Annotated in this window: 44 protein-coding genes, 1 tRNA gene and 2 pseudogenes; 19 read left to right on the top strand and 28 right to left on the bottom strand. The window is 53.3% G+C overall.

The annotated features are described in order from the left end of the window. From KQJ19_RS09975 to lrp, 6 genes are all read right to left on the bottom strand, one after another. Positions 1-1,929 (bottom strand): DMSO/selenate family reductase complex A subunit (locus KQJ19_RS09975; RefSeq protein ID WP_216403610.1); only part of this gene is annotated, 1,929 nt, incomplete at its 3' end. Between the two features lie 236 nt (positions 1,930-2,165). Further along, a complete protein-coding gene (serS, locus tag KQJ19_RS09970; RefSeq protein ID WP_003831902.1) occupies positions 2,166-3,458 on the bottom strand; it encodes a serine--tRNA ligase in 1,293 nt (430 codons plus the stop codon). A 92-nt stretch (positions 3,459-3,550) separates the two neighbouring features. Further along, on the bottom strand, positions 3,551-4,894 hold the full coding sequence (gene rarA, locus KQJ19_RS09965; RefSeq protein WP_181220605.1) for a replication-associated recombination protein RarA: 1,344 nt from the start codon (positions 4,892-4,894) through the stop codon (positions 3,551-3,553). Between the two features lie 10 nt (positions 4,895-4,904). Then, positions 4,905-5,516, bottom strand: coding sequence for an outer membrane lipoprotein chaperone LolA (gene lolA / locus KQJ19_RS09960; protein WP_003831898.1), 612 nt, complete (start codon positions 5,514-5,516; stop codon positions 4,905-4,907). A gap of 111 nt (positions 5,517-5,627) precedes the next feature. Continuing rightward, complete coding sequence (gene ftsK, locus KQJ19_RS09955; protein ID WP_216403609.1) at positions 5,628-9,572, bottom strand: DNA translocase FtsK; 3,945 nt, start codon at positions 9,570-9,572, stop codon at positions 5,628-5,630. Between the two features lie 134 nt (positions 9,573-9,706). Continuing rightward, entirely contained in the window at positions 9,707-10,201 is a 495-nt protein-coding gene (gene lrp / locus KQJ19_RS09950) for a leucine-responsive transcriptional regulator Lrp (RefSeq protein ID WP_002439523.1), read from the bottom strand. A gap of 547 nt (positions 10,202-10,748) precedes the next feature. Between lrp and trxB the strand changes: the two genes are divergently transcribed. The 6 genes and pseudogenes from trxB to infA all read left to right on the top strand — a co-directional run bounded on the left by trxB (position 10,749) and on the right by infA (position 16,573). Then, positions 10,749-11,717, top strand: a complete 969-nt coding sequence (gene trxB / locus KQJ19_RS09945) for a thioredoxin-disulfide reductase (RefSeq protein WP_016152427.1) — start codon at positions 10,749-10,751, stop codon at positions 11,715-11,717. 114 nt (positions 11,718-11,831) lie between these two features. Beyond that, positions 11,832-13,598: a cysteine/glutathione ABC transporter permease/ATP-binding protein CydD gene (gene cydD / locus KQJ19_RS09940; RefSeq protein WP_016156105.1), complete on the top strand. Its 1,767-nt coding sequence runs from the start codon at positions 11,832-11,834 to the stop codon at positions 13,596-13,598. After that, positions 13,599-15,320: a cysteine/glutathione ABC transporter ATP-binding protein/permease CydC gene (cydC, locus tag KQJ19_RS09935; protein ID WP_216403608.1), complete on the top strand. Its 1,722-nt coding sequence runs from the start codon at positions 13,599-13,601 to the stop codon at positions 15,318-15,320. A gap of 44 nt (positions 15,321-15,364) precedes the next feature. Continuing rightward, positions 15,365-16,069, top strand: coding sequence for a leucyl/phenylalanyl-tRNA--protein transferase (aat, locus tag KQJ19_RS09930; protein ID WP_046274664.1), 705 nt, complete (start codon positions 15,365-15,367; stop codon positions 16,067-16,069). Then, positions 16,070-16,427 (top strand): annotated as a pseudogene (locus KQJ19_RS09925) (hypothetical protein). Further along, positions 16,355-16,573: a translation initiation factor IF-1 gene (gene infA / locus KQJ19_RS09920; RefSeq protein WP_002211347.1), complete on the top strand. Its 219-nt coding sequence runs from the start codon at positions 16,355-16,357 to the stop codon at positions 16,571-16,573. Before KQJ19_RS09925 ends, infA begins: the two are co-directional and overlap by 73 nt. Positions 16,574-16,652: 79 nt before the next feature. Here infA and KQJ19_RS09915 read toward each other — a convergent pair whose 3' ends face one another. Next, complete coding sequence (locus KQJ19_RS09915) at positions 16,653-17,564, bottom strand: LysR family transcriptional regulator (RefSeq protein WP_016156103.1); 912 nt, start codon at positions 17,562-17,564, stop codon at positions 16,653-16,655. A gap of 108 nt (positions 17,565-17,672) precedes the next feature. Here KQJ19_RS09915 and KQJ19_RS09910 point away from each other — a divergent pair, with 108 nt between their 5' ends. The 3 genes from KQJ19_RS09910 to KQJ19_RS09900 all read left to right on the top strand — a co-directional run bounded on the left by KQJ19_RS09910 (position 17,673) and on the right by KQJ19_RS09900 (position 19,464). Beyond that, entirely contained in the window at positions 17,673-18,533 is an 861-nt protein-coding gene (locus tag KQJ19_RS09910; RefSeq protein WP_216403607.1) for a pirin family protein, read from the top strand. Between the two features lie 16 nt (positions 18,534-18,549). Beyond that, the gene (locus tag KQJ19_RS09905; protein WP_016156101.1) at positions 18,550-19,227 is read left to right on the top strand and encodes an isochorismatase family protein; all 678 of its coding nucleotides are present in this window, start codon (positions 18,550-18,552) and stop codon (positions 19,225-19,227) included. A 149-nt stretch (positions 19,228-19,376) separates the two neighbouring features. After that, a tRNA-Ser gene (locus KQJ19_RS09900) sits at positions 19,377-19,464 on the top strand. Between the two features lie 144 nt (positions 19,465-19,608). Here the strand turns inward: KQJ19_RS09900 and rlmC are convergent. From rlmC to KQJ19_RS09850, 10 genes are all read right to left on the bottom strand, one after another. Continuing rightward, positions 19,609-20,736: a 23S rRNA (uracil(747)-C(5))-methyltransferase RlmC gene (gene rlmC / locus KQJ19_RS09895; RefSeq protein ID WP_216403606.1), complete on the bottom strand. Its 1,128-nt coding sequence runs from the start codon at positions 20,734-20,736 to the stop codon at positions 19,609-19,611. Between the two features lie 41 nt (positions 20,737-20,777). Next, on the bottom strand, positions 20,778-21,266 hold the full coding sequence (locus tag KQJ19_RS09890; protein ID WP_016152418.1) for a YbjO family protein: 489 nt from the start codon (positions 21,264-21,266) through the stop codon (positions 20,778-20,780). Positions 21,267-21,325: 59 nt separating this feature from the next. Next, positions 21,326-22,171: a putrescine ABC transporter permease PotI gene (gene potI / locus KQJ19_RS09885; RefSeq protein ID WP_016152417.1), complete on the bottom strand. Its 846-nt coding sequence runs from the start codon at positions 22,169-22,171 to the stop codon at positions 21,326-21,328. Then, positions 22,168-23,121 carry a putrescine ABC transporter permease PotH gene (potH, locus tag KQJ19_RS09880; protein WP_016152416.1) on the bottom strand — a complete coding sequence of 318 codons (954 nt, stop codon included), beginning with the start codon at positions 23,119-23,121 and terminating at the stop codon, positions 22,168-22,170. The genes potI and potH overlap by 4 nt, the downstream gene beginning before the upstream one ends. 9 nt (positions 23,122-23,130) lie before the next feature. Beyond that, positions 23,131-24,264 (bottom strand): putrescine ABC transporter ATP-binding subunit PotG, encoded by a 1,134-nt coding sequence (potG, locus tag KQJ19_RS09875; protein ID WP_200048851.1) that lies wholly within the window; start codon positions 24,262-24,264, stop codon positions 23,131-23,133. 138 nt (positions 24,265-24,402) lie between these two features. Continuing rightward, positions 24,403-25,515: a spermidine/putrescine ABC transporter substrate-binding protein PotF gene (gene potF, locus KQJ19_RS09870; protein ID WP_016152414.1), complete on the bottom strand. Its 1,113-nt coding sequence runs from the start codon at positions 25,513-25,515 to the stop codon at positions 24,403-24,405. Between the two features lie 432 nt (positions 25,516-25,947). Further along, positions 25,948-26,424 (bottom strand): YbjN domain-containing protein, encoded by a 477-nt coding sequence (locus tag KQJ19_RS09865; RefSeq protein ID WP_016152413.1) that lies wholly within the window; start codon positions 26,422-26,424, stop codon positions 25,948-25,950. 90 nt (positions 26,425-26,514) lie between these two features. Continuing rightward, entirely contained in the window at positions 26,515-27,417 is a 903-nt protein-coding gene (gene rimK, locus KQJ19_RS09860) for a 30S ribosomal protein S6--L-glutamate ligase (RefSeq protein WP_016152412.1), read from the bottom strand. Positions 27,418-27,476: 59 nt separating this feature from the next. Further along, on the bottom strand, positions 27,477-28,199 hold the full coding sequence (gene nfsA / locus KQJ19_RS09855) for a nitroreductase NfsA (RefSeq protein ID WP_216403605.1): 723 nt from the start codon (positions 28,197-28,199) through the stop codon (positions 27,477-27,479). Beyond that, positions 28,183-28,473 (bottom strand): YbjC family protein, encoded by a 291-nt coding sequence (locus KQJ19_RS09850; RefSeq protein ID WP_016152409.1) that lies wholly within the window; start codon positions 28,471-28,473, stop codon positions 28,183-28,185. The genes nfsA and KQJ19_RS09850 overlap by 17 nt, the downstream gene beginning before the upstream one ends. A 172-nt stretch (positions 28,474-28,645) precedes the next feature. Between KQJ19_RS09850 and KQJ19_RS09845 the strand changes: the two genes are divergently transcribed. After that, a complete protein-coding gene (locus tag KQJ19_RS09845) occupies positions 28,646-28,909 on the top strand; it encodes a GrxA family glutaredoxin (protein WP_016152408.1) in 264 nt (87 codons plus the stop codon). 34 nt (positions 28,910-28,943) lie between these two features. Here the strand turns inward: KQJ19_RS09845 and KQJ19_RS09840 are convergent, their stop codons facing one another. Continuing rightward, positions 28,944-29,324: an inner membrane protein YbjM gene (locus KQJ19_RS09840; RefSeq protein ID WP_016152407.1), complete on the bottom strand. Its 381-nt coding sequence runs from the start codon at positions 29,322-29,324 to the stop codon at positions 28,944-28,946. A 269-nt stretch (positions 29,325-29,593) separates the two neighbouring features. Between KQJ19_RS09840 and KQJ19_RS09835 the strand changes: the two genes are divergently transcribed. After that, positions 29,594-31,279 carry an aspartate:alanine antiporter gene (locus tag KQJ19_RS09835; RefSeq protein WP_016152406.1) on the top strand — a complete coding sequence of 562 codons (1,686 nt, stop codon included), beginning with the start codon at positions 29,594-29,596 and terminating at the stop codon, positions 31,277-31,279. A 268-nt stretch (positions 31,280-31,547) separates the two neighbouring features. Beyond that, a complete protein-coding gene (locus KQJ19_RS09830) occupies positions 31,548-32,345 on the top strand; it encodes an SDR family oxidoreductase (RefSeq protein ID WP_216403604.1) in 798 nt (265 codons plus the stop codon). On the opposite strand, the gene KQJ19_RS09825 is transcribed toward KQJ19_RS09830, so the two are convergent. Further along, positions 32,332-32,892, bottom strand: coding sequence for a TetR/AcrR family transcriptional regulator (locus tag KQJ19_RS09825; protein WP_029139468.1), 561 nt, complete (start codon positions 32,890-32,892; stop codon positions 32,332-32,334). The genes KQJ19_RS09830 and KQJ19_RS09825 overlap by 14 nt on opposite strands. An 85-nt stretch (positions 32,893-32,977) precedes the next feature. On the opposite strand from KQJ19_RS09825, the gene KQJ19_RS09820 reads away from it, so the two are divergent. From KQJ19_RS09820 to KQJ19_RS09810, 3 genes are all read left to right on the top strand, one after another. Continuing rightward, entirely contained in the window at positions 32,978-34,186 is a 1,209-nt protein-coding gene (locus KQJ19_RS09820; RefSeq protein ID WP_216403603.1) for an MFS transporter, read from the top strand. Further along, entirely contained in the window at positions 34,186-35,001 is an 816-nt protein-coding gene (locus KQJ19_RS09815; RefSeq protein ID WP_200046447.1) for a Cof-type HAD-IIB family hydrolase, read from the top strand. The genes KQJ19_RS09820 and KQJ19_RS09815 overlap by 1 nt, the downstream gene beginning before the upstream one ends. 106 nt (positions 35,002-35,107) lie before the next feature. Continuing rightward, positions 35,108-35,389 (top strand): hypothetical protein, encoded by a 282-nt coding sequence (locus KQJ19_RS09810; protein WP_047415290.1) that lies wholly within the window; start codon positions 35,108-35,110, stop codon positions 35,387-35,389. Positions 35,390-35,417: 28 nt separating this feature from the next. Here KQJ19_RS09810 and KQJ19_RS09805 read toward each other — a convergent pair whose 3' ends face one another. Then, complete coding sequence (locus tag KQJ19_RS09805) at positions 35,418-36,650, bottom strand: MFS transporter (protein ID WP_047501216.1); 1,233 nt, start codon at positions 36,648-36,650, stop codon at positions 35,418-35,420. A gap of 297 nt (positions 36,651-36,947) precedes the next feature. On the opposite strand from KQJ19_RS09805, the gene ybjG reads away from it, so the two are divergent. Further along, the gene (gene ybjG, locus KQJ19_RS09800) at positions 36,948-37,556 is read left to right on the top strand and encodes an undecaprenyl-diphosphate phosphatase (RefSeq protein ID WP_047501218.1); all 609 of its coding nucleotides are present in this window, start codon (positions 36,948-36,950) and stop codon (positions 37,554-37,556) included. A gap of 64 nt (positions 37,557-37,620) precedes the next feature. Beyond that, entirely contained in the window at positions 37,621-38,379 is a 759-nt protein-coding gene (deoR, locus tag KQJ19_RS09795; protein WP_019076372.1) for a DNA-binding transcriptional repressor DeoR, read from the top strand. A gap of 45 nt (positions 38,380-38,424) precedes the next feature. Here deoR and dacC read toward each other — a convergent pair. Then, positions 38,425-39,625, bottom strand: a pseudogene (gene dacC / locus KQJ19_RS09790) (serine-type D-Ala-D-Ala carboxypeptidase). A gap of 328 nt (positions 39,626-39,953) precedes the next feature. On the opposite strand from dacC, the gene KQJ19_RS09785 reads away from it, so the two are divergent. Further along, positions 39,954-40,580: a glutathione S-transferase family protein gene (locus KQJ19_RS09785; protein ID WP_016152396.1), complete on the top strand. Its 627-nt coding sequence runs from the start codon at positions 39,954-39,956 to the stop codon at positions 40,578-40,580. A 5-nt stretch (positions 40,581-40,585) separates the two neighbouring features. Here KQJ19_RS09785 and KQJ19_RS09780 read toward each other — a convergent pair whose 3' ends face one another. Next, a complete protein-coding gene (locus KQJ19_RS09780; protein ID WP_216403602.1) occupies positions 40,586-41,683 on the bottom strand; it encodes a PQQ-dependent sugar dehydrogenase in 1,098 nt (365 codons plus the stop codon). 102 nt (positions 41,684-41,785) lie between these two features. Then, entirely contained in the window at positions 41,786-42,169 is a 384-nt protein-coding gene (bssR, locus tag KQJ19_RS09775) for a biofilm formation regulator BssR (protein ID WP_141875022.1), read from the bottom strand. Between the two features lie 230 nt (positions 42,170-42,399). Between bssR and rimO the strand changes: the two genes are divergently transcribed. Further along, positions 42,400-43,725 (top strand): 30S ribosomal protein S12 methylthiotransferase RimO, encoded by a 1,326-nt coding sequence (gene rimO, locus KQJ19_RS09770; RefSeq protein ID WP_049282700.1) that lies wholly within the window; start codon positions 42,400-42,402, stop codon positions 43,723-43,725. A 56-nt stretch (positions 43,726-43,781) separates the two neighbouring features. Here the strand turns inward: rimO and gsiD are convergent, their stop codons facing one another. The 5 genes from gsiD to iaaA all read right to left on the bottom strand — a co-directional run. Beyond that, positions 43,782-44,693 (bottom strand): glutathione ABC transporter permease GsiD, encoded by a 912-nt coding sequence (gsiD, locus tag KQJ19_RS09765; RefSeq protein ID WP_016156084.1) that lies wholly within the window; start codon positions 44,691-44,693, stop codon positions 43,782-43,784. Positions 44,694-44,695: 2 nt separating this feature from the next. Beyond that, positions 44,696-45,616, bottom strand: coding sequence for a glutathione ABC transporter permease GsiC (gsiC, locus tag KQJ19_RS09760; protein ID WP_016152391.1), 921 nt, complete (start codon positions 45,614-45,616; stop codon positions 44,696-44,698). Between the two features lie 46 nt (positions 45,617-45,662). Next, positions 45,663-47,201 carry a glutathione ABC transporter substrate-binding protein GsiB gene (gene gsiB / locus KQJ19_RS09755; RefSeq protein ID WP_046274653.1) on the bottom strand — a complete coding sequence of 513 codons (1,539 nt, stop codon included), beginning with the start codon at positions 47,199-47,201 and terminating at the stop codon, positions 45,663-45,665. Between the two features lie 28 nt (positions 47,202-47,229). Further along, entirely contained in the window at positions 47,230-49,101 is a 1,872-nt protein-coding gene (gene gsiA, locus KQJ19_RS09750) for a glutathione ABC transporter ATP-binding protein GsiA (protein ID WP_049282698.1), read from the bottom strand. Beyond that, a partial coding sequence (gene iaaA, locus KQJ19_RS09745) for a beta-aspartyl-peptidase (protein WP_216403601.1) occupies positions 49,088-49,904 on the bottom strand: 817 nt, incomplete at its 5' end. The genes iaaA and gsiA, both read right to left, overlap by 14 nt.

Genomic DNA, 49,904 nt, shown 5'->3' with positions numbered 1-49,904 from the left:
CAGCGGATTGGCTTTAGGATCCTCACGGAATGCCTTGTACGCCACATGATGTCCTTGCGGATCGCGCTGTTTAAAGATCCCTTGCTGACGGAATTCTTCAAACGTAGGCAGTTCAGGAATCGCTTTGCGGGACTGCTCATACAGATGGCGCATCCACTCTTCCTGAGTACGACCTTCTGTAAACTGCTGCTCAACGCCAAGGCGCTTCGCCAGCTCGCTGGTCATCTGGTAGATAGTCTTGCATTCGAAGCGTGGTTTGATCGCCTGATCGGTGAAAATCACATAGGACATGTTCCCGCATGAGGCATCCAGCGCGAAATCCATCTGCTCAGAGGCGGTGCAGTCCGGCAGCAAAATGTCCGCGTATTTCGCCGAGGAAGTCATATGACAGTCGATGACGACGATCATCTCGCACTTCTTCTCGTCCTGGAGGATTTCATGCGTGCGGTTAATATCAGAGTGTTGGTTTATCAGACAGTTACCGGCATAGTTCCAGATCATCTTAATAGGAACATCGAGCTTGTCTTTGCCGCGTACGCCGTCACGTAGGGCCGTCATCTCCGGGCCTCGCTCAATCGCGTCCGTCCACATGAACATTGAGATGCTGGTTTCAACAGGGTTTTCCAGCGTTGGCATACGCTCGAACGGCAAACTGTATGAGCCCTCACGCGCCCCGCTGTTGCCGCCGTTGATCCCAACGTTACCGGTCAGGATAGCGAGCATAGAAATGGCGCGGGTCGCTATTTCACCGTTAGCATGACGCTGCGGCCCCCACCCCTGGCTGATGTATGCCGGTTTAGCGCTACCTATTTCACGCGCCAGTTTGACGATACGTTCAGCGGGAATACCGGTAATCTGCGCCGCCCACTCCGGGGTCTTGGCAATGCCATCCTTACCCTGCCCAAGAATATACGCCTTATAGTGACCGTTCTTCGGCGCGTCGGCCGGTAAGGTTTTCTCGTCGTAACCCACGCAGTATTTGTCGAGGAACGGTTGGTCAACCATATTTTCGGTGATCAGGACATACGCCAGACCATTGACCAGCGCCGCATCAGTACCAGGACGGATCGGGATCCATTCATCTTCACGCCCCGCACCGGTATCCGTATAACGGGGATCGATAATGATCATGCGGGCATTGGATTTCTGTCGCGCCTGTTCAAGGTAATAGGTTACCCCACCCCCGCTCATACGGGTTTCACCAGGGTTATTACCGAACAGAACCACCAGCTTGCTGTTTTCAATGTCGGACGGGCTGTTACCGTCAGCCCAGCCGCCGTAGGTATAGTTCAACCCGGCAGCGATTTGCGCTGAAGAGTAGTCACCGTAGTGATTAAGATAGCCGCCGCAGCAGTTCATCAACCGTGCCACCAGCGTTTTACCCGGCGGCCACGAGCGCGTCATAGTGCCACCCAGCGTACCGGTACCGTAGTTCAGGTAGATAGACTCATTGCCGTAGTCTTTGATAAGACGCTGCATATTGCTGGCAATGATGTCGTAGGCTTCATCCCAACTGATGCGCTCAAATTTTCCTTCGCCACGCTTACCAACGCGTTTCATCGGGTATTTCAGACGATCGGGATTATAGACTCGGCGACGCATGGATCGACCACGCAGACAGGCGCGTACCTGGTGCAGACCGTCATAGTTGTCATCGCCGGTGTTGTCGGTTTCGACATACTTTATTTCACCGTCGACCACATGCATACGCAGCGGGCAGCGGCTGCCGCAGTTCACCGTACACGCGCTCCAGATCACTTTCTCATTAATCGGCGTCGGATTAAGGGCTTCTGCAGCATTTGCAATCCGGGTAAATGGCAGGGTAAACGCGCTACTGGCCACCGCCAGTCCGCCTATCGCCGTCGTTTTCACCAAACCGCGGCGAGTAACCTCAGCTGCCAGCACGGCATCGGGGATCTTAGTTTTCATAGTGGCTCACTCTGCTGCTCACAATAAACAAAATACAAATATTCGATGTATAGTTTTTTATATAACGTTAATATCGATATACGGGCTGGTAGAAACTGAATTTGCTAAAAGACAGAGAAAAATACTGACTTTCATTCGAAGTCAGTATTACCCCTATGGGAGTAGTCGTTATTGTCCGACGTCAAACGGGCATAAAAAAAGCGCCCTGAGGCGCTTTTTTAGCAGAGAAAGGTAGCTTAGCCGATGAATTCGAGGCCATTCATGTACGGACGTAATACTTCCGGAACCTGAATGCGGCCATCAGCCTGCTGATAGTTTTCCATTACCGCAACCAGCGTACGCCCAACCGCCAGACCGGAACCGTTCAGAGTATGCACTAAACGGGTCTTTTTGTCGGATTTGCTGCGGCAACGCGCCTGCATACGACGAGCCTGGAAATCCCACACGTTGGAGCAAGAGGAGATTTCGCGATAGGTATTCTGCGCCGGGATCCACACTTCCAGATCGTAAGTTTTGCATGCGCCGAAGCCCATGTCGCCAGTGCACAGGATGATTTTGCGATACGGCAGACCCAGCAGTTGCAGGACCTTCTCGGCATGGCCGGTCATCTCTTCCAGCGCGTCCATCGAATCTTCCGGGCGAACAATCTGCACCATCTCAACTTTATCAAACTGGTGCATACGGATCAGACCACGCGTGTCACGACCGTAAGAACCTGCTTCAGAACGGAAGCACGGCGTATGCGCAGTCATTTTGATCGGCAGCGCATCTTCATCGATGATTTCGTCGCGCACCAGGTTGGTCAGCGGAACTTCTGCTGTTGGGATCAGCGCATAGTTGCTGCTGTCAGCTTCTTCATCCAGCGGACGGGTATGGAACAGATCGCCAGCGAATTTCGGCAGTTGGCCTGTACCGTACAGCGTGTCGTGGTTAACCAGATACGGGACGTAGTTTTCGCTATAGCCATGCTGTTCGGTATGCAGATCCAGCATGAACTGAGACAGCGCACGGTGCATACGCGCAATCTGCCCTTTCATAACAACAAAACGAGAGCCGGTCAGCTTAACCGCCGCGGCGAAATCAAGACCCGTGTGCATTTCACCCAGGGTAACGTGATCGCGCACTTCGAAATCAAACTCACGCGGAGTACCCCAGCGGCTGACTTCGACGTTGTCATTTTCATCTTTACCCACCGGAACGTCGTCCGCTGGCAGGTTAGGAATAGTCAGCGCAATGTCGCGGATCTCGGCCTGTAAGGTATCAAGTTCAGCTTTCGCGGCATCCAGCTCTTCGCCCAGTTTGTTCACTTCCAGACGTAAAGACTCGATATCTTCCCCGCGCGCTTTTGCCTGGCCGATGGATTTCGATCGCGAGTTACGCTCTGCCTGCAGGTTTTCAGTTTGTACCTGCAGAACTTTACGACGCTCTTCAAGAGCGCGCAGCTTATCTACATCCAGCTTAAAGCCCCGGCTTGCCAGTTTTTCTGCGACTGCGTCTGGCTCATTACGCAGCAGATTGGGATCGAGCATGCTTATCCTGTGCTTATCGAATTAAAATAGGAGAAAGTGACCACAGCCTGCGGTCACAGGGATACAGAGATAACATTACCGCAACGATAACACTAACGGTAGCGTTTTATAGGGCTATTTTGATCCTGTCCGGCGAGCCAGGCGAGCTTTTCGCCAATCTTGCCTTCAAGACCTCTGTTTGTGGGGCGATAATAGCGCGTTTGTGCCATTTCCTGCGGGAAGTACTCTTCTCCGGCGGCATAGGCATTAGGCTCATCATGGGCATAACGATACTCCTGACCGTAGCCCATCTCTTTCATCAGCTTAGTCGGCGCATTGCGCAGGTGAACCGGCACGTCGTAATCCGGACGTTCGCGGGCATCAGACAACGCGGCTTTAAAGGCGGTGTAAACCGCATTACTCTTCGGCGCACAGGCTAGATAAACAATCGCCTGAGCAATCGCGCGTTCGCCTTCCGCGGGTCCCACGCGGGTAAAACAGTCCCATGCGGAAATCGCCACCTGCATGGCGCGGGGATCGGCATTGCCGACATCTTCTGAGGCAATCGCCAGACAGCGACGGGCAACATACAGCGGATCGCCACCAGCGGTAATAATTCGCGCATACCAATAAAGCGCCGCATCTGGGGCGCTTCCACGTACCGACTTGTGTAATGCGGAGATGAGATCGTAAAAACGATCGCCTTTATTATCGAAACGCGCACTACGTTCACCGGCAATTTCGGTGAGCAATTCTGGTTTCAATACGCGCTTGCCGGAATCATCAACTTCGGCCATATCGGCCATCATTTCCAGCGTATTCAGCGCCCGCCGCGCGTCACCATTAACCAGTTCGGCAATAGCCCGACGCGTTTCTGGCGGCAGAATAATATCCTGGCCGCCATAACCACGCGCTTTGTCTGACATCGCCTGGTCCAGCACCTGTTCAATGTCGTCGGAAGTTAACGATTTCAGTAAATAAACGCGTGCACGCGACAACAGCGCCGAGTTGAGCTCAAACGAGGGGTTTTCAGTGGTAGCGCCAATAAACGTAATGGTACCGTCTTCAATATGCGGTAAAAACGCATCCTGTTGGCTTTTATTAAAACGGTGAACTTCGTCCACGAACAGGATCGTGCGTCGCCCCGCGTTACGGTTCTGACGCGCACGCTCAATCGCTTCACGAATTTCTTTTACGCCAGACGTAACTGCCGAAATTCGTTCGACATCGGCGTTAGCGTAACGGGCAATAACTTCGGCAAGCGTCGTTTTCCCGGTCCCCGGCGGTCCCCATAAAATCATGGAGTGCAGATGCCCGGCCTCGATAGCGCGCGGCAAGGGTTTGCCCGCAGCCAGCAGATGCTGCTGGCCGATATACTGCGCTAAATTTTCTGGCCGCATACGCGCGGCCAGCGGCTGAAAAGTATTATCAGAAAAGTCGAGCGACAGATTGCTCACTCACACGCCTCTACTTACGTTGATCGTCAACCGTTACACCTTGCGGCGGGGTAAAGGTGAATTTAGAGGGTTCAATCGCACCATTCTGCTGAGATTTCAGCTGATAGCTGCTGCGCTGATCGTCTTGTTCAACGGCGCTGAACTGGTGGATCGTCCCGTCACGCCCAACATTGATAGTAAACTGTTTAAGGTTACCGCTGCTGGTTTTTGGCGTCAGCACGAAATCATCGCCATTTTGCTTAATATTGTACTGCTGCCAGTCGCTGGCCTGGTTACGCGCAATCAGCATGAACGGCGTGTTGCCCGTGGCGTCTTTCAGCCATGTCGCAGTCGCTTGCTCAACAAACGGGTTAAAGAACCACAGCGTTTTACCATCGGAAACCAGGATGCTCTCGTCAGGCTGCGTCATATGCCAGTTAAACAGATTAGGACGTTTAACCCATAAGTCACCCTGACCTTCCTGCACCGCCGCACCGCTACCGTCCGTGACCTTCTGAGTAAAGCTGGCATGGAAGCTACTGACTTTATCCAGGCGGCTTTTCAGGTCGCTGGCAGCATCTGCCCACACGCTGCTCACCACAAAGCTCGACAATAATGCACAGGTGATTGCGATTCTTTTCATCGTTATTCCTCAAAATACGTCACTCCCAACGGGGAGATCCCTCTGCTATCCATTTCAGGCCAAAAATCAGCATGAGGAAAGTAGAAAATACTGAATTACTTAACTTTGCAATCATTCGAAGGGCGGCGGAGCCAGCACTTCACGATTACCATTATGCCCTTGCTCGCTGACAATTCCCTGCGCTTCCATCTGTTCGATGATGCGCGCCGCTCGGTTGTAACCGATACGGAACTGACGCTGGACGCCGGAGATTGAGGCTTTGCGTTTCTGGGTAACAAAGTTTACCGCCTGATCGAACAGCGGATCCAACTCTTCGCCACCATCAAAGCCGCCACCGCCGCCTTCGCTTTCGCTGTCAGACGTTATGCCGTCAACGTATTGTGGACGACCGCGCGCTTTCCAGTCCTGAACCACAGCGTGAACTTCTTCATCACGTACAAAGGCGCCGTGTACACGCACTGGGATCGTTGAGTTTGGTGCGGAATACAGCATGTCACCCATACCCAACAGCGATTCCGCGCCGCCCTGGTCAAGGATGGTACGCGAGTCAATTTTACTGGACACAGTAAAGGCGATACGCGTTGGGATGTTTGCTTTAATCAGACCAGTGATAACGTCAACCGACGGTCGCTGGGTCGCCAGCACCAAGTGGATCCCCGCCGCACGCGCTTTTTGCGCCAGACGAGCAATCAGTTCTTCCACCTTTTTACCCACGGTCATCATCAGGTCGGCGAATTCATCCACCAGTACAACGATATACGGCAGTTTTTCCAGCACCGGATGCTGAACATCCATACTGTCGCCCGGCTTCCAGTACGGGTCCGGAATCGGACGCCCCATACGGGCGGCTTCAGCAATTTTTTCGTTATAACCGGCAAGGTTACGCACGCCAAGCGCCGACATCAGCTTGTAGCGACGTTCCATTTCATTGACGCTCCAGCGCAGGGCGTTGGCAGCATCTTTCATATCGGTCACAACTTCAGTCAGCAAATGCGGAATGCCTTCATAAACCGACAGTTCCAGCATTTTCGGGTCAATCATGATAAAGCGAACGTCTTCCGGCTGCGCCTTGTATAACATGCTGAGGATCATGGCGTTCACCCCAACCGACTTACCGGAACCGGTTGTCCCTGCCACCAGCAGGTGCGGCATTTTCGCCAGATCGGCAACCACGGGTTCGCCCGCAATATCTTTACCCAGTACCACGGTCAGCGGAGATGAGTTATCACGGAATTTGGCGTTATCCAACACTTCGCGCAGATAAACGGTTTGACGTTTTTTGTTGGGTAACTCCAGCCCGACATACGGTTTGCCCGGAATTACCTCGACCACGCGTACCGCTGCGGTCGACAATGAACGCGCCAGATCTCGCGACAGGTTGGAAATACGCGCCGCTTTAACCCCTGGAGCAAGATTAAGCTCAAAGCGAGTAATAACCGGACCAGGTGAGTAGTTCACTACATCGGCTTTAATGCGGAAGTCCGCCAGACGAGCCTCCACCAGACGAGCCATTTGCTCCAGAGCGAAAGTATCTATCGGCTCAACCTCACTCGGCGGCGGCGTGAGCAGATCCAACGATGGCAACGGCGTACTTGGACGGTGCGCCGGACGACTGTCGCCATTACGCATCAGGAGCGGATGGATCAGACTATCCTGCGGCGATGGTGTAACAGGCTGCGCCGGCTGCTGATAATGCTGCTGCGGTGCGACTGGCTGCGCTGGCTGCTGATAATGCTGCTGTGGTGCGACTGGCTGCGCTGGCTGCTGATAATGCTGCTGCGGTGCGACTGGCTGCGCTGGCTGCTGGTAATGCTGTTGTGGTGCGACAGGCTGCGCCGGCTGCTGAAAATGCTGCTGTGGTGCGACAGGCTGCGCTGGCTGCTGGTAATGCTGCTGCGGTGCGACAGGCTGCTGGTACTGCGGCGCAGGCTCCGGCATTACGCCTGGAGTAAATAGCGGCTCATGCGGACCATCATCCACCAGCGTTTTCATTGGCGAAAATTCAAAGTCATCAAGCGAGAACGGATTCGCTCCGGCAGGCTGTTCACCGGAATAGCGCTGCTGCTGGGAAGAGGCAAACTGGCGAGCCAGTTCCGCTTCTGCGGCTGAATCATCATCAGTCTGACTGGCATCATCCTGATACTCCTCGCCATAGCGGTGCTGCTGCGACTGGGCGAACTGACGCGCCAGCTCATCTTGCTGCATTGCGTCAATTTCTTCGTCACTGTACGCGTCTGTATCAAGATGCTCTTCGCGCGCTTTCTCTTCAGCCATACGTTGTGACGGCAGTTTTATGCCATACGACGCCAGCTCCCGACGAGTAGGTACGCGCACACGATTCGGACGCGGTAACTGCGGACCAATCCCCTCTTTCACCTGTGGACGCGGTGCACCGCTACCCGCAAGACTAAAGACAGGTGCTGCGGCAGCCGCACCCGCCCCTAAAGCGGCGTTTTTCACCCCGGCGGCCAGCGGCGCAACGGCAGCAACTGACTCAACGGGCGGTATGGATGCTGCCGTCGGCATAGACGGCTTAACACGTTCAGGCTCCTGAGCAGGCTCTGGAATCGGCTGATACCAGGCGGCCAGTTGCTCGCGCTCACGTGCACGTTTCTCTTCAACTTCTTCAAAATAGTAGAGTGGCGGACGAGTCGGTTTAACCTCTTCAACCACCGGCTCAGGTTCCACTACAGGCGGTTGTTCAACCGCAGGCTGCTGGAACGCGGCGTTTTGTTGAAAGGTTGATTCCGGCTGATAAACAGGTTGCTGCACGGGCTCCGGCTGATATGCAGGTTCAGGCTGCCAGTTGTGCTCCGCGGTAAATCCCTGCGGCTGCGGACTTTCTTCCACAACCGGCTGCTGCCATGGTTCATACTGCTGCTGCACCGGTGGCTGTGCGTAGTGGGCTGGCTGAGGATACCCCTCAGGCGCTGGCGCAATCACCGCATCACCGGTTTGCGGACCAGGCACGGCTTGCCAGGCCACGGCTGGGGCCGGTTGTTCCATAACCGTATTGGTCACTGGCGATGTTTGCAGCAGCGGATCAACCGGTGCGCTCCAGGCCTGAGCTGCCGTTGTCGCTGCAGCTGCGGCGGCAACTGGCTCTGTCACCGAATGACCATTCAGCAGTGGGTCAAGTTCGTCATATTCAGGCAGCGTCGCACGATTACCGGAGAACAGCACATCGTTAGGATCGGCAACAACGCCACGAGCGCTGTATTCAATTTCGTCTTCATCATCCATGCGTTTGCCGGAAAATAGCGCGGCATCAGTATGACGGCCAAGCGGGTTGGTAAATTTCTCCGCCAGACGCTTACGGCGCGCTAACGCACCGCGCAGAATACGCGCCCGACGCGATTCATGAGGTTTGCCATCAGCGGTGTCGAAAGACTCATCTTCATCTTCATATTCTTCGTCATCGACCCAGGTATCGTCGCGACGGGTACGGTTGCTGGCAAACGTCAGGATATTGAGTAACCAGCCGCCCAGTTTTTCCGCAATGCTCACCCATGACCAGCCGGTAAACAGCGTTAATCCCGCAGCCCAAATGCACAATAGCGTCAGCGTACCGCCGCTACTGTGCAGTAATGGTTGCAACGTGGTGCTGAGCAGGCTGCCGATCACGCCGCCAGAGGCAAAATACCAGATGTCATCGGCATTGATTGCGGCAAGCCCGCAGGAGGTAAGGATCAGCGCCAGAACGCCAATAATACGCAGCGAAACGGCAAAATAATCGACGTATTCGTCGCTGGCCTGGTGTCGCCATGCAAACCAGCAGCCGCCGACAATGATGACGGGAATGGTGTAGGCCATGACGCCAAAAATAAAGAACAGTGTGTCTGCCAGCCATGCTCCGGGTATTCCCCCCAGATTATGGATAGGTTCGTGCCACGCGGTTTGCGACCAACTGGGATCCGAAGGGTTAAAGCTGAGTAAGGCAGCCATCAACCAGACGGCAAAAAGGGCAATAAGGATCAGTAGCGCTTCCAGGAGTCGGCGCCCGCTGCTTAACTTCGTCAATGTGACGTCTTTGTCTTCAGTGTATTCCTGGCTCAAAAACGGCTCTCCAGGTTTCAGGCTTTTCCTGCCCGATGCTAAAACGGACAACAGCACCGGGTTGCCCCGGCACTGTTGCTGTATGGATTAACAGGAGTGTAATCAAACTGCGTCGATTTTGCACCTGTTCCGTGTTAGCGCGTCTTAATTACCAGACGATTGCTCTGTTTGACTTCTTCCATTACGACATAAGTACGTGTGTCATTCACGCCAGGCAGACGCAGCAGGGTTTCCCCCAACAGCTTACGGTACGCCGACATATCCGGTACGCGTGTTTTCAACAAATAGTCGAAATCACCGGAAACCAAATGACACTCTTGAATTTCTTCAAGTTTTTGTACTGCAGAGTTAAATTGCTCAAACACATCCGGGGCGCCACGATTCAGAGTAATCTCAACAAAAACCAGAAGTGATGCATCCAGATAATGCGGGTTTAACAGCGCTGTATAGCCCTGAATAAAACCCTGTCTTTCCAACCGACGCACACGCTCAAGGCAGGGCGTTGGTGAAAGTCCCACACGTTTAGAAAGCTCGACGTTAGAAATACGCCCATCCTTTTGCAGCTCATTAAGAATGTTACGATCGATACGGTCGAGATCTTTGCCAGGGCGCTTCTTACTATCTACCATTATTATTGTCTCTCTGTATTCCTTCCCTACTCCTGCCTGACTCTACCAACATCACTGTTCAGAGTCGCTACCCATCAAAATAAACCGCAACCCAGAGGGATTTTCGGTTTGTAATGCCTGGGCTTATGGTGAGAAGACCGTTGCCTGTCGGCGGCTATCGACATCACGAATGGCATCTGTCCACACCATGCGTAGATTTCGCTAACACGGTAAACATGGTATCTACATGCATGATTATGCAGCACATACATGACACATTTTTTTTCTTCCTTGACTGTTTTCGCAAAACAGCAGGTGATTGTCAAAGCAAAACATCGATTTTTAGTACAACATGCCAGTTATTCATTCGCAGTGATGGAAAATCGTCATTTTATCACCTTATAACTGACCGATTTTTAGTAGAAATCGTTATAGTATTACGACTTATTCCCCCGCTCATCGGTTTCTGCTATTACACAAATTGTTAACAAAATCGCCATACTCTTTTTTTACGCCTGTAAATTCCCTACAATCCTGCTCATTGCCTGCCAACAACTATGGGGATCTCATGGGCGCAACCAAACACAGTAAACTTCTTATTCTGGGCTCAGGCCCTGCGGGATATACCGCTGCGGTCTACGCTGCACGCGCTAACCTGCAACCGGTACTGATTACCGGTATGGAAAAAGGTGGTCAACTGACCACAACAACAGAAGTGGAAAACTGGCCTGGCGATCCGCACGATCTCACTGGCCCGCTGCTGATGGAGCGTATGCACGAACATGCGACCAAATTTGATACAGAAATCATTTTTGATCACATCAGCAAAGTTGATCTGCAAAACCGCCCTTTCCGTCTGACCGGCGATAGCGGAGAGTACACCTGTGACGCACTGATCATCGCTACCGGCGCTTCAGCACGTTACCTGGGCCTGCCTTCAGAAGAAGCATTCAAAGGCCGCGGCGTTTCCGCCTGCGCGACCTGCGACGGTTTCTTCTACCGTAACCAAAAAGTTGCGGTGATTGGCGGTGGCAACACTGCGGTTGAAGAAGCGCTGTATCTGGCGAATATCGCATCTGAAGTGCATTTGATTCACCGTCGCGACAGTTTCCGCGCAGAGAAAATTCTCATCAAGCGTTTAATGGATAAAGTTGAAAACGGCAACATCGTGCTGCACACCCACCGCACGCTGGAAGAAGTAACCGGCGATCAAATGGGCGTAACCGGGCTGCGCCTGCGTGATACGCAAAACACTGACAATGTGGAGTCACTTGACGTTGCCGGATTGTTTGTCGCTATCGGTCACAGCCCGAATACGGCCATTTTCGACGGTCAGCTTGAACTGGAAAACGGCTACATCAAAGTTCAGTCCGGTATTCACGGTAATGCCACACAAACCAGCATTCCGGGGGTCTTCGCAGCCGGTGACGTAATGGATCATATTTATCGCCAGGCGATCACCTCTGCGGGCACAGGCTGTATGGCCGCGCTCGATGCAGAACGTTATCTCGACGGTCTGGCGGACGCTTGCAAATAAGTTTTACAAATCAGTAACAAAAGTAAAAAAGGCGACTATAAGTCGCCTTTATTTTTGCCTCGTTGTAACATTGCCCTGCCCAAAAATTCCAATAACTCACCTGCTAAGCGTGCAATGAATAAAACCCGTCAAAAAGAGCTGACCCGCTGGTTAAAACAGCAAAGTGTAATTTCCCAACGATGGCTGAACATTTCACGCCTGTTGGGGTTCGTGAGTGGTCTGTTAATCGTCGCTCAGGCCTGGCTCATGGCCCGCATTCTGGACCATATGATCATGGCCAATATTCCCCGAGAGGCGCTGCTGCTTCCGTTCATCGTGCTGGTATTGATTTTCATCCTGCGGGCATGGGTCGTCTGGTTACGCGAACGGGTCGGGTTTCACGCAGGGCAACATATTCGCTTTGAAATTCGCCGCCAGGTGCTTGACCGTCTGCAACAGGCAGGTCCTGCCTGGATACAGGGCAAACCGGCCGGGAGCTGGGCCACGCTGATCCTGGAACAGATTGACGATATGCATGATTACTATGCACGTTATCTGCCGCAAATGGCGCTGGCAGTATGCGTCCCATTATTGATTGTGGCGGCGGTATTCCCGTCAAACTGGGTAGCCGCCCTTATTCTGCTCGGAACAGCCCCGCTGATCCCGTTATTTATGGCAATGGTCGGTATGGGCGCTGCCGATGCTAACCGCCGCAATTTTCAGGCTCTTGCCCGCCTCAGCGGTCATTTCCTCGATCGTCTGCGGGGTATGGAAACGCTAAGAATATTTGGTCGCGGTGAAGCCGAAACGGAAAGCATCCGCGCTGCGTCGCAAGATTTCCGCCAGCGCACCATGGAAGTCCTGCGCCTGGCCTTCCTGTCATCTGGTGTCCTTGAGTTCTTTACCTCTCTGTCTATTGCGCTGGTGGCGGTTTACTTCGGTTTTTCCTACCTCGGAGAGCTCGATTTCGGCCACTACGGGACGGGCGTCACGCTGGCAGCAGGCTTCCTCGCGCTCATTCTGGCGCCGGAGTTTTTCCAGCCCCTGCGCGATCTGGGCACGTTTTATCACGCCAAAGCGCAAGCCGTTGGTGCAGCTGATAGTCTGAAAACTTTCATGGAAACCCCGCTGGCTCATCCAGAGCGTGGCGACATTGAGCTGGCGACGAAAGACGCTGTTTCACTTGAGGCACACGATCTGATTATCACTTCGCCGGAAGGTAAAGTGCTGGCCGGCCCGCTCAACTTTACCCTGGCAGCCGGTCATCGCGCAGTGCTGGTTGGACGCAGCGGTTCCGGTAAAAGTTCGCTGCTTAATGTCCTGTCCGGTTTCCTCTCTTATCGGGGATCGCTGCGAATTAACGGCTTTGAACTTCGCGACCTGTCACCTGATTCCTGGCGTAAACAACTGTCATGGGTCGGGCAAAATCCGCAACTTCCTGCCGCCACGTTACGCGAAAACGTTCTGCTGGCTCGCCCCGATGCCAGCGAAGAACAGCTACAAGCCGCACTCGACAGCGCCTGGGTCAGCGAGTTTTTACCGCTGCTGCCGCAGGGCGTGGATACGCCAGTCGGCGATCAGGCGGCCCGACTTTCCGTCGGGCAAGCGCAGCGCGTTGCCGTTGCTCGCGCCTTACTCAATCCCTGTCAGTTACTGCTGCTGGACGAACCCGCCGCCAGTCTTGATGCGCACAGCGAACAACGCGTGATGCAGGCGTTGAACGCGGCATCTCGCCGCCAGACCACGCTGATGGTGACGCACCAGTTGGAAGATCTTGCCGACTGGGACGCTATCTGGGTGATGCAGGACGGACAGATCGTTGAACAAGGTACCTGGACCGAACTTAGCTCAGCCAACGGGGCTTTTGCGACATTACTGGCTCATCGTCAGGAGGACATCTAAATGCGCGCTTTGCTACCTTATCTGACGCTGTATAAACGTCACAAATGGATGTTAACGCTGGGGATCGTTCTGGCGATCGTCACGCTGCTGGCAAGTATTGGTTTGCTGACGCTTTCAGGGTGGTTCCTGTCGGCTTCTGCGGTGGTTGGCGTCACCGGAATTTACAGCTTTAACTATATGCTCCCTGCCGCAGGCGTACGCGGCGCAGCGATCACCCGCACCGCGGGGCGTTATTTCGAACGACTGGTCAGCCATGACGCAACGTTCCGTGTGCTGCAGCATTTGCGTATTTATACCTTCAGCAAACTACTGCCGCTCTCTCCTGCGGGCCTGTCCCGTTATGGACAGGGTGAATTACTTAACCGCGTGGTGGCTGATGTCGACACGCTCGATCATCTGTACTTGCGCGTGATCTCCCCGCTGGTAGGGGCTTTTGTCGTCATCATGGTGGTCACGCTGGGGCTAAGCGTTCTCGATTTCACGCTGGCTATCACCCTCGGCAGTATTATGCTGCTGACCTTATTTATTCTGCCCCCACTCTTTTATCAGGCAGGCAAAAGCACCGGACAAAGTCTGACGCATCTGCGTGGGCAATATCGTCAGCAGTTAACCTCCTGGCTACAGGGCCAGGCTGAATTGACCATTTTTGGCGCCAGTGAACGCTACCGCGCTCAAATGGAAGCCACCGAGTTGCAATGGCACGAAGCCCAGAGACGCCAGTCTGAATTAACGGCGTTGTCGCAGGCGGTCATGCTGTTAGTCGGCGCGCTGGCAGTGATTATGATGCTATGGATGGCCTCAGGCGGCGTGGGCGGTAACACCCAGCCAGGCGCACTGATCGCGCTGTTTGTCTTCTGTGCACTAGCCGCGTTCGAAGCGTTAGCGCCTGTCACCGGCGCGTTTCAGCATCTCGGCCAGGTTATTGCCTCTGCGCTGCGCATCACCGAACTGACCGAACAGCAGCCAGAAGTGACCTTCCCGGATGCGGTTTCCTCGATTTCAGAGCAGGTAACCCTTACGCTACGCGATGTGTCATTCAGCTATCCAGGACAGGCGCAAAAGGCGCTCGATACACTTTCCCTGCAGGCCAACCCCGGTGAACACATTGCGATTCTCGGTCGCACCGGCTGTGGTAAGTCAACGTTATTGCAATTGTTAACCCGCGCATGGGATCCGCAGAGTGGCGAGATTCTGATTAACGAACAGCAAATTGCGACCCTTAGTGAAGCCACGCTGCGCCAGAGTATCAGCGTCGTGCCACAGCGCGTGCATCTGTTCAGCGCTACGCTTCGCGATAACCTGTTGCTGGCGGCACCGCACGCCGGCGATGACGCATTAACCGCGATGTTGTGCCGCGTCGGTCTGGACAAACTGCTTGAGGATGATGGACTCAACGCCTGGCTGGGCGAAGGCGGTCGTCAGCTTTCTGGCGGCGAGCTCCGTCGTCTGGCTATCGCCCGCGCCTTATTGCACGATGCTCCGCTGATGCTGCTGGATGAACCCACCGAAGGGTTGGATGCCACAACGGAAAGTCAAATGCTTGAATTAATTAGCGATGTCATGCGCAACAAAACCGTATTAATGGTTACACATCGTCTGCGTGGGCTGTCACGTTTTGATCAAATAATAGTAATGGACAACGGACAAATTATTGAGCAAGGTAATCACGCAGATCTGTTAGCCAGGCAGGGGCGTTATTACCAGTTTAAGCAACGTCTGTAAGCTATTATTGAACGATCAAACTCGCGTAGTGGAGTTTCGCTGTCATGCGCCTGGTGCAACTGTCCCGCCATTCCATAGCCTTCCCGTCACCGGAAGGCGCTTTACGCGAGCCTAACGGTTTATTGGCGCTTGGCGGCGATCTCAGCCCTGCCCGCCTGCTGATGGCCTATCAGCGCGGTATTTTCCCATGGTTTTCACCTGGCGACCCCATCCTTTGGTGGTCGCCCGATCCGCGCGCCATTCTTTGGCCCGAGAAATTTCACCTCAGCCGCAGCATGAAACGCTTTCATAAAAATTCGCCTTATCGCGTGACGCTCAATTACGCGTTTGGTCAGGTGATTGAAGGCTGCGCGAATGACCGGGAAGAAGGCACCTGGATAACGCATGATGTGGTGGATGCTTACCATCGCCTGCACGAACTGGGGCATGCCCACTCAATTGAGGTGTGGCGACAAAATGAATTAGTGGGCGGTATGTATGGCGTGGCGCAAGGTACGCTGTTTTGTGGCGAATCGATGTTCAGCCGTCAGGAAAATGCGTCCAAAACCGCACTGCTTGTTTTTTGCGCTGAATTTATCCGTCAGGGCGGAAAATTAATCGACTGCCAGGTATTAAATAGCCACACAGCCTCGCTGGGCGCCGTCGAAACACCGCGTCGGGAGTACCTTGAGCACCTGAGCAGACTGCGCCAGCAGCGGCTACCGAGCCATTTCTGGATTCCCAGGATGTTATTTTCACCTCAGGAGTGAATGTTTTCGGCACATTTTTTGTCGGGGTGTTATAATTGTCGCGCAGAGTTGGTTTAGCCCATTACCCCGCCGCCGTTAAGGAACAGTTCGCGTCAGGCAACGCCTATCGTTTATCTCCTCGTTCCCTTACACGTTGCGCTTTAAGTGCGGCTTTGCCGTGTGTGGATAGAGTAATGCGCCAAACCCGATTTGCTGTGTTTTAAACGCACAAATCTTTACTTATTAAAAGAACTTCGGCATTATCTTGCCGGTTCAAATTACGGTAGTGATACCCCAGAGGATTAGATGGCCAAAGAAGACAATATTGAAATGCAGGGTACCGTTCTCGATACGTTACCTAATACCATGTTCCGCGTAGAGTTAGAAAACGGTCACGTGGTTACTGCACACATCTCCGGTAAAATGCGTAAAAACTATATCCGCATCCTGACGGGCGACAAAGTGACTGTTGAGCTGACCCCGTACGACCTGAGCAAAGGCCGCATTGTCTTCCGTAGTCGCTGATTGTTTTTAACGCCCGAATGGCGTCCAGATAATAAAAGGTCGGTTTAACCGGCCTTTTTTGTGGACTGAGGCCTGGTATTTAATCCTCAATCATCCGCGCATATTCTTCCGTTAAGAAATCCACTAATGCGCGCACTGACGGTAATAATCCCCTGCGTGAAGGAAAGACTGCGTGAATAATTTCTCGCTTAGGTTCCCAACCATCGAGCAACGCCACCAACTCACCCGCAGCTAATTGATCTTTTACCATCAACTGTGGAAGTTGAACAACACCTACTCCGGCGACTGCGGCTTCGCGTAACGCCAGCATATCGGTGGTGATCATACGCGGCGTGAAATGCACCTCCGCCCGCGCGCCCTGCGGGCCGAATAACTCCCAACGATGCACATGTTTACCAGAGGCCAGACTCAAACCTGGCCAACGGGTCAGCTCTGCCGGAGAGTGTAGCGCCCCCATCTGCTCAATTAACTGCGGGCTGGCATACAAGCGATGTCCTCTGTCCGCCAGGACGCGCATCACCAGGTCGCTATCCTCAAATGGCCGAGGTCTGACGCGAATCGCCACATCCAGACCTTCTCCAACGACGTCAACACGACGGTTCGTGGCCTCCAGTTGTACTGATACGTCAGGATAACGTGCCATAAAACGGGCAAGCATTGGCCCGATATGCACATGCAGCAACGTAACAGGACAAGTCAGCTTCACAACGCCACGCGGTTCAACCTGTAACGCGGCAATGGCATCCTGCGCCGCCTGCGCCTCCACCAGCATCGCCTTACAGTGTTCGTAAAAGGTTTGCCCGACTTCAGTCACGTTAAATTGCCGGGTGGTTCGCTGAATCAGTCGTACCCCCAGCCTCTCTTCAAGTTGCGCTATCCGTCGGCTCAGTTTTGATTTTGGTTCATCAAGCGCCCGACCCGCCGCCGCGAATCCCCCTTCCTCTACAACATGCACAAACCATGCAAAATCATTGAGATCCGGCCTTGCCATTTTATTGTCCTATTTTTGAGACAGTGAGAGCTATTTTAGCTACTACTCAGCTCGCTGTCATGAATATAAGCTTATTCACATCAAAACAACGCCACTGAGGAGACACATATGAAACAAGTAACAGGCATCTACACCGCACCTCGCCCACACTGGGTTGGCGATGGATTTCCGGTTCGCTCGATGTTCTCTTACCAGTCTCATGCTGAGCAATTAAGCCCGTTCCTGCTGCTTGATTACGCGGGTCCGCATACGTTCACGCCGGGTAACGAAAAACGCGGCGTAGGTGAACACCCTCACCGCGGTTTTGAGACGGTGACTATCGTTTACAGCGGCGAAGTTGAACACCGTGATTCAACCGGTCGCGGCGGCATTATCGGCCCTGGCGATGTGCAGTGGATGACCGCTGGTGCAGGAATATTACACGAAGAGTTCCACTCCCCGGAATTTACCCGTCAGGGCGGTGAACTGGAAATGGTGCAACTGTGGGTCAATCTGCCGGCAAAAAACAAAATGGCCGTACCGGGTTATCAGGGCATCAGCAGCGATGTTATTCCCACAGTCGCCTTGCCCGATGATGCAGGCAGCGTTCGTGTGATCGCGGGCAGCTATCAGGATACGAAAGGCCCGGCACACACCTTTTCACCGCTGAACGTCTGGGATATGCGCCTGCAACGTAATCATCCGCTGACGTTGTCCCAGTCTGAAGGGTGGAGCACCGCTCTGGTGGTATTAAAAGGGAATATCACCGTAAACGGCACCACGCCTGCCGGCGAAGCACAACTGGTAGTGCTAAGCCAGCAGGGGAAAACGCTACACATTGAAGCCACCAGCGACGCCAGCGTGCTGCTGCTGTCTGGCGAACCATTGAACGAGCCGATTGTAGGTTACGGTCCGTTTGTGATGAATACGAAACAAGAAATCGCTGAAGCCGTCCGCGATTTTAACTCCGGCCGCTTTGGCCAAATCTGAATCGAAGGAGAAGAATATGTCCAGTCCTGCAAACTTTAATGGTTCACGTCCGGTCATCGATGTGAATGATTCCGTCATGCTGCTTATCGATCATCAGAGTGGGCTGTTCCAGACCGTCGGCGATATGCCAATGCCGGAACTGCGTGCGCGTGCCGCCGCGCTGGCTAAAATCGCAACCCTGGCGAAGATGCCGGTAATTACCACGGCATCGGTACCGCAGGGGCCTAACGGCCCGTTGATCCCAGAGATCCATGCCAATGCGCCACATGCCCAATACGTAGCACGTAAAGGCGAAATCAACGCCTGGGATAACGAAGACTTCGTGAAAGCGGTCAAAGCTACGGGTCGTAAGACGCTGATTATCGCCGGTACGATCACCAGCGTGTGCATGGCTTTCCCGGCCATCAGCGCGGTTGCGGAGGGCTACAAGGTCTTCGCAGTGATCGACGCTTCCGGTACTTACAGCAAAATGGCGCAGGAAATCACCCTGGCACGTGTTGTTCAGGCTGGCGTGATACCGATGGATACCGCCGCCGTCGCTTCTGAAATTCAGGGAACATGGAACCGTGAAGACGCCGCTGAATGGGCGGAAGTGTATACCAAAATCTTCCCGGCTTATCAGTTGCTGATCGAGAGCTATAGCAAGGCCCAGGAAGTCGTGACCAACGGCGAAAAACTGGACTCGCAGCGCTAATCATATTCTCCGCGCCTGTCCGGGCGGAGGAATATGTACATTGCGTAACCAAACGAGAGTTAACACGTAAATTCTGCTTGACCGTTTTAGCGCAACTCCCTATAGTAGCGCCCCGTTGCCCCCCAAGCGGTCAGGCAGCAATACAATATGGTGAGGTGTCCGAGTGGCTGAAGGAGCACGCCTGGAAAGTGTGTATACGGCAACGTATCGGGGGTTCGAATCCCCCCCTCACCGCCATATTCGAGAAAGAGCTCGTACGTAAGTACGGGCTTTTTTTTCGCATGTTGCATTTGCCGCCGGATGCAGCGCATGCGCCTTATCCGGCCTACATTTCAACATCTCTGCGTAGCCTGATAAGCGTAGCGCCATCAGGCATGTCGGTTATTGTCGGCTGAGCAGTGTTAACACTTCGTAATGCGCGGTATGTGGGAACATATCAAAAAGTTGGACGCGTTCAATGCGATATCCAGGCAACTCGCGGATATCCTTCGCCATGGTTTGTGCATTACAGCTGGAGTAAACGATAAAACGCGGCGCCATGCGGGAAAGAAAATCGCACAGCGGCTTCCCAATCCCCCGACGAGGCGGATTCACCAGCACCAGGTCCGGCACTTCTCCCTGCGCGGTAGCAAACTGGGTTGAATCCAGCGCCTGAAAATGCAGATTCTTCAAACCAAGCTCCTGCGCCGACTGTTTCGCGCAAGTAATGGCCTCTGGCGCAATTTCAATACCCGTCAGTTTCATCTGCGGCGTGGCGCAGTGCAAACCAAAACCCCCGACGCCGCAAAACAGATCCCACATGTGATTAACCGGAAGCTGACGCACCCAGTCGCGCGCCGTGGCATATAAATGCCCAGCCACCACGGGGTTGGTCTGGAAGAAGCTCTGTGGGCGTATCCACAATGGCACATCGTTAAAGCGTTCAGCCAGCGCCTGTTGTTCCGTCAGGAAGATTTCGCTCTCCCCTTCCATAATCGCCATATGCACAGGTTGAATATTGGCGGTGATCACTTTTAATTGCGGAAGCTGGGCCTGTAACCATGGCAGCGCCGTACTCAGTTGTGCCAGTTTCGCATCGGAGCGCAGAACAAAACGCAGCATCATACCGCCATCAAACCGGCTTTCCGTTAACAGCAGATATTTCAGCTCCCCGCGTTTGCGCGCCACGTTATAGGGCGTCAACCCCGCACGGGCGATAAACGGTTTAAGTGCAGCAAACACCGGCGCAAAAGACTCAGGATAGAGCGGACACTCGCACAAATCCTCCGGCGTACCGTCACGATGCAGCATCCCCAGCAGCGGTTTTTCCACGCTGCCGCTGACCACCATTTTAGCTTTATTACGAAAAGCGCTCTCCGGGCCGCTGACCGGCGCGCACCATTCTCCGACCGGATAAGCGGCCAGCAGATTCTGCAGATCGGCTGTTTTGGCGAAGAGTTGATCGGCGACAGGCTGCGTTATCCACTGACAAGAGCGGCAGCGTTCGGCGTCATAAAGTGCGCACTGCATACAAAAACCTACAAATTAACAGGGGGCGAAGATTATACACGTTATTGCAAGCGGAAGAACCGCCTGCTGGACGCAGGAACAAACAGCAGTAGCAACACCAGCATATCCGGTAATTTTTGCATCACCAGCGTATGCAGGATTTCACGTCTGGACTCTCCCGCAATACTGAACAGTTCCGGATATCCATAGCCCAATGAGGCCGCCCACAGATAGACGCTGGCGATAATCTGGGTCAGTAGATAGACCCAGCGTGCCCAGTTCCGACCTTTAACCAGCGAAAATGCGCAGTAAATTTCGATAAACAGCAGCACCAGGCTACCCAGAAACACCAGCGTCAAATTCCAGGTCTGGACGCTGCGATGAATAAACTCGCTGGTTCCGCGAAACCCGAGCGTATTAAAAATCATCAACAGATCGAGACAGCGGATCATGATAATAGCCAGCGCCGCCACCTGCACTAAAGTAGGGACGTTTAAACGGGCATGTGATGTGGATGATTTCTTAAAAAATCCCAACGCGTCGTCTTCCATGAAAACGGCGCAGCCACCGCAGCTGCGCCGTATAGACAGGTTGGCAGATTTTAGTTTTTTCAGCCGCGTCTTGCACGTTGGATATCGCGAATCCGTTGTTTTTCTGTTCGCGCCATCAGATACCACGCGATAAATCCGATAATTCCTACTACGCCAAGTATCAACGTCGCCAGCGCGTTGATCTCCGGATTGACCCCCATACGTACGCTGGAGAACACCAGCATGGGTAACGTTGTGGCGCCAGGACCAGAGACAAAACTGGCAATGACCAGGTCATCGAGCGACAGCGTAAAGGCCAGTAACCACCCTGAGATCACCGCCGGCATAATCATCGGCAGCGTGATGACGAAAAAAACCTTCAGCGGCGTGGCACCAAGATCCATCGCCGCTTCCTCAATGGAGTGATCCAGTTCGCGTAAACGCGAGGAAATCACTACCGCCACGTACGCTGTACAGAATGTGACGTGCGCCAGCCAGATGGTCAACATACCGCGATCCGCTGGCCAGCCGATGGCGTGCGCCAAAGCCACAAACAGCAGCAGCAGCGACAAACCGGTAATGACATCCGGCATCACCAGCGGTGCGGTGATCATAAAGGCGAAACCATTTGATCCACGAAAACGACCAAAGCGCACCATCACCACGGCGGCGATGGTACCGAGAATTGCCGCCATCGTCGCAGCACAGGCGGCAATCGTTAAGCTCATGCCGACGGCGCTTATCATCGCGCTATCGTGGAAAAGCTCACCATACCAACGCGTTGACCACCCCGCCCAGACCGTCACCAGCTTGGAGCTGTTAAACGAATAGATAACCAACATCAGCATCGGCGCGTACAGGAAGGTAAAACCCAGTACCAGGATAAAAATACGCCACGGCGAGCGAACGACCGGTAAGTTATTCATCCGTGTTCCCCCACGCTTTTTTGCTGATATTTATGGAACCACATGATCGGCACAATCAGTAACAGCAGCATAATAATGGCGACGGCAGAAGCCACCGGCCAGTCTCGGTTATTGAAAAACTCCTGCCAAAGCACGCGCCCAATCATGATGCTGTCCGGGCCGCCCAGCAGTTCCGGGATCACAAACTCTCCAACCGCCGGGATAAACACCAGCATTGACCCGGCGATAATCCCGCCCTTGGTCAACGGCACGATCACGCTAAAGAAGGTTTTCAATGGTCGGGCGCCTAAATCCAGTGCCGCTTCCACCAGCGAGTAATCAATACGCGTCAGCGCGGTATAAATCGGCAGCACCATAAAGGGCAAATAGGCGTAAACAATACCGATATAGACCGCCAGATTGGTGTGCAGAATCGTCAACGGTTGGTCGATAACGCCCAGCCACATCAAAACGTTGTTCAGGACACCGTTATTTTTCAGGATCCCCATCCAGGCGTATACGCGAATCAAAAATGACGTCCAGGACGGCAGGATCACCAGCAGCAACAGAATATTGCGTGTCGAGGGTTTGCTGTGCGCGACCGCCCATGCCAGCGGATATCCCAACAGCAGGCAACAGACAGTCGAAATCCCCGCTACCTGCAAAGATTGCAGATACGCATCAAAATAGAGCGGATCGTCCGTCAGTTGCAGGAAATTGCCTAAATTGAGGGTGATGGATAACTGATCGTCAGCCCATGAAATGAGGTCGGTATACGGCGGAATAGCCCGCGCCATTTCAGCCAAACTGATTTTGAAGACGATCAGAAACGGCAGCAGAAACAGGAGCATCAGCCACACATACGGCAGCGCGATGACCAGCTTGCGCCCGTGCTTCATTTGCAGCCGCGACATAAACAGCGTGAAACGCCCCACGTTATCCACGCGCGCCGGAGGTTCAAGTGTACTCATCTTCGCTCCTTAAACCGTCAACACCACACAGCTGTCCGCATCCCAACATAAACGGACTTCGTCACCCCAGGTGGGTAATCCCTTGCGATAACGATGTTCATTTTGTAGCTGAGCGCTCAGCATCTGGCCACTTTTCAAGCGTACGTGGTACACCGACAAATCACCCAGATAGGCAATGTGCACCACTTCGCCTACCGCGAAGTTATATCCCTCTGGCGGAGGGGCTTCGCAGAGCATGATTTTTTCCGGGCGCAGCGCAACATACACCGGGACGTTATCGACAACGGAAGCGTCTGCGTCCACTTTCAGCGGATGTACCAATCCTGGAGACTCAATAACCAGACCATCCTCCTGACGTTCTTTCAGCAGCCCCTCAAAGACGTTAACCGAACCGATAAATTCTGCACTGTAACGCGTAGTCGGATGCTCGTAGATCTCTTCAGGCTCGCCGATCTGGACAAATTTGCCACGGTTCATGATCGCAATGCGGCCCGCCATCGTCATGGCTTCTTCCTGATCGTGCGTCACCATCACGCAGGTCACGCCGACACGTTCAAGGATATCCACCACTTCCAGTTGCATGCGGTCACGGAGCTTTTTATCCAGCGCCCCCATCGGTTCATCCAACAACAGCAGCTTCGGGCGTTTCGCCAGGCTACGCGCCAACGCCACGCGCTGACGCTGACCGCCAGAAAGCTGATGCGGCTTACGTTTGGCGAACTCCTGCATATGCACCAGGCCCAGCATCTCATTCACCCGACTGGCGATTTCAGTCTTTGGCAGCTTGTCCTGCTTGAGGCCAAAGGCAATGTTCTGCTCTACCGTCATGTGCGGAAACAGTGCATAGGACTGAAACATCATATTAATCGGACGCAGATAAGGCGGGACATGCGCTAAATCGACGCCATCAAGCATAATTTGCCCGGTTGTTGGCTGTTCAAATCCCGCCAGCATCCGCAACAGGGTCGATTTACCGCAGCCGGACGCCCCGAGCAGAGCAAATATTTCACCTTTGTAGATAGTAAGATTGACGTCATCAACGGCATGCTGACCGTCAAAGGACTTGGTCAGGTTGCGAATTTCAAGCAGCGGGGTCAGCGCCTTGCGGATTTTCGCTTGTGGGCGTGGGGTTGCATCATTCAATTAGGCGCTCTCCGGCATAAAACAAAGAAACGGTGCAAATAACGCACCACAGTGGTGCGTATTGCCGGGTTATATGTGTCCGGGATCAACACTGCCCGGCAGGCGTAAATCCTGCCGGGTCACGTCCCGTACATCGGGTTATTTCCCGCTTTTTACCTTCGTCCAGGCGCGAGTACGTACACGGTCGATCTTCGGATCCTGTACTTTCAGCGTGAACAGCTTGGCGCGAACATCGGCAGGCGGGTAAATGCCCGGGTTGTCGCGCACGTCCTGGCTGACCAGTGCTGTCGCTTCTTTGTTGGCATTGGCATAGAACACGTGGTCAGAAATATGCGCAATTACATCAGGGCGCAGCAGGTAGTTGAGGAACTGATAGGCTTCGTCTTTGTTTTTCGCATCGGCTGGCATCGCGAACACATCAAAGAAGGCCATCGCACCTTCCTTAGGAATTGAGAAGGAAATATTGACGCCATTTTTCGCTTCTTTCGCCCGGTTTGCCGCCTGCCATACATCCCCGGCCCAGCCAATCGCCACGCAGGTATCACCGTTTGCCAGGTCGTTAATGTACTGCGAGGAGTGGAAGTAGCGAATATTCGGGCGCAGTTTCAACAGCAGATCGGTTGCCGGTCCGGTGTAATCATCCGCTTTGGTACTGTTTGGATCTTTACCCAAATAATTCAGCACGGTGGCAAACACTTCTTCGGGCGCGTCGAGGAAAGAGACGCCGCAGCTTTTGAGTTTTTCCAGATTTTCTGGCTTGAGGATCAAATCCCAGCTATTAACCGGCGCATCCGGCCCCAGTACCGCTTTCACTTTATCCACGTTATAGCCAATACCGGTTGTTGCCCACATATACGGCATCGCAAACTTGTTGTCCGGATCGTGTTTACCCACCAGCTTCAGCAATTCAGGATCGAGGTTTTTCCAGCCAGGCAATTTGCTCTTATCCAGCGGCTGGAAGACGCCCGCGGTCAGTTGACGCTCAAGGAAACTGGCGGATGGAACGACAAGGTCAAAGCCGGTACTGCCAGCCATGAGCTTACCTTCCAGCACTTCATTGGAATCAAATACGTCATAGATAACTTTAATTCCGGTCTCTTTTTCAAAATTAGCCACCGTATCCGGGGCAATATAATCAGACCAGTTATAAATATGCAGCGTTTTTTGTTCAGCAGCGAGCGTGCCAGCAGAGATGGCCATCAGAGCACCCGCAACCAGGCCTGGTAACCATCGTTTATTTAAGGCGGTCATAATCTCTTTCCTTCTGAAAGTTCGTTAACAAACGAACAAAAATGTCACACTCTAATGATATGCAAGAAACGTGCATATTCTTTCAAGCGGCACCAATGAAAAGAGAGGCCTCTCCTCACGCCGCTATTGCGCGCTGGTATCCCCCCATGCATTCATATGCATTGTGGCCACAGGTCAGGCCACAAGGGGCTGTTTGAATGATGACGTTGATAAGCTTCGCAAGAATAACTTTAGCCAGGATTTGTGGATATAGCCCAGATTAAAAAACGTCTTTTATCAATTTTTTATGCATGAATTGTCTATGACATACAGCGGAAGGCGCTGAATGGAGGTGAATAATTCTTTAATGAACGGTTAAATGCAGAATAAAAACAGGCAATACGCAACCGCTTTGGCAGTGGCTGCGCAATATATGTCCAGATTCAGGAAGAATTAATGGAGGAAATGAACTTCGGCGTTGCTGTTTTGCGCATCTTCTTCAGCGTTAAATAACAGCTGATGCGCACCGGCCTCGAGGATCACCATCGATATTTGCTCTTCACTCTGGCGAACAAAATATTCGAACTGCTCAAACGTCACGCCCGGGATAACGGATAAAGACTGGCAGACCACCAGCTTTGGCAGATTATCATCCTGCATATCCAGAAAGGCTTTCACCGTCAGTGAACTGGCGTTAATCGCAGACAGATCGGCGGCCAGCGGCAGTAGTGCAGAAGGTCTGACTTCTGCCATCGCGGAAAACAGAATGACGTTATCGACCAAATCAACTTTTGCATCAAAGATGCCGTCAAAATTCTGCATGTGCGGCAAATGCAGCGCCTGACAGGTATCGCATTCAAAAAAACTCATGCCCAGGTCGTCGAGCCATTGACGCAACGTATCCAGAGTGGGAACGACCAGTGATGTCATAATAATGTGCGACCTCTATTGATGAAAAAAATACCGGCACAGCTTACGCAAAAAGAGCGTGTCATACTACGATCGCAATCGATATTGTGCTTAGCCGCCGATTTTAAGGCAAAATTCAGGCGTAGCGTGACGCTCAATCCACTGGATCATCTTGCCGGCAATGTCTATTCCGGTAGTTTTCTCCACCCCTTCCAGGCCAGGAGAAGCGTTGACCTCCATGACCAGCGGCCCACGTTCAGCACGCAGAATATCAACGCCAGCAACGTCCAGACCCATTGTCTGAGCGGCTTTGAGCGCAATTTCCCTTTCGCGCGGCGTGATATTCGCAATAGTGGCAACCCCACCGCGATGGAGATTAGAACGAAAATCACCTTCTTTGGCCCGGCGCTCAATGGCGGCCACCACCTCGTCACCGACCACGAAACAGCGAATATCTCGCCCTTTCGCTTCTTTGATATATTCCTGAACCAGAATATGAGCATTTAACCCACGAAAGGCATCCACCACGCTTTCTGCGGCCTGGCGCGTTTCCGCCAGTACCACGCCGATCCCCTGCGTACCTTCAACCAGTTTCACCACCAGCGGCGCGCCGCCAACCATGTCAATCATGTCGCTGGTATCGTCCGGAGAGTGAGCAATCCCGGTGATGGGTAAATCGATCCCCTGACGCGCCAGCAACTGCAGCGAACGCAGCTTATCGCGCGCACGCGTAATCGCTACCGACTCATTCAGCGGATAGCTACCCAGCATCTCAAACTGGCGCAACGCCGCGGTACCATAAAAGGTAATCGCTGAACCAATCCTTGGGATCACTGCATCGAAATGAGGAAGCTGGCGGCCCTTGTAATGAATAGAGGACGCCGCCGGGCTGATGTTCATATAGCAAGAAAGGGGATCGATAATTTCAACCAGGTGACCACGCTGCATCGCCGCTTCACGCAGGCGCTTACAAGAATAGAGCGTTCCGTCCCGGGACAAAATGGCAATTTTCACCCTGCACCTCTCTGAATGACCTGGTAAAAGCTGGCGTATCATACACTGCGTTAAAATCTTTAGCGCGTAGCCCATCCCTGTTTATGCAAATATTCCAGGATAAAGGGACGACTTTCTTTAATGATGGTGCGGCGAATATGGTCGCTCCAGGTGTCACGGCGCGTATTGCTCCCGCGGGTCAGATAGTACTGCGCGAGCTGCTCATCATATTGCGATAAAACGTCTTTGTTGAGTGGCTGATACTGATTTTCGTGCACCACAAGCGACGCTGGCAATCGCGGCTTGATATCCGGGTTATCAGCAGGCCAGCCGAGGCATAGCCCAAACAACGGCAGAACATGTTGCGGAAGCTTCAGCAGTTCAGTGACCGGCTCAATGTTATTTCGCAGACCGCCAATAAACACGCCGCCAAGCCCCAAAGACTCTGCCGCCGTCAGCGCATTTTGCGCCATCATCGCGGTATCAACAACGCCCAGTAGCAGCTGTTCCGCCAGCCCGAGTTGCGCGTCAGGGCAAATCTGCAAATGGCGATTAAAGTCAGCGCAAAACACCCAGAACTCGGCGGCCTGCGCCACATGTTTTTGTCCGCCGGATAAAGTAGCCAGTGATTCGCGCAGAGCGTTATCCGTTATGCGAACGATGGATGTGCATTGTAAAAAACTGGAGCTTGAGGTCCCCTGAGCGGCGGCAATAATCACCTCCCGCTGCGCATCCGAAATGGCATCATCGGTGAAATGGCGAATGGAACGGTGGCTACGAAGTAAATCAATGGTTGGCGTCATCTCTTTTTTCTCTGTCTGAACGTGAAGAATCACCGGGGGTTCGTGACATCAGCTGCGGCGCAACCAGTTGAGCAATACGCCACGTTAATACCACCGCGGCGGGAAGCATCAGCAGCACACCCAGAAATATCATCACCACGCAGGCTAACGGACTGCCAAGCGGTGCGGGTAAAGTGAGGTAATCGTTAAGCGATAGCAGCGCCAGCGATAACAAAACCATCCCGATTATTTCCAGCATCAATACGCTTTTGGGTAATGCACCAATTGTGCGCATAAGCGGCCTCCCGGCGAAATGGCTTTCATTATAAAACGTTCCGGCTTGTCGTGTTTAACAGTTATAGCTTGAGGATATCAAAGCAACAGGCTGAACCTGCTTTTCATCTGTCACAAATCGCGGCATCATAACAAGTATTGCCATCCGGCCTGATAAGTTCGAGGAGAGAGAGATGTTTGCCGTTATTTTTGGTCGTCCAGGGTGCCCGTATTGTGTGCGCGCAAAAGAATTAGCAGAAAAATTAAGCAATGAGCATGACGATTTTAACTTCCGCTACATTGATATCCATGCCGAAGGTATTACGAAAGCCGATCTGGAAAAGACGGTAGGTAAGCCAGTTGAAACCGTTCCGCAGATTTTTGTTGATCAAAAACACATCGGCGGCTGCACGGATTTTGAAGCGTGGGCAAAAGAGAACATGAATCTGTTCGCCTGATAGCCGTTTCTACGCCCTCCGCTGGAGGGCGTCTTCAGTTCTTTTTCCGTCGATGATGCTGATTGAACAAGTTGCTGATAAACAAAAAACACAATGCGCCAAGCGCGCACCAAAACACCGCACTAAACAACCACGCCAGCTCTTGCCACAACGAACGCGTCGGCATAAAAACGAACCGCATCAGTAACAGACAGCACGGCGCCGCCAACATGGCACCAAGAAGGGGTTTGAGCACCTCCCGACGATGGGAGAAAAAGCTTGCTGCAGCACCAGGCAGGATAAAAAACAACAATCCGACCTCAGGATGCCCTGCCGCTCTGAATGCCCCTTTCACGTTCAGCGTTAATGAAAGACACACCACAATAAAGAGCACAAAGCAGCAGACCGCACCCGCCCAACTTTGCTTATGTTTCAATTGTTCCTCCTGACACATTCTCTATCGAACACTCTTTTCGCCCGCAGGCGTCCAGTCAGATAAAGTAACCAGGCATTCCATGCCAAAAACACACTCACACGATTCTTATAGCCGTTGATACGTAATGAGATTAAACTAACCGCATATATTGTTATGCTGCATTATTCGGGGCTGTGTACGAAGCTGTCGCCCCTTAATTTCTGGCAAAAACATTAGCGTAAATTGCCATTTCTTTCAATAGCTTACTAGTAAACAAGAAGTTAGTCTCCGTGAATATAAACGTCGCAGATTTGTTAAATGGGAATTACATCCTGTTATTATTTGTGGTCCTGGCACTGGGCCTGTGTCTGGGTAAGTTACGTCTGGGTTCAGTCCAACTCGGTAATTCCATTGGCGTTTTAGTGGTGTCCCTATTATTAGGTCAACAGCACTTTAGTATTAACACCGATGCATTAAATCTCGGCTTTATGCTGTTTATTTTTTGTGTCGGTGTCGAAGCCGGTCCCAACTTTTTTTCGATTTTTTTTCGCGATGGGAAAAATTATCTAATGCTTGCTCTGGTGATGGTCGGCAGCGCCATGCTGATCGCCCTGGGGCTGGGTAAGCTATTTGGCTGGGACATCGGCCTGACGGCAGGTATGCTGGCCGGCTCGATGACCTCAACGCCGGTGCTGGTCGGCGCGGGTGACACCTTGCGCCATTCCGGAATGTCGGGGACATCGCTTTCAACCGCCCTCGATAACCTGAGCCTCGGTTATGCGCTCACCTATTTGATTGGTTTGGTCAGTCTGATTGTTGGCGCGCGCTACCTGCCGAAACTTCAGCATCAGGATCTGCAAACCAGCGCCCAACAAATCGCACGTGAACGGGGTCTGGACACTGATGCCAACCGTAAGGTTTATCTGCCGGTAATTCGTGCCTATCGCGTTGGCCCGGAACTGGTGGCATGGGCCGATGGCAAAAATCTGCGCGAGCTGGGTATCTATCGCCAGACCGGTTGTTACATTGAACGCATCCGTCGCAACGGCATCCTGGCCAACCCGGATGGCGACGCGGTACTGCAAATGGGCGATGAGATAGCCCTGGTGGGTTATCCTGATGCACATGCCCGCCTCGATCCCAGCTTCCGTAATGGTAAAGAGGTGTTCGATCGCGATCTGCTCGATATGCGCATCGTCACTGAAGAGATTGTGGTGAAAAATCACAATGCCGTTGGCCGCCGCCTGGCCCAGTTGAAGCTGACCGATCACGGCTGTTTTCTCAACCGCGTGATCCGTAGCCAGATTGAAATGCCTATCGATGACAACGTCGTGCTTAATAAAGGCGACGTGCTGCAGGTCAGTGGAGATGCTCGCCGCGTCAAAACCATTGCCGATCGTATCGGCTTCATTTCCATTCACAGTCAGGTGACCGATCTGCTGGCCTTCTGCGCCTTCTTTATCATCGGTCTGATGATCGGGATGATCACCTTCCAGTTCAGTAATTTCAGCTTCGGCATCGGGAATGCGGCTGGACTGCTGTTCGCCGGGATCATGCTGGGCTTCCTGCGTGCCAACCATCCAACGTTTGGCTATATCCCACAGGGGGCGCTGAACATGGTCAAAGAGTTTGGCCTGATGGTATTTATGGCAGGCGTCGGTTTAAGCGCGGGCAGCGGCATTGGCAATGGCCTTGGCGCCGTGGGTGGGCAAATGCTGATTGCCGGCCTGGTTGTCAGCCTGGTGCCGGTTGTCATCTGTTTCTTATTCGGTGCTTACGTATTGCGCATGAACCGCGCCCTGCTTTTTGGCGCCATGATGGGCGCGCGTACCTGCGCTCCAGCAATGGAAATCATCAGCGATACGGCACGCAGCAACATCCCCGCATTAGGCTATGCCGGGACCTACGCAATTGCCAACGTACTGCTGACATTAGCGGGGACACTCATCGTCATTGTCTGGCCTGGGCTTGGTTAGCGCTGAAATTTACTCTTAAACGAAAATTTTTTGCAGGTAAGCAGAACTTTTCTTCAAGACGTCAGTCATAACTATTGCCACTGCTTTTCTTTGATGTCCCCAATTTGTGGAGCCCATCAACCCCGCCGTTTTGGTTCAAGGTTGATGGGTTTTTTGTTGCCTGAATTTTGCGATCGCTGACTCCCTCCCCCGAAACTCTCTCACATTTGCAGCATGCTGGTTATGACACATACTTTTAGTCAGAGCTATATGGTAATAGGTGGTTGCTATGTTACTCGCAGGCAAAGTCGCGGTAATCTTCGGAGGCAGCGGCGCTATAGGCAGTGCAGTTGCGCATGCCATGGCGCGTGAAGGCGCCCATGTGTATCTGGGCGCGCGCAGTCAGGAAAAGCTGGATTGGGCGGCCAGTAGCATTCGAACCGCGGGCGGTGCAGTCGAAACCTTTGTCGCCGATGTACTCGACGAATACGGCACCTCAAAACAAGTTACTCACCTTGCGCAGCAAACCGGTGGAATAGATGTGGTGGTTAACGCAACCGGCTTTATGCATGAACAAGGCAAACGCATCGAGGCATTATCCCTTTCTGAGTTTATGAGCGGTATCACCCCTTTCCTCTCGGCGCAGTTCAATATCGCAAAAGCCGTAACACCACACATGGGCGGCAATCGTGCGGGCGTCATTCTCACCGTTGTTGCGCCAGCGGCCCCGATGGCGATGCCTGGACATCTGGGACACATCGTCGGCTGTGCGGGAACAGAGGCCTTTATTAAAGCGCTTGCCAGCGAACTGGGGCCGGCGAATGTTCGGGTCGTCGGCGTGCGCTCGCATGCGATTGTGGATGCCGTTCAGGCCGGTTCCTATACCGGGGAGATTTTTACCGCTAAAGCGCAGTCAATGGGTATAACCGTCGCACAATGGTTAGGTGGTGCGGCGCAAAGTACCATGCTTGGGCGCCTGCCTACGCTTGCACAAATCGCTGAGGTAATGACCTTTCTGGCTTCAGACCATGCCGGAGCAATCACCGCAACGGTGGTGAATATTACCGGCGGCGCTACGCACAGCTGACCGTCGCGGGCAACCCCGCAATACGCTCCACCATCAGCAAGATATCTTCTCGCCGCAGCGGTTTTTTGTCCGTGACAAAATGCAGCGTCATCCCTTCAATAAACGCATCCAGCGCCCGCGCCGTAACCGGAGCAAACCACTGCTCCAGCGTTTGTTGGCTGCGTAACATCCAGTTTTGCATCACCGTTTTTAGTGCCGGTTTACGGCTGGCGAAGGCATACAGCTGATACATGAGTTCCATGTTATCGGGTGTCGTGACCTGGGAGCTGTAAATCATATCGGTAATCGCATGGCAAGCCTGCGACGCATCCGCAACGTCGGCAAAAAAAGCCTGATACTGCAGCATCATCCTGTCAGTAAAACGGTCAAACGCCTCCATTAAAAGCTCATCAATTCCCGAAAAGTAATAGGTCATAGAACCCAAGGGCACCTGAGCAATTGTCGCAATCTTCCGATGTGTAACCGCATGAATACCATGGGCTATTACCGCATCCAGAGTCGCCTGAACTATTTTTTCCCGCCGCTGCGGATCGTTCGCACGTCGCACTGCATTACCTCTTCTTGCATTTGTGTACAAATGTACACAACCTTGCTAAGGTTGTCTTCTTTCCTCTTTTCTTCGGCTCGAATTCATGACTGGCATCTCATCACGCAAAGCCTTAAGACGTCGCACCTGGGCACTGTTCACGTTCTTCTTTTTACCAGGATTATTAATGGCCTCCTGGACAACGCGTACCCCTGCCATCAGAGATATCCTCTCCATCTCAACCGCCGAAATGGGCGCGGTGCTGTTTGGACTCTCAATTGGTTCGATGAGTGGCATTCTTTGTTCGGCCTGGCTGGTGAAACGATTTGGCACGCGTAAAGTGATCCACACCACCATGTCTTGCGCAGTCCTCGGAATGGCAATCCTCAGCGTGGCGCTCTGGCTGCATTCCGCATGGCTTTTCGCATTTGGTCTGGGCGTGTTCGGCGCCAGCTTTGGCGCAGCAGAAGTTGCCATCAACGTCGAAGGTGCGGCTGTTGAGCGCGAAATGAATAAAACCGTACTGCCGATGATGCACGGTTTTTACAGCCTGGGAACGCTGGCGGGTGCCGGAGTCGGGATGATGCTTACCGCCTTCAGCGTACCGGCGACCGCGCATATCTTGCTGGCGGCGATGGTGGCTATCACCCCTATCTTCATCGCCATCAAAGCTATTCCTGACGGCACGGGGAAAAATGCCGCTGACGGGTCTCACTCTGGCGAAAAAGGACTGCCTTTTTATCGCGATATTCAGCTATTGCTGATTGGCGTCGTGGTGCTTGCAATGGCATTTGCTGAAGGTTCCGCCAACGACTGGCTTCCGCTGCTGATGGTGGACGGACATGGATTTAGCCCAACATCAGGCTCGCTGATTTATGCCGGATTTACGCTGGGTATGACCGTTGGACGATTTACTGGCGGCTGGTTCATCGACCGCTACAGCCGCGTCGCGGTAGTACGCGCCAGTGCGCTTATGGGGGCTCTTGGGATTAGCCTGATTATTTTTGTCGACAGCACTTGGGTGGCGGGTGTTTCCGTTATTCTGTGGGGACTCGGCGCATCACTGGGCTTCCCACTGACCATTTCGGCTGCCAGCGACACCGGCCCCGATGCGCCAACCCGCGTCAGCGTTGTCGCCACTACCGGCTATCTGGCATTCCTGGTTGGACCACCGCTGCTGGGCTACCTGGGTGAACACTACGGCCTGCGTAGCGCTATGCTGGTGGTGCTGGCGCTGGTGCTTGTCGCCGCCATCGTCGCGAAAGCGGTGGCAAAACCGGATCTCAAAAACACCACTGTGATGGAGAACAGCTAATGCGTATCAAACTGATTGCAGTCGACATGGACGGCACATTTTTAAGCGACCAAAAAACCTATAATCGTGAGCGCTTTATGGCGCAATACCGCCAGATGAAAGAACAAGGGATCCGCTTTGTGGTCGCCAGCGGCAACCAATATTACCAGCTCATCTCCTTTTTCCCTGAACTGGCCAGTGAAATCTCATTTGTCGCCGAAAACGGCGGATGGGTGGTCAGTGAAGGGGAAGATGTCTTTAACGGTGAGCTGGCAAAAGACGATTTCCAGGCCATCATGGAACATCTGCTGACCCGTACGGACATCGACATTATCGCCTGCGGTAAAAATAGCGCCTATACCCTGAAGCGGTACAGCGATGAGCATAAGACTGTCTCCGCCATGTATTATCATCGTCTTGAATTTGTGGATAATTTTGACAACCTCAACGACATTTTCTTCAAGTTCGGGCTAAATATTTCAGACGATCGTATCCCCCAGGTGCAGGCTGACCTCCATGAGGCGATTGGCGACATTATGGTGCCGGTACATACCGGCTACGGCAGTATCGATTTAATTATACCCGGTGTGCATAAGGCAAACGGTCTGCGTCTGCTGCAACAACGCTGGAATATTACCGACGATGAGGTTGTTGTGTTTGGCGATGGCGGCAATGATATTGAGATGCTGCGTCAGGCAGGATTTAGTTTTGCAATGGCGAACGCCCATAAGCCGGTTATCCAGGCGGCAAAATATCGCGCGGGGTCGAACAACGAAGAGGGCGTGCTGGATATTATCGACCGCGTGTTAAAGAATGAAGCACCGTTTACGCAATAACGCCTCAGCACAGACGGCAACAAAATGATGGCATGATCTATTCATAATCCGCCTCAAATTAACCCGCTGGATTATTACCTCCAGTGAATATTCAGACGAGCGGATTATGAAGAAAAGTGTACTGATAGCGACATTGTTGCTGGGTTTTGCGGGGACAACATTTGCGCAAAGCGTTACCGTTGATGTACCAAGCGGTTATAAGGTGGTGGTAGTGCCCTCTTCCGTCAGCGTTCCGCAGGCGGTCAGCGTCACCACCGCGCCACAAACGGTGTATGTTGCTCCGACGCCTGCCCCGGCCCCTGTCTATCGCGCACATCCTTATGCGCGACATGTTGCAAGCGTCGGTGAAGGAATGATCATCGAACACCAGATTGACGATCACCACTAAGTTTTTGCCTGGCCCGGGCAACCGGGCTTTAACCTTCCCGTGAATCCCCTACCCGTTTATCTTTCAGGAAGATAACCATCAGAATCACCCACAGTACGCCGCTTGCCAGATTGAACAGGCTGAACAAGCCGTTTCCTCCGAGCAGATAAGCGTGTTTACTCAGCTCAATACCGACGGTAAAAATCAGCATCTGCAACATACCCATGGCGGCAGAAACCGTGCCCTTACTCATTTCACTGGCAAACAGCGTCAGACGTACCAGTCCCGCATTCGCCACGCCAATACCAAACGCATAGATGCTTAAACCCGCCGTCATCCATAGATAAGCATGGGATGACACCACCGTGGCCGCAGCGGCAATCACCAGCCCGACGGCGATTGGCCAGCCGCCCATGATAATCAGCGAACGTACGGTTTTTCGCGAGGTCAGGCGCGCCAGTACCAGGTTACCGGCAATCAACGCGCCAAAAATCGGTACCTGCAACAGGCCATATTCGTAACTGCTGAGATGTTCACCGCTGATGATAATAATCGGGGACTGCGCAATCCACGCCAGTAACGGCAGGCTGACAAAACCCAATGCCAGCGCGCCTGCAACGAAGCGCACGTTCCTCAGCACCAGCTTATAATCTTTGCCCAGCTCTTTAATCGACAGCTTTTCACCAAGCCGGGTTGCCGTTTCCGGCATCGCGCGTTGCAGACCAAAAAAAGAGATGGCGGCCAGGGCGGCAAACAGGATAAACATCCCTTCCCACGGCAGAACATGTACCCAGGCTGCACCGACCAACGGCCCCAGCAGGGGCGCAATCAACGCTACGTTTGCCATCAGCGCGGTAATTTTTATGCACACCGCTTCTTCAAAGGATTCCTGAATTGCGGCGTAACCCACCGCGCCAATAAAGCACAGGCTTATCCCTTGTAAAAAACGCAGGAAGGTAAATTGCTCAATATTCTGCGCAAGCAGGGTTGCAAGGCAGGTCACAATGAACCAGAGCACGCCGGTTAACATCACCGGGCGACGTCCAATTCGATCCGACAGCGGTCCTAATAACCACTGCAAAAACATGCCGCCAGCCAGATAGGCGGTCATGGATGTGGGCACCCAATCTAATCCGGCATTATATTGCTCCACCACCGCCAACATTCCGGGCTGGATCATATCGTTGCCGATATAAGTAGAGAATTCGTAAAGCACCAGACAGAGAGGGAAAAGTAATGCCTGACGCCCCAAACGGGCGCCTGAAGATAAACGGTTCTGCATGCAGTCTCTTAACTATAGGAAAATCGCGCAAAGTGTAATAAATGCGCCGTACTGGTGATAGTGAATTATGTGATTTGCAAGCAAATTGCGCACATTTTTACACTCAATTGCTCAGGAACATTTTGCGTTAAGGTTAATTTAAGTTGAGGCCGCTATCATGTTCAATAAGTCTCATTAATTGTCTGAAAAATAGTCATTTAACAGACAAATAAGACAAGACCGCTTTTTATCCCGTGAAAGCAATTTTATGCTCTCCCCTCATGGGCCTTTTTAACGATTACACTGAGTCTGGACGTTATGCTGGAAAATCTGAACAACTCACTTTTTTATCTCATCAATGCCACGCCGGACTCTGCGCAATGGATGATATCGCTTGCCATTTTTATTGCCAAAGACCTGATTAACATCGTACCGCTGTTAGCCGTTGTGCTTTGGCTTTGGGGGCCGCGGGCCCAGGTTACTCTCCAGCGCCAGTTAGTTATAAAAATGGCGATTGCGCTGATCGTCGGTCTGACGATTTCATGGCTGATGGGGCATCTGTTTCCTCACGATCGTCCGTTTGTTAACCACATCGGTTACAACTTCCTGCATCATGCGGCGGATGACTCTTTCCCGAGCGATCACGGTACGGTTATCTTTACCTTTGCACTGGCTTTCCTGTTCTGGCATCGCCTGTGGACGGGCGCTCTGCTGATGGTCGTTGCTGTGGCGATTGCCTGGTCGCGGGTCTACCTTGGCGTACACTGGCCGCTGGATATGCTGGGAGGATTACTCGCCGGGCTGATTGGCTGCCTGAGTGCCCAGATGATCTGGCAGCGGTTTGGCACGCCCCTGTACCTCGGCTTGCAATATTGCTATCGCGCCTGCTTCGCTCTGCCCATCCGTAAAGGCTGGGTGCGTGACTAACCCACGGTAAAAAGAGTAGTATTAAGCGCGATACTGAGCACTTATTCTACTCTCCAGGGGAACTATGGAAACTCGACGCGACGAGCGTATTGGTCAATTACTGCAGGCGCTGAAACGCAGCGATAAATTACACCTCAAAGAAGCCGCGACGCTGCTGGGCGTATCTGAGATGACCATTCGTCGCGACCTGAATAATCACGATGCTCCCGTCGTCTTGCTCGGGGGCTATATTGTTCTGGAACCCCGCAGCGCCAATCACTATTTAATCAGCGATCAAAAATCCCGACTGGTTGATGAAAAGCGCCGTGCCGCCCAGATGGCGGCAAGCCTCGTGCAGGCACATCAGACTATCTTTTTCGACTGTGGTACCACCACGCCGTGGATCATTGAGGCTATCGACAATGAATTGCCTTTCACCGCAATCTGCTACTCGCTGAATACGTTTCTGGTGCTGCAGGAAAAACCGCAGTGCCGCGTCATTCTGTGTGGTGGCGAATTCCATGCCAGCAACGCAATTTTCAAACCGCTTGATTTCCAGGAAACGCTGAACAACCTGTGCCCGGATATCGCTTTTTATTCCGCAGCTGGCGTTCATATTGAGAAAGGCGCGACCTGTTTTAACCTGGAAGAGCTACCGGTGAAACACTGGGCGATGTCGATGGCGCAGCATCACGTGCTGGTGGTCGATCACAGCAAATTTGGTAAGGTGCGTCCTGCGCGGATGGGTGAAGTAAAACGCTTTAATACCATCGTCAGCGATAGCCGTCCTGACGAGGCGTTTGTTGAGTACGCGAAAGCGCAACGTATCAAACTGATGTATTAAGCGATACTGCCGGATGGCGATAGCGTCATCCGGCAAACGCTAAGATTAAGAGAACCAGCCGCCAAACCACTGGTGGAATTTCATCATCACAAAGTCCCACATGCGACTAAAGAATCCCCCCTCTTCCACGGCCTCCATCACCATCAGTGGACGCTGCTCGATGGATTTCCCGTTCAACTGGAAGTCGATAGTTCCCACAACCTGACCTTTCTTCAGCGGCGCGGTTAACTGTGGTTCGGTCAGGGTAAAGCTGGCCTTCAGGTTTTTGAGCTGACCACGCGGGATAGTCACCGAGCCCGCTTCTCCGGCGCCCAAATTAACTTCACTCTTATCGCCAAACCAGACGCGCTGCGTCACGAAAGTGGCATCCGGTTTAATCGGCGTAACGGTTTCAAAGAAGCGGAAGCCCCAGGTCAGCAACTTTTCTGACTCATTAAAACGAATACGGTCGGTTTTCGCCCCCAATACCACGGAGATCAGGCGCATATCCCCCTGGGTCGCGGAAGCAACCAGGTTGTATCCCGCCCCGGCCGTGGTACCGGTTTTCATACCGTCCACGTTCAGGTTGGTGCTCCACAACAAACGGTTGCGGTTCGGCTGGCGGATTTTATTAAAGGTAAATTCTTTCTCTTTGTGGATAGCGTACTCTTCCGGTACATCGTGGATTAGCGCCTTCCCGAGCAGGGCCATATCACGTGCGGTACTGAACTGTCCTGCCGCATCCAGGCCATGCACAGTCTGGAAAGTGGTATTGGTCAGCCCCAGTTTTTTCGCGTAGCCGTTCATCAGACCAATGAAGGATTCCTGGCTGCCCGCAACGTAATCAGCCAGTGCGATACAGGCATCGTTACCAGACTGGATGATAACGCCTTTGTTCAGATCGGACACTGCAACCTGATCGCCGGGCTTGAGGAACATAACCGACGAACCGCGCAGGGCCGGATTACCGGTCGCCCAGGCGTCTTTGCCCACGGTGACCATGTCGTTGAGGTTAATTTTCCCGGCCTTCAGCGCCTGACCGACTACATAGCTGGTCATGATCTTGGTCAGACTGGCAGGATCCAGTTTCTCATCAGCATTACCTTCCGCCAGTACCTTACCGCTGGCGTAATCCATTAGGATCCACGCGCGCGTCGACGCTCGGTGGGGCCGTTGGTTGCTCCGCCGCCTGTACGCTCGGCGCCAAAAGGATTAAGAGTGCAGAACCTGCAGCAAAGCTGCGAAGTGAAGAGAAGTATTGCGTCATAAATGCCACCCGAGTATCCATTCCAAAAAACCACGTCATACCACACCGTGTTTACACAAAACCAGCCAAGCGACCCTGGCCAACCCATGCAGAAAAGGTCTGATGGATGACGTGTAAAATAAGTGCGGTGAGTAATAACGCACTAACGAGCTTAAAGAAACCGTAAGTTGGTAAAGTTTTTAAAGTTTATGCAATAACACCGCGCTGCGCTGCTCCTGGCACGATTTTTTTAGACTTTGTTGCGTAAATATTAGGTTTACCCCACCATGTGGGCTAGTCAGATGGCATCTGCAGCCATAAAGCTGCTCAATTAATTTGCGGGGTTACTATGATTACACTGTGGGGTCGCAATAACTCGACCAACGTAAAAAAAGTATTGTGGACGCTCGAGGAACTGGAACTGCCGTATAACCAAATTCTGGCGGGCGGACAGCATGGCGGTAACCGCGATGCCGACTATCTGGCACTCAACCCGAACGGACTGGTCCCGCTGCTACGCGATGATGAAACGGACGTTGTTCTGTGGGAATCCAATACCATTGTCCGCTATCTGGCAGCTCAGTACGGACAAAAGCGTTTGTGGATTGACGCCCCGGCCGCGCGCGCCGTCGGTGAAAAATGGATGGACTGGGCAAACCAGACGCTAAGTCCTGCGCATCGGGTTATCTTGTTTGGCCTGGTCAGAACCCCTGCCGAGAAACGCGATATGGCGGCAATCGAGGCGGGTAGTCAGGTGTGCGATAACCTGTTTGCCATTCTGGATAACGCGCTGGCGGACCAGCCATGGTTCTCCGGGGCTGAATTTGGCACTGCCGATATCGCCGTTGCGCCGTTCATCTATAACCTGTTCAACGTTGGCCTGAGCTGGACCCCGCGCCCACATCTGGAGCACTGGTATCAGCAACTGACCGAACGTCCGGCGTTTCAAAAAGTCGTGATGATCCCGGTCAGCTAACTAAATCAGGGACTCACTTTCAGTAATTCCCCGTCGGACTCGTCGGTTAGTACGTATAAGTACCCGTCTGGTCCGACGCGCACATCACGGATCCGTTGTCCCCTTTCCTGCAACAGACGACCCTCTTCGGTGACGGCATTCCCTTTGACGCTCAGCACGATCACTTCTTTATCTTTCAACGCGCCAATGAATAACTTCTGCCGCCACTGTGGGAAGGTATCGCTATTATAAAAAGTCATTCCGCTGACCGCCGGTGACTTTTCCCAGTAAAAGATGGGTTGCTCTGTTCCAGCAACAATTGGGCCTTTTGCTTCGGGAATTTTAAGACCACTGTAGTTAACGCCCCAGGTCGCAAGCGGCCAGCCGTAGTTTTTCCCTTTCTCCGGGATATTGATTTCATCACCCCCGCGTGGACCATGCTCATTAAGCCACAGCGTATCGCTCCAGGGATTCATCGCCATCCCCTGCGGGTTGCGGATACCATATGACCAAATCTCTGCCCGTGCTCCTGCCCTCTTCACAAACGGATTATCCGGCGGAATTTTTCCCTCATCGGTCAGTCGTACGACCTTGCCCTGCAGCTTATCCAGATCCTGTGCGGTAGAACGTTGATTGTTTTCACCAAGGCCAATAAACAGATAACCGTTGCCATCAAAAACCATACGTCCGCCAAAATGGTTTCCGCTGGAGAGCTTCGGCTGTTGGCGAAAAATGGTCTGGAACCCTTGCAGATGTTTGAGATCGTCGCTCAGTCGTCCGTAACCAACCGCTGTCCCGGCGTTACCTTCACTGTCAGCTTCAGCAAAGCTAAGCCACACCCGGCGAGATTGTTTAAAATCCGGTGCTAATGCCACATCAAGCAATCCCCCCTGACCATTCGCCCAGACTTTGGGTACGCCGGTCAGCGGGTCGGAAAGCCCCTTCCCTGACTGCCAAAGTCGAAGCTGGCCGCCTTTGAGCGTAATGAGCATGCCGCGATTGTCGGGTAAAAACGCCAGCGACCACGGATGATCGAGTTTCGTTTGCAGCACTTCCACCTCTACCGCGGCGGCATAAGAGGAAAATAGCGCGAGTGGGACAGCACAGAGAAAGAGTCGACGCATAACACCTCCTTAATGGCTCTGCATAAAGCGTAGCCAGCAAGGGGAATTATCCCGCCACATTTACATAATCTTAACGAAAAGGGGGAGCGCCCTCCCCCTGATTCAGACGTGTTCCAGCGTTGAATAAGATTCCAAACACTGGATACTTAGCGTCAGCGTTGTCAGGCAGTTTTCCAGTTTCTCTGCGTTAACGGCGATAAAAGTTGGACAATCGTGATGTCCACTCATAAGACAAACAGCGGCGGCGGCTAACGCCCCTTCAGCACGATGAAGGGCATTCCACTCTTCCTGATCAAGATGCCTACCGTGAAGCTGTGATTGCTCGTGCAATTCGCGATTCAGTGCAAAAAAATTATCACGCAGACGATCGCTCTCGCTGACTGACATGTAGCCTTTCGCTTTTCTCAACAGCAGATAAGCGGCAAGTTCGACACGGGCGTTTATCAATTTGTTGAGAAGATCGGTTCTCAGTCTGTCAACAACCATACTTTGTTCCTCCTCTTTCCAACTATGGTGCAACTTAATAGTATGGTCATTTTTTGAACAAAGTCGTGTCCAGGATCAATCCATCACCGAAAATTAACACAATTTACAAATAATCTTTAATTCCACGCCGGGCGTGGCGACTGATGGTATGAGATTGCGATACAATTTTTATTCAGAACTCTGTAGAATCCGTGCCCTGAATATTCCAATAACTGAACAATTTTTACGCTATGAGCAATGTAACCCACCAGCCGAAAATCGGCTTTGTCTCCCTCGGCTGCCCGAAAAACCTCGTCGATTCTGAACGCATCCTGACCGAACTTCGTACCGAAGGCTATGACGTTGTGCCAAGCTACGACGACGCGGATATGGTTATCGTTAACACCTGTGGCTTTATCGACAGCGCGGTTCAGGAGTCGCTGGAAGCAATCGGCGAAGCGCTGAACGAAAACGGCAAGGTGATCGTCACCGGCTGTCTGGGCGCGAAAGTCGATCAGATCCGTGAAGTCCACCCGAAGGTGCTGGAAATCACCGGGCCGCATAGCTACGAACAGGTTCTGGAGCACGTTCACCACTATGTGCCCAAACCAAAGCACAACCCGTTCCTGAGCCTGGTTCCTGAACAGGGCGTCAAGCTCACTCCGCGTCATTATGCCTATCTGAAAATTTCTGAAGGCTGCAACCACCGCTGCACGTTCTGCATTATTCCGTCGATGCGTGGCGATCTGGTGAGCCGTCCGATTGGCGACGTCCTCAGCGAAGCCAAACGTCTGGTGGATGCGGGCGTAAAAGAGATACTGGTCATTTCTCAGGATACTTCCGCGTACGGCGTGGATGTGAAGCATCGCACCGGTTTCCATAACGGCGAGCCGGTCAAAACCAGCATGGTTGATCTGTGCGAGCAGTTATCAAAACTGGGGATCTGGACTCGTCTGCATTACGTCTATCCCTATCCGCACGTTGATGACGTGATCCCACTGATGGCGGAAGGGAAAATCCTGCCGTATCTGGACATCCCGCTGCAACATGCCAGCCCGCGTATTCTTAAGCTGATGAAACGCCCAGGCTCCGTGGACAGACAACTGGCACGCATCAAGCAGTGGCGTGAAATCTGCCCTGAACTGACGCTGCGCTCAACCTTCATTGTCGGTTTCCCGGGTGAAACGGAAGAAGACTTCCGGATGCTGCTCGACTTCCTGAAGGAAGCGCGTCTGGACCGCGTGGGCTGCTTTAAATACAGCCCGGTAGAAGGCGCTGGCGCCAATGACCTGCCGGACCAAATCCCGGAAGAGGTGAAAGAGGAACGCTGGAACCGCTTTATGCAATTGCAACAGCAAATCTCTGCTGAACGTTTGCAGGAGAAAGTGGGCCGCGAAATTCTGGTTATCGTTGATGAAGTTGACGAAGAAGGCGCGATTGGCCGCAGCATGGCTGACGCCCCGGAAATCGACGGCGCGGTATACCTGAATGGCGAAACCAAGGTGAAACCTGGCGATATCATCCGCGTGAAGGTCGAAAACGCTGATGAATACGATCTGTGGGGCACCCGCGTTTAAATAAGCGCAACCCAACAGTAGGCCGGATAAGCGTTACGTCTTATCCGGCCTGTAATTTATCCTTTAATTTTCGGGTCCAGCGCGTCGCGCAGACCATCTCCCAGTAAGTTAAACGCCAGTACCGTCAGGAATATCGCCACCGCCGGGAAAATCGCCACGTGCGGCGCGATCACCATATCAGCGCGGGCTTCATTGAGCATTGCCCCCCACTCCGGGGTCGGCGGCTGCGCACCCAATCCCAGAAATGACAGGCTCGCGGCAGAGATAATCGACGTGCCAATTCGCATGGTAAAAAAGACCACGATCGATGAAACCGTACCCGGCAGGATATGGTTGAAGATGATGGTCGCATCGCTGGCGCCGATACTGCGCGCGGATTCAATAAAGGTCTGCTGCTTTAGCACCAGCGTATTTGCGCGCACCAGCCGCGCGAAGGCCGGAATGGAGAAAATGGCCACGGCAATAATCACGTTTGCAATGCCGCTGCCCAGCACAGCGACCACGGCTATCGCCAGCAAAATACCCGGAAAGGCAAACAGCACATCGCAGATACGCATAATCAGTCGATCCCACCAGCCTTCGTAGTATCCCGCCAGCAGACCCAGCACGGTGCCAATCGCCGCGCCAATAAATACGGCAAAGACCCCCGCCGCCAGCGAGATTTGCGCCCCCACCAGCACGCGGCTAAAAATATCCCGCCCCAGCGAGTCAACGCCGAACCAGTGCAGCATCGACGGTCCGTCATTCAGACGGTCATAATCGAAGTAATTCTCGGCATCAAATGGCGTTAACCAGCGAGCAAAAATCGCCACCATTATCAGCAGCACGACAAATAACCCCGCTAACATCGCCATGCGCTGGCGACGGAAACGACGCCAGAATTCATGCCACGGCGTGCGTATCTGCTCAGGCTTAACAAGGGGCATCGCATTTAAAATCGCCTGTCGGCGCCAGTTAAAAAATCGCATCCTTACTTGTACCTGATAGCCGGATTAATGGCGGCATAGAGCACATCCACCACTAAGTTAATAAGAATAAACTCCAGAGAAAACAACAGCACCTCGGCCTGAATCACCGGGTAGTCGCGCATTTCGACTGAGTCCACCAACAGCCGCCCAAGCCCTGGCCAGTTAAACACCTTCTCAACCACAATCGAGCCGCCAAGCAAAAAGCCAAACTGTAGCCCCATCATGGTGACCACCGGGATCATCGCATTGCGCAAACCATGTTTTAACACCACCCAGGTTTCACTCACCCCTTTGGCCCGCGCAGTACGCATATAGTCTTCACTGAGCACATCGACAAACGAAGCGCGGGTAAACCGGGCTAACACCGCAGCCACCGCCGCACCCAGGGTAATAGACGGGAGGATATAGTGCCGCCAGGTATCAGCTCCAACGGTGGGCAACCAGCCAAGCTCAACGGAGAATATCTGCATGAGCAGCATGCCGAGCGCAAACGCCGGGAAAGAGATCCCGGTGACGGCGAGCGTCATACTCAATCTGTCCGGCCAACGATTGCGCCATACAGCAGCAATGATCCCTGCCGTCATGCCGAATAACACCGCCCACGCCATGCTGGCAATGGTCAGCCATAGCGATGGCATAAAACGACTGGCTATCTCTTCGGAGACCGGGCGACGAGAAACCATTGAGGTTCCAAAATCGCCTTGCAACACGTTAGTAATGTAATGCCAGAACTGAATATGCAGCGGCTGGTCCAGACCCAACTGCTGACGCACCAGTTCGATCACCTCAGCATCAGCCTCCGGTCCGGCAATCAGCCGGGCCGGATCGCCGGGTAGCAGGTGAACAAATAAAAATACCAGCACCGCTACAATCAACAGAGTTGGAATCAACCCCAGCAGGCGCTTGAAAACATAGTTAAGCATCACACTCCCTTCGCCGGCCCCTGTGTGGCGGGGCCGGATGAATTGCTTATTTTAAATCCGCATCATCAAAGCTAAATCCGGTATCCGGCATGATCCAGAACCCGGTCAATCTGGTGTTGTGCGCCGAAATCAGTTGTTCCACTACCAGTGGGATCCACGGCGACTCTTTCCAGATAATATCCTGCGCATCCTTGTACAGCTTCGCTTTCTGGGCCGGATCGTTGGTTTGCAACGCTGCTGCTAAATCACTGTCCACCTGCTTATTGCTGTAGAACGCCGTATTAAACAGCGTTGGCGGCCAGTTTTGAGATGCAAACAGCGGTGACAGCGCCCAGTCTGCTTCACCCGTAGAGGCAGACCAGCCGGTGTAGAACATGCGTACCCCGCTCTCTTTCTGCGCTTTACCTTCAACTTGCGCCGCGCGCTGACCGGCATCCATCGCCGTCACCTGAGCCTTAACGCCCACCTGCGCCAGTTGCTGCTGGGTAAATTGCAGCACTTTCTGCGCGGTACTATGGTTATGAGAAGACCATAGCGTGGTGGTAAAACCGTTCGGATAACCCGCTTCTTTCAGCAGTTCGCGCGCTTTTGCCGGGTCGTATGGCCATGGCGTATAGCTTTGCGCATAGGCGATCGACGGAGGGAGAACGCCGGTTGCTGGCGTCGCGTAACCGGCAAACGCCACTTTCACCAGCGCCTGACGGTTGATGGCATAATTCAGCGCTTCACGCACCTTCGGGTTATCGAACGGTTTTTGCGTGACGTTCATGCTGATGTAACGCTGCATAATAGACGGACTGGCCACCAGTTCCAGGTTTTTATTCTTCGCCAGTAGCGCCGCCTGCTCGTAAGGGATCGGGAAGGCAAACTGCGCTTCCCCGGTCTGCAGCATTGCCGCACGCGTGTTGTTGTCGGTCACCGGACGCCAGGTAATCGTATCCAGCTTTGGCAGCCCTTGCTGCCAGTAACCCGCGAACTTCTTAACCTTTACAAAATCCGTCTGATTCCAGGTCTCAAGCTGATACGGCCCGGTCCCCACGGGATGGAAACCGATCTCCTTGCCGTATTTCTCCAGCGCGGCGGGAGAGATCATCGCCGTAGCCGGGTGCGCCAGAATATTGATAAATGCAGAGAACGGCTGCTTCAGCGTTATCTTCACCGTCGACGGATCGACGACCTCGGTTTTATCGATATTCTTATACAGGTTGTAGCGTTTCAGATGGTTTTCCGGGTTGCTGGCCCGATCGAGGTTAGCTTTAACCGCATCGGCGTTGAAGTCGGTGCCGTCCTGAAACTTCACGCCCTGTCGCAGCTTAAGGGTATAAGTCAGGCCATCATCAGAAACCGTATAACTCTCCGCCAGCACATTTTTCAGCTTCATCTCTTTATCAAGGCCAAACAGCCCCTGGTAAAACGACTTCGCTACCGCCTGCGACAACGTGTCGTTTGCGTCGTAGGGATCGAGGGTGGTGAAATTGGATCCTACCGCCACTACTACATCTTTGGCGGCCCAGCCAGGTGTGGCGGCCAGCGCAGAGGCCACTCCCACAGCAACCAGCCATTTTCGAGCAACAATTTTTGTCATGTTATTCTCCTTAAACCCTGCCTGCCTGTTATAAACGCGAAAGCGCATTTTCTGGTTGCGGACGCGCAACATAATGCCCCGGGCCAACTTGCTGGAGTGAAACGGGGGAAATCTCTTCACCGCGTTTGCGGATATTACTGGGGATATCATCCGACAACAGCACGCGCTGGGGCCGGTGATGTGAGGGATCGGCGACCGGGACTGCCGCCATCAGTTTGCGGGTGTACGGATGCTGCGGATTTTCAAACACCGCGCGTCGGGTGCCGATCTCGACGATTTGCCCAAGGTACATCACCGCCACCCGATGACTGATCCGCTCCACCACCGCCATATCGTGGGAAATAAACAGGTACGCAATCCCCATTTCTCGTTGGAGGTCGAGCAACAGGTTGATAATTTGCCCGCGAATTGAGACATCCAGCGCCGAGACTGACTCATCGGCAATAATCACCTTGGGATTGAGCGCCAGCGCCCGGGCAATACAGATACGCTGACGCTGACCACCGGAAAACTCATGCGGATAGCGCCAGGCATGCTCAGGGAGCAATCCTACGCGTTCCAGCAGCCATGCAACCCGTTTTGCCGCCGCATCGCCTTGCAGTAGCCCATGCACCCGCAGCGGTTCTAAAATGGAATATCCCACGGTCTGACGCGGATCGAGCGAAGCATAGGGGTCCTGGAAGATAAATTGAATATCCCGACGCAGCGGCTGTAGCTTACTGGCGGCCAGGGTATCGATACGCTGTCCGTTGAAAACAATCTCCCCGCGTTGAGACTCTACCAGACGTAGCAGCGCCCGACCGGTGGTGGATTTCCCGCAGCCTGACTCCCCCACCAGCGAGAGCGTCTCTCCGGGCCACAGGTCAAAGCTAACGTTTTCCACCGCATGCACCTCGCGGGTCACCCGATTAAGAATGCCGCTGCGCAGCGGAAAACGCGTCACCAGATTACGTACCTGCAAAATAGGCTCGCCTTCAACCACGGTATCCTGTTCAGTCTGTGGTTCTACATGACTGGGATCGTGTAACGAAATGAGAGGAAACCGGCGCGGGTACGCTTGTCCGGTCATCGCCCCAAGCTGCGGCACGGCTGCCAGCAGCGCTTTGGTGTAAGGATGCTGGGGAGCGTGAAAAATCTGCTCAACGCTGCCGGTTTCTACCGCCTCGCCCTGATACATCACCAGCACGCGATCGGCAATATCCGCCACGACGCCCATATCGTGGGTAATAAAGATCACTCCCATCGACATATCCTGCTGCAGCACTTTTATCAGTTGCAGGATTTGTGCCTGAATAGTGACATCCAGCGCGGTAGTCGGTTCATCGGCAATTAAAACCGCAGGGCGACACGATAGCGCCATGGCGATCATTACCCGCTGGCGCATGCCGCCAGAAAGCTGGTGCGGATAACGCGATAAAATAGCCTTCGCCTCAGGAATACGCACCTGGTCGAGCATCCGTTTCGCTTCCACCATCGCCTCTTCGTGGCTGGCCCCCTGATGCAAACGGATTGACTCAGCAATCTGCTCACCCACGGTAAATACCGGATTAAGCGATGTCATGGGCTCCTGGAAGATCATGGCGATATCCGCGCCACGCACGTGACGCATCCGCGACGCGCTCTGTTCACCCAGCTCAATAACCTGTCGGTTACGGCGTCGAAGGAGCATTTCATCGCAGCTCACCTCGCCGCCTGACTGTTCAATCAAACGCATCAGCGACAAGGCTGTTACCGACTTTCCTGAACCGGATTCGCCCACTATCGCCAGCGTTTCACCACGCTTCAGGCGAAATGACAGATTACGCACCGCACTGATGCGCTGCTGCTCCTGCTCAAAGACAATGTTCAGGTTGCTGACTGCCAGCACGTCGCTGGCGTCAAGCTCATCACTGTGTGGCAACGGTATCTCCTTTTTCCCGATAAATACCGGTGGTTGGCGTATCGCCTGCATATCCCCAGGCACGGTACATGCCTTCGCTGTTAAACGGCAAGGCGACGTTGCCCTCGTGATCGACGGCAATTAAACCGCCGCTACCGCCGAGCGCCGGTAATTTTTCCATTACTACGCGTTCGCACGCCTCCGATAAACTCAGGCCGCCATAGTCCATCAACGCCGCAATGTCATACGCCGCCAGCGCACGAATAAAGACTTCACCGGTTCCGGTGCAGGAAACGGCCACACTTGCGTTATTGGCATAGCAGCCAGCGCCGACCAGCGGACTGTCACCTACCCGACCCGGTAATTTGTTGGTCATCCCGCCGGTCGATGTTGCCGCCGCCAGATTGCCAAACATATCCAGCGCGACCGCACCCACAGTACCCATTTTGTTGTTTTCATCCAGCGGGGTCGCGCTATGATCCAGCACCGTTTCACCCGCCGATTGCGCTGCCAGCAGTTGAGCGTAGCGTTCTGGCGTCGAGAAAATATCCGCCGAAACGCGCTCCATCCCCTGCGCAATGGCAAAGTTTTCAGCCCCTTCACCTATCATCATGACGTGGGGGCTGTGTTCCATCACCAGGCGTGCCGCGAGAATCGGGTTGCGCAGATGGCTAACCCCGGCGACGGCTCCCGCGTTTAGCGTATTACCGTCCATCACACAGGCGTCCAGTTCATGGGTTTCATCACGGGTATACACCGCGCCAATTCCGGCATTAAACAACGGACACTCTTCCAACAAACGCACGGCTTCGGTGACCACATCC

The organism is Citrobacter sp. S46_ASV_140 (assembly GCF_018919545.1).
In the GTDB taxonomy this organism is placed as follows: domain Bacteria; phylum Pseudomonadota; class Gammaproteobacteria; order Enterobacterales; family Enterobacteriaceae; genus Citrobacter; species Citrobacter braakii.
The sequence above is the reverse complement of the archived record's forward strand: the minus strand, read 5'-3'. Positions and strand labels throughout refer to the sequence as shown.

What these genes read in the sequence shown, in the direction of transcription:
- nfsA (WP_216403605.1), bottom strand. Translation starts at nt 28,199, where the DNA reads ATGACGCCAACCATTGATTTACTTCGTAGCCACCGTTCCATTCGCCAT.
- KQJ19_RS09910 (WP_216403607.1), top strand. Translation starts at nt 17,673, where the DNA reads ATGAAACAAGTAACAGGCATCTACACCGCACCTCGCCCACACTGGGTT.
- KQJ19_RS09905 (WP_016156101.1), top strand. Translation starts at nt 18,550, where the DNA reads ATGTCCAGTCCTGCAAACTTTAATGGTTCACGTCCGGTCATCGATGTG.
- trxB (WP_016152427.1), top strand. Translation starts at nt 10,749, where the DNA reads ATGGGCGCAACCAAACACAGTAAACTTCTTATTCTGGGCTCAGGCCCT.
- gsiB (WP_046274653.1), bottom strand. Translation starts at nt 47,201, where the DNA reads ATGACAAAAATTGTTGCTCGAAAATGGCTGGTTGCTGTGGGAGTGGCC.
- KQJ19_RS09865 (WP_016152413.1), bottom strand. Translation starts at nt 26,424, where the DNA reads ATGACATCACTGGTCGTTCCCACTCTGGATACGTTGCGTCAATGGCTC.
- ybjG (WP_047501218.1), top strand. Translation starts at nt 36,948, where the DNA reads ATGCTGGAAAATCTGAACAACTCACTTTTTTATCTCATCAATGCCACG.
- gsiD (WP_016156084.1), bottom strand. Translation starts at nt 44,693, where the DNA reads ATGCGATTTTTTAACTGGCGCCGACAGGCGATTTTAAATGCGATGCCC.
- deoR (WP_019076372.1), top strand. Translation starts at nt 37,621, where the DNA reads ATGGAAACTCGACGCGACGAGCGTATTGGTCAATTACTGCAGGCGCTG.
- serS (WP_003831902.1), bottom strand. Translation starts at nt 3,458, where the DNA reads ATGCTCGATCCCAATCTGCTGCGTAATGAGCCAGACGCAGTCGCAGAA.
- bssR (WP_141875022.1), bottom strand. Translation starts at nt 42,169, where the DNA reads ATGGTTGTTGACAGACTGAGAACCGATCTTCTCAACAAATTGATAAAC.
- lrp (WP_002439523.1), bottom strand. Translation starts at nt 10,201, where the DNA reads ATGGTAGATAGTAAGAAGCGCCCTGGCAAAGATCTCGACCGTATCGAT.
- infA (WP_002211347.1), top strand. Translation starts at nt 16,355, where the DNA reads ATGGCCAAAGAAGACAATATTGAAATGCAGGGTACCGTTCTCGATACG.
- rimO (WP_049282700.1), top strand. Translation starts at nt 42,400, where the DNA reads ATGAGCAATGTAACCCACCAGCCGAAAATCGGCTTTGTCTCCCTCGGC.
- cydD (WP_016156105.1), top strand. Translation starts at nt 11,832, where the DNA reads ATGAATAAAACCCGTCAAAAAGAGCTGACCCGCTGGTTAAAACAGCAA.
- KQJ19_RS09815 (WP_200046447.1), top strand. Translation starts at nt 34,186, where the DNA reads ATGCGTATCAAACTGATTGCAGTCGACATGGACGGCACATTTTTAAGC.
- KQJ19_RS09830 (WP_216403604.1), top strand. Translation starts at nt 31,548, where the DNA reads ATGTTACTCGCAGGCAAAGTCGCGGTAATCTTCGGAGGCAGCGGCGCT.
- aat (WP_046274664.1), top strand. Translation starts at nt 15,365, where the DNA reads ATGCGCCTGGTGCAACTGTCCCGCCATTCCATAGCCTTCCCGTCACCG.
- KQJ19_RS09785 (WP_016152396.1), top strand. Translation starts at nt 39,954, where the DNA reads ATGATTACACTGTGGGGTCGCAATAACTCGACCAACGTAAAAAAAGTA.
- KQJ19_RS09805 (WP_047501216.1), bottom strand. Translation starts at nt 36,650, where the DNA reads ATGCAGAACCGTTTATCTTCAGGCGCCCGTTTGGGGCGTCAGGCATTA.
- KQJ19_RS09890 (WP_016152418.1), bottom strand. Translation starts at nt 21,266, where the DNA reads ATGGAAGACGACGCGTTGGGATTTTTTAAGAAATCATCCACATCACAT.
- potH (WP_016152416.1), bottom strand. Translation starts at nt 23,121, where the DNA reads ATGAGTACACTTGAACCTCCGGCGCGCGTGGATAACGTGGGGCGTTTC.
- rlmC (WP_216403606.1), bottom strand. Translation starts at nt 20,736, where the DNA reads ATGCAGTGCGCACTTTATGACGCCGAACGCTGCCGCTCTTGTCAGTGG.
- KQJ19_RS09820 (WP_216403603.1), top strand. Translation starts at nt 32,978, where the DNA reads ATGACTGGCATCTCATCACGCAAAGCCTTAAGACGTCGCACCTGGGCA.
- KQJ19_RS09780 (WP_216403602.1), bottom strand. Translation starts at nt 41,683, where the DNA reads ATGCGTCGACTCTTTCTCTGTGCTGTCCCACTCGCGCTATTTTCCTCT.
- potI (WP_016152417.1), bottom strand. Translation starts at nt 22,171, where the DNA reads ATGAATAACTTACCGGTCGTTCGCTCGCCGTGGCGTATTTTTATCCTG.
- lolA (WP_003831898.1), bottom strand. Translation starts at nt 5,516, where the DNA reads ATGAAAAGAATCGCAATCACCTGTGCATTATTGTCGAGCTTTGTGGTG.
- potF (WP_016152414.1), bottom strand. Translation starts at nt 25,515, where the DNA reads ATGACCGCCTTAAATAAACGATGGTTACCAGGCCTGGTTGCGGGTGCT.
- KQJ19_RS09915 (WP_016156103.1), bottom strand. Translation starts at nt 17,564, where the DNA reads ATGGCAAGGCCGGATCTCAATGATTTTGCATGGTTTGTGCATGTTGTA.
- gsiC (WP_016152391.1), bottom strand. Translation starts at nt 45,616, where the DNA reads ATGCTTAACTATGTTTTCAAGCGCCTGCTGGGGTTGATTCCAACTCTG.
- KQJ19_RS09845 (WP_016152408.1), top strand. Translation starts at nt 28,646, where the DNA reads ATGTTTGCCGTTATTTTTGGTCGTCCAGGGTGCCCGTATTGTGTGCGC.
- KQJ19_RS09810 (WP_047415290.1), top strand. Translation starts at nt 35,108, where the DNA reads ATGAAGAAAAGTGTACTGATAGCGACATTGTTGCTGGGTTTTGCGGGG.
- KQJ19_RS09850 (WP_016152409.1), bottom strand. Translation starts at nt 28,473, where the DNA reads ATGCGCACAATTGGTGCATTACCCAAAAGCGTATTGATGCTGGAAATA.
- cydC (WP_216403608.1), top strand. Translation starts at nt 13,599, where the DNA reads ATGCGCGCTTTGCTACCTTATCTGACGCTGTATAAACGTCACAAATGG.